At 63.7% G+C, this 56,406-nt stretch carries 53 protein-coding genes and 1 pseudogene (2 of these 54 cut by a window edge); 17 read left to right on the forward strand and 37 right to left on the reverse strand.

Annotation, left to right across the window (positions count from 1 at the left end):
• Positions 1 to 453: the 3' end of an HAL/PAL/TAL family ammonia-lyase gene (locus NKI46_RS13620; RefSeq protein ID WP_352459562.1), read on the forward strand. The gene continues 1,056 nt to the left of window position 1, outside the view; the window shows 453 of its 1,509 coding nt (coding positions 1,057-1,509); its start codon lies beyond the left edge, outside the window; the stop codon is at positions 451 to 453.
• On the opposite strand, the gene NKI46_RS13625 is transcribed toward NKI46_RS13620, so the two are convergent.
• From NKI46_RS13625 to NKI46_RS13680, 12 genes are all read right to left on the reverse strand, one after another.
• Positions 454 to 1,257 carry a 3-methyl-2-oxobutanoate hydroxymethyltransferase gene (locus NKI46_RS13625; RefSeq protein ID WP_352746604.1) on the reverse strand — a complete coding sequence of 268 codons (804 nt, stop codon included), beginning with the start codon at positions 1,255 to 1,257 and terminating at the stop codon, positions 454 to 456. It abuts the gene before it with no gap.
• A gap of 85 nt (positions 1,258 to 1,342) precedes the next feature.
• Positions 1,343 to 2,434: a fatty acid desaturase family protein gene (locus NKI46_RS13630; RefSeq protein WP_352459561.1), complete on the reverse strand. Its 1,092-nt coding sequence runs from the start codon at positions 2,432 to 2,434 to the stop codon at positions 1,343 to 1,345.
• A gap of 18 nt (positions 2,435 to 2,452) precedes the next feature.
• Positions 2,453 to 3,367, reverse strand: coding sequence for a sugar phosphate isomerase/epimerase family protein (locus NKI46_RS13635; protein WP_023668170.1), 915 nt, complete (start codon positions 3,365 to 3,367; stop codon positions 2,453 to 2,455).
• 54 nt (positions 3,368 to 3,421) lie between these two features.
• Positions 3,422 to 4,510 carry a Gfo/Idh/MocA family protein gene (locus tag NKI46_RS13640; RefSeq protein ID WP_352459560.1) on the reverse strand — a complete coding sequence of 363 codons (1,089 nt, stop codon included), beginning with the start codon at positions 4,508 to 4,510 and terminating at the stop codon, positions 3,422 to 3,424.
• Between the two features lie 103 nt (positions 4,511 to 4,613).
• Positions 4,614 to 5,681, reverse strand: coding sequence for an ABC transporter ATP-binding protein (locus tag NKI46_RS13645; RefSeq protein ID WP_352459559.1), 1,068 nt, complete (start codon positions 5,679 to 5,681; stop codon positions 4,614 to 4,616).
• A complete protein-coding gene (locus NKI46_RS13650) occupies positions 5,681 to 6,469 on the reverse strand; it encodes an ABC transporter permease (RefSeq protein ID WP_352518740.1) in 789 nt (262 codons plus the stop codon). Before NKI46_RS13650 ends, NKI46_RS13645 begins: the two co-directional genes overlap by 1 nt.
• Positions 6,469 to 7,338: an ABC transporter permease gene (locus tag NKI46_RS13655; RefSeq protein ID WP_023712105.1), complete on the reverse strand. Its 870-nt coding sequence runs from the start codon at positions 7,336 to 7,338 to the stop codon at positions 6,469 to 6,471. Before NKI46_RS13655 ends, NKI46_RS13650 begins: the two co-directional genes overlap by 1 nt.
• Positions 7,339 to 7,404: 66 nt before the next feature.
• Entirely contained in the window at positions 7,405 to 8,466 is a 1,062-nt protein-coding gene (locus NKI46_RS13660; protein ID WP_023687931.1) for an ABC transporter substrate-binding protein, read from the reverse strand.
• 33 nt (positions 8,467 to 8,499) lie between these two features.
• Positions 8,500 to 9,474, reverse strand: coding sequence for a PfkB family carbohydrate kinase (locus NKI46_RS13665; protein ID WP_352746610.1), 975 nt, complete (start codon positions 9,472 to 9,474; stop codon positions 8,500 to 8,502).
• Positions 9,471 to 10,505, reverse strand: a complete 1,035-nt coding sequence (locus NKI46_RS13670) for an ADP-ribosylglycohydrolase family protein (RefSeq protein ID WP_023714832.1) — start codon at positions 10,503 to 10,505, stop codon at positions 9,471 to 9,473. Before NKI46_RS13670 ends, NKI46_RS13665 begins: the two co-directional genes overlap by 4 nt.
• Before the next feature lie 3 nt (positions 10,506 to 10,508).
• On the reverse strand, positions 10,509 to 11,234 hold the full coding sequence (locus NKI46_RS13675; protein ID WP_023687928.1) for a GntR family transcriptional regulator: 726 nt from the start codon (positions 11,232 to 11,234) through the stop codon (positions 10,509 to 10,511).
• A 206-nt stretch (positions 11,235 to 11,440) separates the two neighbouring features.
• A complete protein-coding gene (locus NKI46_RS13680) occupies positions 11,441 to 12,211 on the reverse strand; it encodes an IclR family transcriptional regulator domain-containing protein (RefSeq protein WP_023714833.1) in 771 nt (256 codons plus the stop codon).
• Positions 12,212 to 12,327: 116 nt separating this feature from the next.
• Between NKI46_RS13680 and NKI46_RS13685 the strand changes: the two genes are divergently transcribed.
• Genes NKI46_RS13685 through pcaF form a run of 3 tightly spaced genes read left to right on the forward strand, consistent with a single transcriptional unit; the run spans position 12,328 to position 15,177 of the window.
• Positions 12,328 to 13,185 carry a CoA transferase subunit A gene (locus NKI46_RS13685; RefSeq protein ID WP_023733153.1) on the forward strand — a complete coding sequence of 286 codons (858 nt, stop codon included), beginning with the start codon at positions 12,328 to 12,330 and terminating at the stop codon, positions 13,183 to 13,185.
• Complete coding sequence (locus NKI46_RS13690) at positions 13,182 to 13,970, forward strand: CoA-transferase subunit beta (RefSeq protein ID WP_352746614.1); 789 nt, start codon at positions 13,182 to 13,184, stop codon at positions 13,968 to 13,970. The genes NKI46_RS13685 and NKI46_RS13690 overlap by 4 nt, the downstream gene beginning before the upstream one ends.
• A gap of 1 nt (position 13,971) precedes the next feature.
• Positions 13,972 to 15,177: a 3-oxoadipyl-CoA thiolase gene (gene pcaF, locus NKI46_RS13695; protein WP_352746617.1), complete on the forward strand. Its 1,206-nt coding sequence runs from the start codon at positions 13,972 to 13,974 to the stop codon at positions 15,175 to 15,177.
• Positions 15,178 to 15,190: 13 nt separating this feature from the next.
• On the opposite strand, the gene pobA is transcribed toward pcaF, so the two are convergent.
• The 6 genes from pobA to pcaD are packed head-to-tail and all read right to left on the reverse strand — an operon-like array spanning position 15,191 to position 20,009.
• Positions 15,191 to 16,363 (reverse strand): 4-hydroxybenzoate 3-monooxygenase, encoded by a 1,173-nt coding sequence (gene pobA / locus NKI46_RS13700; RefSeq protein ID WP_352746619.1) that lies wholly within the window; start codon positions 16,361 to 16,363, stop codon positions 15,191 to 15,193.
• Complete coding sequence (locus NKI46_RS13705; RefSeq protein ID WP_352746621.1) at positions 16,363 to 17,415, reverse strand: 3-carboxy-cis,cis-muconate cycloisomerase; 1,053 nt, start codon at positions 17,413 to 17,415, stop codon at positions 16,363 to 16,365. The genes pobA and NKI46_RS13705 overlap by 1 nt, the downstream gene beginning before the upstream one ends.
• A gap of 19 nt (positions 17,416 to 17,434) precedes the next feature.
• Positions 17,435 to 18,049: a protocatechuate 3,4-dioxygenase subunit alpha gene (pcaG, locus tag NKI46_RS13710; protein ID WP_023685271.1), complete on the reverse strand. Its 615-nt coding sequence runs from the start codon at positions 18,047 to 18,049 to the stop codon at positions 17,435 to 17,437.
• Positions 18,049 to 18,804 (reverse strand): protocatechuate 3,4-dioxygenase subunit beta, encoded by a 756-nt coding sequence (gene pcaH, locus NKI46_RS13715; protein ID WP_352746624.1) that lies wholly within the window; start codon positions 18,802 to 18,804, stop codon positions 18,049 to 18,051. Before pcaH ends, pcaG begins: the two co-directional genes overlap by 1 nt.
• Positions 18,794 to 19,207 (reverse strand): 4-carboxymuconolactone decarboxylase, encoded by a 414-nt coding sequence (gene pcaC, locus NKI46_RS13720; protein ID WP_023685273.1) that lies wholly within the window; start codon positions 19,205 to 19,207, stop codon positions 18,794 to 18,796. Before pcaC ends, pcaH begins: the two co-directional genes overlap by 11 nt.
• Positions 19,200 to 20,009 carry a 3-oxoadipate enol-lactonase gene (gene pcaD, locus NKI46_RS13725; RefSeq protein WP_023687922.1) on the reverse strand — a complete coding sequence of 270 codons (810 nt, stop codon included), beginning with the start codon at positions 20,007 to 20,009 and terminating at the stop codon, positions 19,200 to 19,202. The genes pcaC and pcaD overlap by 8 nt, the downstream gene beginning before the upstream one ends.
• 92 nt (positions 20,010 to 20,101) lie before the next feature.
• Between pcaD and pcaQ the strand changes: the two genes are divergently transcribed.
• The 9 genes from pcaQ (at position 20,102) to NKI46_RS13770 (ending at position 29,650) form a co-directional block, all read left to right on the forward strand.
• A complete protein-coding gene (gene pcaQ, locus NKI46_RS13730) occupies positions 20,102 to 21,019 on the forward strand; it encodes a pca operon transcription factor PcaQ (RefSeq protein ID WP_023685275.1) in 918 nt (305 codons plus the stop codon).
• A gap of 276 nt (positions 21,020 to 21,295) precedes the next feature.
• Positions 21,296 to 22,594, forward strand: coding sequence for an ABC transporter substrate-binding protein (locus NKI46_RS13735; protein WP_023739488.1), 1,299 nt, complete (start codon positions 21,296 to 21,298; stop codon positions 22,592 to 22,594).
• Positions 22,595 to 22,683: 89 nt separating this feature from the next.
• The gene (locus tag NKI46_RS13740; protein ID WP_444848975.1) at positions 22,684 to 23,358 is read left to right on the forward strand and encodes an ABC transporter ATP-binding protein; all 675 of its coding nucleotides are present in this window, start codon (positions 22,684 to 22,686) and stop codon (positions 23,356 to 23,358) included.
• The gene (locus tag NKI46_RS13745) at positions 23,355 to 24,083 is read left to right on the forward strand and encodes an ABC transporter ATP-binding protein (RefSeq protein WP_023696244.1); all 729 of its coding nucleotides are present in this window, start codon (positions 23,355 to 23,357) and stop codon (positions 24,081 to 24,083) included. The genes NKI46_RS13740 and NKI46_RS13745 overlap by 4 nt, the downstream gene beginning before the upstream one ends.
• Positions 24,080 to 24,976, forward strand: a complete 897-nt coding sequence (locus NKI46_RS13750; protein ID WP_023729446.1) for a branched-chain amino acid ABC transporter permease — start codon at positions 24,080 to 24,082, stop codon at positions 24,974 to 24,976. Before NKI46_RS13745 ends, NKI46_RS13750 begins: the two co-directional genes overlap by 4 nt.
• A complete protein-coding gene (locus NKI46_RS13755; RefSeq protein ID WP_023739489.1) occupies positions 24,973 to 26,037 on the forward strand; it encodes a branched-chain amino acid ABC transporter permease in 1,065 nt (354 codons plus the stop codon). Before NKI46_RS13750 ends, NKI46_RS13755 begins: the two co-directional genes overlap by 4 nt.
• Before the next feature lie 2 nt (positions 26,038 to 26,039).
• Complete coding sequence (locus tag NKI46_RS13760; protein ID WP_352746787.1) at positions 26,040 to 26,825, forward strand: coniferyl-alcohol dehydrogenase; 786 nt, start codon at positions 26,040 to 26,042, stop codon at positions 26,823 to 26,825.
• 94 nt (positions 26,826 to 26,919) lie between these two features.
• Positions 26,920 to 28,365 (forward strand): aldehyde dehydrogenase, encoded by a 1,446-nt coding sequence (locus NKI46_RS13765; RefSeq protein WP_023739491.1) that lies wholly within the window; start codon positions 26,920 to 26,922, stop codon positions 28,363 to 28,365.
• Between the two features lie 253 nt (positions 28,366 to 28,618).
• Positions 28,619 to 29,650 (forward strand): hydroxyacid dehydrogenase, encoded by a 1,032-nt coding sequence (locus tag NKI46_RS13770; RefSeq protein WP_352746626.1) that lies wholly within the window; start codon positions 28,619 to 28,621, stop codon positions 29,648 to 29,650.
• Positions 29,651 to 29,810: 160 nt separating this feature from the next.
• Here NKI46_RS13770 and msuE read toward each other — a convergent pair whose 3' ends face one another.
• Together msuE and NKI46_RS13780 are read right to left on the reverse strand one after the other, a co-directional pair.
• The gene (gene msuE, locus NKI46_RS13775) at positions 29,811 to 30,371 is read right to left on the reverse strand and encodes an FMN reductase (protein ID WP_023687920.1); all 561 of its coding nucleotides are present in this window, start codon (positions 30,369 to 30,371) and stop codon (positions 29,811 to 29,813) included.
• 133 nt (positions 30,372 to 30,504) lie between these two features.
• Positions 30,505 to 31,161: a glutathione S-transferase family protein gene (locus tag NKI46_RS13780; RefSeq protein ID WP_352626338.1), complete on the reverse strand. Its 657-nt coding sequence runs from the start codon at positions 31,159 to 31,161 to the stop codon at positions 30,505 to 30,507.
• A 126-nt stretch (positions 31,162 to 31,287) separates the two neighbouring features.
• On the opposite strand from NKI46_RS13780, the gene NKI46_RS13785 reads away from it, so the two are divergent.
• Together NKI46_RS13785 and NKI46_RS13790 are read left to right on the forward strand one after the other, a co-directional pair.
• Positions 31,288 to 32,196 (forward strand): AraC family transcriptional regulator, encoded by a 909-nt coding sequence (locus NKI46_RS13785; protein ID WP_198020008.1) that lies wholly within the window; start codon positions 31,288 to 31,290, stop codon positions 32,194 to 32,196.
• A gap of 107 nt (positions 32,197 to 32,303) precedes the next feature.
• Positions 32,304 to 33,950: an acetolactate synthase large subunit gene (locus NKI46_RS13790; RefSeq protein ID WP_352746629.1), complete on the forward strand. Its 1,647-nt coding sequence runs from the start codon at positions 32,304 to 32,306 to the stop codon at positions 33,948 to 33,950.
• Between the two features lie 29 nt (positions 33,951 to 33,979).
• Here NKI46_RS13790 and NKI46_RS13795 read toward each other — a convergent pair whose 3' ends face one another.
• From NKI46_RS13795 to NKI46_RS13820, 6 genes are all read right to left on the reverse strand, one after another.
• A complete protein-coding gene (locus tag NKI46_RS13795; RefSeq protein WP_352746631.1) occupies positions 33,980 to 35,350 on the reverse strand; it encodes an alpha-glucosidase/alpha-galactosidase in 1,371 nt (456 codons plus the stop codon).
• A gap of 21 nt (positions 35,351 to 35,371) precedes the next feature.
• Positions 35,372 to 37,039, reverse strand: coding sequence for an ABC transporter ATP-binding protein (locus NKI46_RS13800; protein ID WP_023739498.1), 1,668 nt, complete (start codon positions 37,037 to 37,039; stop codon positions 35,372 to 35,374).
• Positions 37,040 to 37,049: 10 nt separating this feature from the next.
• Positions 37,050 to 38,186: an ABC transporter permease gene (locus NKI46_RS13805; protein ID WP_023687914.1), complete on the reverse strand. Its 1,137-nt coding sequence runs from the start codon at positions 38,184 to 38,186 to the stop codon at positions 37,050 to 37,052.
• Positions 38,187 to 39,194, reverse strand: a complete 1,008-nt coding sequence (locus NKI46_RS13810) for an ABC transporter permease (RefSeq protein ID WP_023725459.1) — start codon at positions 39,192 to 39,194, stop codon at positions 38,187 to 38,189.
• 94 nt (positions 39,195 to 39,288) lie between these two features.
• A complete protein-coding gene (locus NKI46_RS13815; RefSeq protein WP_502896814.1) occupies positions 39,289 to 41,424 on the reverse strand; it encodes an ABC transporter substrate-binding protein in 2,136 nt (711 codons plus the stop codon).
• A gap of 98 nt (positions 41,425 to 41,522) precedes the next feature.
• The gene (locus NKI46_RS13820) at positions 41,523 to 42,989 is read right to left on the reverse strand and encodes an alpha-glucosidase/alpha-galactosidase (RefSeq protein WP_023687911.1); all 1,467 of its coding nucleotides are present in this window, start codon (positions 42,987 to 42,989) and stop codon (positions 41,523 to 41,525) included.
• Between the two features lie 245 nt (positions 42,990 to 43,234).
• Between NKI46_RS13820 and NKI46_RS13825 the strand changes: the two genes are divergently transcribed.
• On the forward strand, positions 43,235 to 44,077 hold the full coding sequence (locus NKI46_RS13825) for an AraC family transcriptional regulator (protein WP_081727386.1): 843 nt from the start codon (positions 43,235 to 43,237) through the stop codon (positions 44,075 to 44,077).
• 72 nt (positions 44,078 to 44,149) lie between these two features.
• Here the strand turns inward: NKI46_RS13825 and NKI46_RS13830 are convergent, their stop codons facing one another.
• From NKI46_RS13830 to NKI46_RS13860, 7 genes and pseudogenes are all read right to left on the reverse strand, one after another.
• Entirely contained in the window at positions 44,150 to 45,217 is a 1,068-nt protein-coding gene (locus NKI46_RS13830; RefSeq protein WP_023685295.1) for an ABC transporter ATP-binding protein, read from the reverse strand.
• A 3-nt stretch (positions 45,218 to 45,220) separates the two neighbouring features.
• On the reverse strand, positions 45,221 to 46,069 hold the full coding sequence (locus NKI46_RS13835; protein WP_023691354.1) for a carbohydrate ABC transporter permease: 849 nt from the start codon (positions 46,067 to 46,069) through the stop codon (positions 45,221 to 45,223).
• The gene (locus tag NKI46_RS13840; RefSeq protein ID WP_023685296.1) at positions 46,069 to 46,992 is read right to left on the reverse strand and encodes a carbohydrate ABC transporter permease; all 924 of its coding nucleotides are present in this window, start codon (positions 46,990 to 46,992) and stop codon (positions 46,069 to 46,071) included. Before NKI46_RS13840 ends, NKI46_RS13835 begins: the two co-directional genes overlap by 1 nt.
• 232 nt (positions 46,993 to 47,224) lie before the next feature.
• Positions 47,225 to 48,502 carry an ABC transporter substrate-binding protein gene (locus NKI46_RS13845; protein WP_023685297.1) on the reverse strand — a complete coding sequence of 426 codons (1,278 nt, stop codon included), beginning with the start codon at positions 48,500 to 48,502 and terminating at the stop codon, positions 47,225 to 47,227.
• A gap of 26 nt (positions 48,503 to 48,528) precedes the next feature.
• Positions 48,529 to 49,725 (reverse strand): PLP-dependent transferase, encoded by a 1,197-nt coding sequence (locus NKI46_RS13850; RefSeq protein ID WP_352739094.1) that lies wholly within the window; start codon positions 49,723 to 49,725, stop codon positions 48,529 to 48,531.
• Positions 49,722 to 50,456: a FadR/GntR family transcriptional regulator gene (locus tag NKI46_RS13855; RefSeq protein WP_023668124.1), complete on the reverse strand. Its 735-nt coding sequence runs from the start codon at positions 50,454 to 50,456 to the stop codon at positions 49,722 to 49,724. Before NKI46_RS13855 ends, NKI46_RS13850 begins: the two co-directional genes overlap by 4 nt.
• 121 nt (positions 50,457 to 50,577) lie before the next feature.
• A pseudogene (locus NKI46_RS13860) lies at positions 50,578 to 51,284 on the reverse strand (DJ-1/PfpI family protein).
• A gap of 86 nt (positions 51,285 to 51,370) precedes the next feature.
• Here NKI46_RS13860 and NKI46_RS13865 point away from each other — a divergent pair.
• Positions 51,371 to 52,318, forward strand: a complete 948-nt coding sequence (locus NKI46_RS13865; RefSeq protein WP_023739507.1) for a GlxA family transcriptional regulator — start codon at positions 51,371 to 51,373, stop codon at positions 52,316 to 52,318.
• A 62-nt stretch (positions 52,319 to 52,380) separates the two neighbouring features.
• On the opposite strand, the gene NKI46_RS13870 is transcribed toward NKI46_RS13865, so the two are convergent.
• The 4 genes from NKI46_RS13870 to NKI46_RS13885 all read right to left on the reverse strand — a co-directional run.
• Complete coding sequence (locus tag NKI46_RS13870) at positions 52,381 to 53,160, reverse strand: SDR family oxidoreductase (protein WP_023739508.1); 780 nt, start codon at positions 53,158 to 53,160, stop codon at positions 52,381 to 52,383.
• 25 nt (positions 53,161 to 53,185) lie between these two features.
• On the reverse strand, positions 53,186 to 54,136 hold the full coding sequence (gene araH / locus NKI46_RS13875; protein ID WP_023729461.1) for an L-arabinose ABC transporter permease AraH: 951 nt from the start codon (positions 54,134 to 54,136) through the stop codon (positions 53,186 to 53,188).
• Positions 54,137 to 54,147: 11 nt separating this feature from the next.
• Complete coding sequence (gene araG / locus NKI46_RS13880; protein WP_023712137.1) at positions 54,148 to 55,659, reverse strand: L-arabinose ABC transporter ATP-binding protein AraG; 1,512 nt, start codon at positions 55,657 to 55,659, stop codon at positions 54,148 to 54,150.
• 70 nt (positions 55,660 to 55,729) lie between these two features.
• A protein-coding gene (locus NKI46_RS13885) for an arabinose ABC transporter substrate-binding protein (RefSeq protein WP_023739509.1) crosses the window boundary here: on the reverse strand, positions 55,730 to 56,406 show its 3' portion. The gene runs 313 nt beyond the window's last position; the window shows 677 of its 990 coding nt (coding positions 314-990); its start codon lies beyond the right edge, outside the window — the gene reads right to left on this strand; it ends in the stop codon at positions 55,730 to 55,732.

The raw sequence follows: 56,406 nt of genomic DNA on the forward strand, positions 1-56,406 counted from the left end.
CTCGCCGGGTCCGGCCGCAACGGCCTGCCGAAATATTTGTCGCCAGTCGGCGGTGCCTCGGCCGGTTTCGTGCCGCTGCAAAAGACGGCAACGGCAATCCTGGCCGGCATCCGCCACAAGGCCAATCCGGTGATGCTGGATTTCCTGGCCGTATCCGAAGGCGTCGAGGACCATGCGACGCAGACGCCTCTGGCGGTGTCGAAATGCGCCGAAATGATCGCGTTGTGGCGACGGCTGATCGCCTTCGAATTGATGGCCGCCGCCCAGGCAGTCGATCTGCGCGATGGCCTTAAGCTGGCGCCCGGCACAGCAGCGGTCCATACCGCGGTGCGCGCGCATGTAGCGATGCTCAGGGAGGACCGGCCGCTGGGAACGGATGCCGAGGTGCTCCATGCCATGCTCGCCGACGGAACATGGCAAGGTGCAGCGATGATCGGCAAGGAGGCCGAGTAGTTAGCCCTTTGCGTCCACCCGTTTCATGAACAGGCTGAGCTCGGCCGGATCCATGCGCACGACATGCCTGTCTTCCGGATAGGCGCCGCTATCGACGTCGGCAACGTACTCGGAAAATGCCGCGACGCGTTCCGCCTGCAGACGATCGTACTCGGCGGCGAAGTTGCGGTAGACCTTGGAATGGCGCGGCATGTGGCCCCGGTTCTGGCCAAGAATATCGTCGGCAAACAGATATTGCGCGTCGCAGCCGGTGCCCGCACCCATCGACAGCATGATCAGCGAGGTCCGTTCCGAGATCGCCTTCGCCACCTCGATCGGCACCACTTCGATCTCGGCGCCGAGAGCTCCAACGGCCTCATACTGCTTGACCGCCTCAAAAATCTGCATGGCGGTGTCGGCGGTCTTGCCGACGGCCTTGAAGCCACCGGTCCAGGTGGCGCGGGACGGAATGAGGCCGACATGGCCGATGACGGGGATCGCGTCGTCGGCGAGCCGCTTCACGGTGGCGAAACCGGCGCTGCAATAAACGGCGTCGGCGCCGGCCTTGTAGAGCCGGAACGCCCAGCGCAGGAAATCGTCCGCCGTGCCGATCTCATAAAAATTCTCGCCCGGCATGGTGAACAGGCTGGGCGCCGCATCGCGATACTCAGGGTTGAGCACCAGCTCGGGCGGCACCGAGACGACATCGACCCCTGCCCGCTCGGCAGCCTCGGCCTCATCCATGGTCAGGACGCGCAGCATGGTCAGCTGGCGCTTGCCCTTCATGGCGCGCAGATCGGCGACGGTCGGTCTCTTTCGGCTCATCGGGATGTCCCTGTTGGCTGGTTGCTTTTCCCGGTCACCTTACCGGCCCCGTAACAGGCCGGATAGAAGGCGGGTGGTTTATTCGCTACTCGGCCGCCGCCGACATACCGAGCTCGTGAAATTCACCGCGATAGGGCCGCGCCGTCGGCGGCAATTCGCGCTTGAGGAAATAATCCTCGTACCGCAGCTGCTTCAGCAGCACCGGCCAGACCTCGCGATAGGCATGCCACATGGACGGGTTCGCCGCCGGCAGGTCGTGCTTGACCAGCTCGTGCAGCCTCGGCAGCGCATGGTAGGGCACCATCGGAAACATGTGATGCTCGACGTGGTAATTCATGTTCCAGTAGATGAAGCGGCTGACCGGGTTCATGTAGACGGTGCGCGTGTTCAGCCGGTGGTCGACGACATTGTCGGCCAACCCGATATGCTGGAGCAGGCCGGTCAGAACCATGTGCCAGCTGCCATAAAAACGCGGCAGGCCGATCAGCACCAGCGGCAGCCATGAACCCAGCGCGATCGCGAGGGCGATCGTCGCAACGTACACGGCGACATGCCAGCGCGCCGCCGTGATGGCCTTGCCCTGTTCGGTCTCAGGAATGTAGCTCTTTTCGTCGTCCGACAGCTTGCCCAACGCCTGGCGCGCCAGGATCGGCAGCGAATAACGGAAATCGAGAATGCCGGTGAAGGCAAGCGCCGCCTTGACCAGATTTGGCGGCCGCATTACCGCGATCTCGGCGTCACGGCCGACGATGATCGTGTCGGTGTGATGCCGCGCATGGCTCCAGCGCCATTGCACCGGATTGCGCACCACCATGAAGCTGGCGATTTCGTAGATCGCATCGTTCATCCAGCGTGTGCGGAAGGCGGTGCCATGGCCGCATTCGTGCCAGCGCGAGTCGCTCGACGATCCATAGAGCACGCCATAGACGAGCAGGAACGGCACCACCCACCACGTGCCCCAGAACCAGATGATGCCGGCGGCCGAGCCCAGGATGGCTGCGATCCAGATGATGGTATCGCGGACCGCCGGCCCGTCGGAGCGCTGCATCAGTTCCTTCATTGCCTTGCGCGGCACGTCGGTGTGATACCACTCGGCCGAGGCCAGCCCGGTCTCGATCGCCCGGCGGGTGCTTTCGCCGACCAGGCCGTAATCGCGCTTTGTCTTGGCCGTCGCCATCACCGTCTCGCCCTGCCCTTAGAGACCGTTGGCGCGGAATTTCCCGTCGAGGAATGTCTTTGCGCGCGGCACGTCGTCCTCGGTCAGATGCTCGATGATGACTGGGATGTTCGGGTGCTTTTCGCTGAGCCGCTTCAGATAGAGGTCGTAGTTGAGCGAGCCGAGACCGGGCGCCGGCAATTCGATCTCGCCGACGCCGCGGAAGGTCAGCCCCTCATGCGCATCCGCATCGCCGATATCGGCATGCTTTTCCGTCTTGTCGCTGCCGGAGCGTTTCACATCCTTGGCATGCGCGATCCGGATCTTGTCGGCAAGCGTGTCGAACACCTGGTTCAGCACCTGGTCCATGCGGTCGATATTGTGCGCCTCGAAATAATTGGTCGGATCCATCAGCAGGCCGAGGCCCGGATGGTCGACCTGCGCGAACATTTTGACCGTCTCCTCGACCGAACCGACGACATTGTTGACATAGGTTTCGAGCAGGAACACCGCGCCATGGTCGTAAGCCGTCTGGGCAAGATCCGAGATCACCTTGCGGCATTCCTCGAAGCCTTCCTCGGTCTTGTTTTTGGGATGATGCACCCAGTCGGATTCGGTGTTGTAGGTGCCGGTCTCCGAGATCACGTAGGGCGAGCCGAAGTCCCGCGCATTGCGGATGATTTCCTTGAGATAGCCGACGCGCTTCTCGCGCTCGGATTTGTCGGGATGGATGATGTTGGTGTAGCCCGAGATGCAGCAGACCGGCAGATTGTGGTCGCGAAACGTGTCGCGCACTGTCCTCGCCTTGTCCCCGGTGATCTGCCCGGCCGTGAGATCGACATCCCTGAAATGCATGTCGAGCTGCACTGTGTTGAAGCCGAGTGCACGGATGCGGCGGGCGGCCTCCGCGAGCTCATAGGGGAAATAGCCGGTGAAGATACCTGCCTGCATCATGATGTGAACTCCTCCCGGTAAGCGATTCAGCCGCCACACTATTCGGCGGCATGTTCAGTCGATCGATATCTCGGACAGTTTGACGGTGCGGCCTTGCGCCATCGAGCGGTAGCCCGCCTCGACCAGTGCCATTGTCTTGACGTTATCGGCGACGGAGAGCGCCGGCGGCGCGCCTGTCTTCACCGCATGCTGCAATTGCTCCATCACGCCGATGAAGGCATGCGGGAACCACATCGTGTCCCAGCTCGGGCTGACCCATTCGCCGCCGGTCGTCTCGGTCGAGGCATAGGTCAGCGTCGAGGCCACGCCTTTCGGCCAGCCGATCGTGCCTTTGGCGACACCCTTGGTGCCGTCGACGCGCCAGTTGATGTGCTGGTCGTCCAGATAGCCCTCCTGGCGCGGTCCGGACCAGACATCCTCCAGCGACACGGCGAGCACGCCGGAGGGAAAGCGCAGCGTCGAGACGGTGATGCCGTCGCTATGCTCGAATGTAGTGCGCGGGTCCTTGCGTGTCAGCGTGGCGATTTCCGACGGATCGCCGAACAGGAAGCGCAGCACGTCGAGATGATGCACGCTCATATTGGCGAGCGTCAGCCGGTCGTAGTCCTGAAGGAAAGTCTGCCAGTGCGGGATCGCATGCATGTCGATCTGCGCAAAGACGATGTCGCCCAGTGCGCCGCTGTCGATGATCTGCTTCAGGACGCGCATCGACTGGTCGTAGCGCATGTTCTGGTTGACCGAGAGGATCTTGCCGGACTTTGCGGCTTCGTCGCGCAGTTTCACGGCTTCATCGACCGACAGCGCCAGCGGCTTCTGCGCCAGGATCGCCTTGATGTGAGGCTGCTTCAGCGCATGGCGGATCAATGCCGGCTGCTGGTCGGGTGGAAAGGCAAGGTCGACGATCTCGATCTCGGGATTCTCGATCAGTTGTTCCGGCGTGTCGTGGACGGTCGGAATGCTCCAGCGTGCAGCTACCTTCTCGGCGCTGGCCTTGGTGCGCGAAGCGATGGCAACGACTGGGAAACCGGCCTGCGCATAGGCGGCAAGATGGCATTCGGCCATGATCATGCCGGCGCCGATGCAGCCGATCCGGTATTCGCTGGCGCGAACCCTTACATCCGGCTCGAAACCCTGGCCTGCCATCCATTCCTCCCTTGGACGACAGGATATAACGCCATGGCCGGCCCATCAGCCAAGGTCCGCTCCATCAATTCCCATCAGAACCATGACGGGGTGACGGTGCGAACTAGTTTGCGGCAATCAGCACGGTGCTTTCCGGCGACCAGCTGAGCACCACATCCTGGCCCTCGGCCAGCCGGTCATTGCCGGTATTCTGGACGATGACCTTCAGCGTCTGGCCGGCGCGCTCGACGAAATAGGTGCTGTTGTTGCCGGCGAAGATGCGCTGGGAGACCTGGCCCTTCAGCGCGTTGGCATTGGCCGCATCCGCAACCCCGGCAGCGGTGGCGATACGAATGCGTTCGGGTCGCACCGCGCAGCTCGCCTTCGCGCCGGCGGCAAGCCTGTCGCCTACGCCGGCAACGATCGCCGTGCCGTCAGGCAGGCGGATGCCGTCGCCGGTCGCATCGCCACGAAAAATGTTTGCGTCGCCAAGGAAGGTGGCGGCGAACTCGCTCTTCGGTCGGTCATAGATCTCCTCCGGCGGCCCCTCCTGCGCGAGCCTGCCATCGCGCAGGATGCCGATGCGGTCGCTCATCGTCAGCGCCTCTTCCTGGTCGTGGGTGACGAAGATGGTGGTGATGCCGATCTCGCGCTGGATGCGCTTCAGCTCGATCTGCATGTCGACGCGCAGCGCCTTGTCGAGCGCGCCGAGCGGCTCGTCGAGCAGCAGCACGCGCGGCTTGGTGACGATGGCGCGTGCCAGCGCCACACGCTGGCGTTGGCCACCGGAGAGCTGGTGCGGGCGGCGCTCGCCGAGCTTGCCGAGTTGGACGAGATCGAGCGCGCGCTGCACTTCAGTGGCGATCGTCGCTTTCGTTTCGCCGCGCACCGACAGGCCGAAGGCGACATTATCGGCGACGCTCATATTGGGAAACAGCGCATAGTTCTGGAACACCATGCCGATGCGTCGCTTTTCGACCGGCACGCGTTCCACACTCTCACCGCCAATGGTGATGCGGCCAGTATCGGGAAAGTCGAAGCCGGCGATCTGGCGCAGCAGCGTGGTCTTGCCGCTGCCCGAGGGGCCAAGCAGCCCATAGAAACCGCCATCGGCGAAATCGATGGAGACGTCGTCCAGCGCCTTGTGCGCGCCAAAACTGCGGGAGACGTTCGATACCTGCACGCCGGCCATTATTTCTCTCCGCCGAATTTGAAGAACCGCGCCGTGAGCAGCATCAGCGCCATCGACACGACGATGATGATGGTCGAGACCGCGTTGATCTCGGGCGTGAACCCCTTGCGGATCGCGGCGTAGATTTCGACCGGCAGCGTCGTCTGGCCCGGCGTCGCCAGGAAGTAGGAGACGACGAACTGGTCGAACGACACGGCAAATGCGAACAAGCCGCCGGCAATGACGCCGGGCATGATCCACGGCAGCGTCACACGCCTCGTCACTTGCCACTGGTTGGCGCCGAGCGAGCGCGCCGCCTCTTCCAGCTCCGGTGCAAAAGTCTGCAGCCGGGCCGAGACGACGACGATGACATAGGGCAGCGCCAGCGCCACATGGCCGAGCAGGATGGCTAACAGGCCGCGGCCAATGCCGACGCCGAAGAAGAAGATCAGCATCGCCGTGCCGGTGATCAGCCACGGAATGGCGATCGGCGGAAACAGCAGCGCCTGCAGCACTTTCTTGCCGCGGAAGTCGTAGCGGAAGAGCGCCAGCGAAGCGGCCGAGCCAAGCACCACTGAGATGAGCGTGGTGATGACCGCGATCTCGAGGCTGTTCCAGGTCGCCGCGATCAGCTGGTCGTTCTGCCAGAGAGAGGCATACCATTCCGTCGTCCATTCGAACGGCAATTGGTAGAAGGGCGAGACGTTGAACGACATCAGCGCCATGATGATGATCGGCAGATAGAGGAAGACGAGCAGCAGTCCGATGTAGAAGCGGCCTAGTCCTTCGATTATGCGGGTCGTCATCATCAAGCAGCCCTCCGCAGCACCGGCGAGGCAACCGCCAGGATCACCAGCACCACCGCCAGCAGGATGAAGGAAAGCGCCGCCCCCAGCGGCCAGTTGAAGACGGCGACGAACTGGTCCTCGATCACCGTGCCATAGAACGTGCCGGTGCGGCCGCCGAGAATGCGCGGCTCCATGAACGAGCCGACGACCGGCACGAAGATCAGTGCCGCACCTGCCACCAGGCCGGGCATAGACAGCGGGATGATCACCCGCTTCAGCACCTGCAGCCGCGAGGCGCCCAGCGAACGTCCGGCCTCGATCAGCGAGTCGTCGATGGCCTGCAAAGTGAGGTAACAGGTCAGCACCATGTAGGGCACGTAGGAGTGCACCAGGCCGATGATGACTGCGGGGTAGGAATACATCAGGTCGATGTTGATATTGAACGGCAGCACGGCGTTGAGCGCCGTGTCGAGGATGCCGCCCTCGCGCAGCACCATCGCCCAGGAGAAGATGCGCACCAGCCCGTTCGACCAGAACGGCAGGATGACCAGCAGGAAGATCGCCTCGCGGCTGCGCCCCTTCAGCACCTTGGCCAACACATAGGCTGCGGGATAACCGATGACGACGCACCACAAAGTCACTTCGAGGCCGAGCCGCAGCGAAGCGAGCAGCAGCGTCAGGTACAGGCTCTGCGAGAAGAAGGCGGCGTAATTGCCAAGGGTCAAGGCCCACGGCTTTCCCGACAGCGGCAGGTCGGTCATGAAGGAGAAGAACACCATGGCCGAGAGCGGCAGGAAGATCGCCACCGTCAGCCAGAGATAGGCCGGCGCCAGCAGCGGCAGGGCCGATCTCAGCCCGCTGCGCGACGCGACCGCACCCTGTACCGCCATGATACCCTCCTCCCCAGGATTGAAGGGCCAGCCGGCGCCAACCGCCGGCTGGTCCGGACGTGAGCGTTACTTCACGTCGACTTTGAGCTGCTGCCACAGCGCCAGATAGGCCTCGCGCTGCGCGTCGGTGATCGGCGCCTGGAACTGGATGCGCTTGGCCACCTCGGGATCGCCCATCACCTTGCGGTTGAAGGAGTCTTCAGGCAGCGCTTCCACCGCCTTGGTGTTGGCCGACACCGGAGCGCCGACCTTGGTGACCCATTCGACATAGAATTTCGGATCGATCATCCAGTTGATGAAGGCCTGCGCACCTTCGACATTCTTTGAGCCCACCGGGATCGAGAACGCGTCGAGCCAGGCGACGGCGCCTTCCTGCGGAACGACCAGCGAGACCGGCAGCTTGAAGTGGGTCTTGGCGCGATCGGCCGAGCCGCTCCAATAGGTGCCGATGTCGATCTGGTTGGAGGCGACCATCTGGTTCCAGTCGTTCTCCGAACTCCAGAACGTCTTGATCTGCGGCATCAGCGAGGTCAGCTTCGCCTTGACCGCTTCCATATCCTTGATGTCGTTGATATTCTGACCGGTGGCGATGGCGCCGAACTGCACCGCTTCGACAGCGTCGTCGCGAATGACGACCCGGCCCTTATGCGCTGGGTCCCACATTTCGGCGATCGAGGTCGGTGGCTTGTCGAAGGACTTTTCGTTGATTGCCAGCGCCGTCAGGCCCCACACCCACGGCACGCCATAGACCTTGCCGTCATGGTCGAGCATCGGCGATTGCGCCTTGTCCTTGCTGATGTCGGCATAGTTCGGCAGCTTCGAGACATCGATCGGCTGGATCAGCTTTTCCGCCATCGCCTGATCGTTGAAGGCGGCGTTGATCATGACCACGTCATAGAGGCCCGGATTGGTGCGGATCTTGGTCAGCATTTCCTGTTCGGAATTGAAGAAGTCGTTGACGACCTTGTTGCCGGTCGCCTTTTCGAAGGCTTCGATCGCCCACGGCTCGTCGGCGCCGTAGCCCTTCCAGTTGAGCACATGCACTTCGGCGGCACTGGCGGCCAGCGTGAGCGCGGAGGTGATGACGGCGGTCGCCGTCAGCAGGGCAGTCAGTCTTGGCATGCGCATGTTCGTTCCTCTCTTGTTTGCCCGCTTGGCGGGTCAGGCTGTCTGATGGGCCTTCTGGTTCTGGCCCGGCTCGCCCGTGGCGGCCTGGCTCAGGAAAGTCTGGATCTCGCTGTCGGTCGGCGCCGATGAGCCGCCATGGCGGGTGACGGAAAGTGCTGCCGCCGCATTGGCACAGCGCGCCGCCTCGAAGGGATGCACGCCGCGCGAGAGTGCACTGACGAAACCGCCGATATGGGTGTCGCCGGCGCCATTGGTGTCGATGGCATCGACCTTGAAGCCGGCAATGGTCTGCGTCTCGCCATTGGCCAACCTCACGAAACAGCCCTTGGCGCCGGCGCGGATAACGACGCCTTCGGCCTTTGGGCAGTGGTCGGCGAGCAGCCGGGCGGCGAGTGCCTCGACATCGCCTTGCCCAGCGATCTCGACCGCTTCCGTCATGTTGCAGCTCAGCCATGTCGTACGGGCAAGCACCCGCGAAAGGATGGGACGTGGGATATCCGCGATGACCGGCGTTGGATCGAAAACGAAGGGAATGTTTTCTGGCAGCGCCTCGATCCAGTCGGTCAGCGCGTCGCGGCTGCCGGAATAGCTCAGCGTATAGCCCGACGTGAACACCCAATCATCAGGCGCGACCACCACGGGCCTCATCATCTCGAGGCTGAGAAAGCTCTCCGCACCGGGCCACGACACGAAGGTGCGCTCGGCATCCCCGGAGATCATGGCGACGCAATTGCCGCTGTCCATGACCGGCGATGGCGACGTCAGCGTTATGATGCCTTCGGCCGCAAACGCGGCGCGCAAGAAATCGCCATTCGGTCCGCTGCCGAGCTGGCCGCCGAACACAACCGTCATGCCGGTGCGGCTGGCCGCGACCATCATGTTGAAGCCGCCGCCGGCGACCTGCGCAAAGCTCGACGCGGTCTTCTCGCAGCCCGGCGCCGGCAAGGCGTCGATGCGGTAGACATAGTCGACGACGGCGCTGCCGATATGGACCAGACGCCCACTCATGCCGCGGCATCCTTGCTGGCCTTTGCCGTGCGCGCCGCGACGAGGTCTTCGGCAAGCGAGCGCACCTCCCCCATATCTATGCCGACGAGCCCGGCAATGTGTTGTTGCGGCAGTTGCGAAAAGCCGACGCAGGCGCCGGCCATGCCTGAGGCAATCGCGCCGATCGTGTCGGTGTCGCCGCCGAGATTGGCGCTGATGATTGCCGCTTGCCAGGGATCGCCCTGCGCGACTTCAAGCACGGCGAAAGCTGCCGGCACGGACTCCTGGCTGGCCACACCGGTGCCGACGAGATCGGTGATGAGCCCGATCGCATCCCGCGTGGTCTTGCCGCGCACGAGCTCCTGCGCCCAGGCGATACGCGCGGCGATATCGCCACCAGTCACCCAATGTCCGAGCCTGGCGCCTCGCCGCGCGGCTGCTACCGCGCTGTCGGAAGCGGCACGCCAGTCGCCGCCGGCGACGCCACGGCTGACGGCGGCGGCGACGGCGGCAGCCGTGGCAATGGCGATCGAGGTGTTGTGCGTCGCGCGGCAGGTCTCCGCCACCTTGGCGATAAAAGCGTCGAGCGGTTCCAGCGGCATCATGATGCCGACCGGCGCGATGCGCATGGCCGCGCCATTGGTGTCGCCCCGGCTTCCCGCCTCTTCCGCCGGCACGCCGTCATTGATGGCGTCGATGGCGCGCTTGGTCGATGGTCCCAGCAGGTCATAGCTGCCGCGCGCCTTGACCTCGCGCTCCCAGTCGAGCAGTGCGTTCACCCAGCGCGCATGATCGAAGCGGTCGCCGGACTCGACGAGAATGCGACCAAGCAGCAGCGCCTGTTCGGTATCGTCGGTGATGGTGCCGGCAACGAGCCCCTTCGACACCGGATGATCGGCAAACGGCGCCACGAAATCCTCAACATGGCCGTATAGCTCGGCGATCCGCGCCGGCGACAGAAGCTGCGTCGGCATGCCCAGCGCATCACCGAGCGCCCCACCGACAAGCGCGCCCATGGCGCGATCGAGCGTGTCGTTGGTTCTGTCCGGCATCGCTCAAAACCTCATATGCAGCGCGAAATGCGCCGGGTTGAGCAGGCTGGTTACATATTCGATCGGCCGGTCGTCAGCCGCACGCGTCAGCCGGCGTCCGCGCAGGAACGGCGTGCCTTGCGGGCAGCCGAGAATGGCGGCGTCTTCGGCATTCAGCATCTCGATGCCGACCCATTCCTCGCCATGGTCTGGGATGAGGCCGGCGCCGCGCAGCGTCTGGTGCAGCGAGCCTTCGCGCAGACCGCGCAGCGGCACGTCCTCCAGTTCGGGCGACAGCGGCAGGCGGCTGCGTTCGATGGAGATCGCATGGCCGTCGCTGGCATTGGTGCGCACCCGGTCGACGGCGATGAAGAACGGGCTTTCGATGCCAAGCAGCGCGGCAAGATCGGCATCCTCGATCACTTCAAGCCGCAGCGTCCGCGTCTCGGCATTGGCGCCGGCATTGGCCAGCGCCCGCGACCAGCCAATGCTGTCATCGACCGGCTTGCCGTCGAAAGTGACGAAGGAGCCGATGCCGACCTTGGTCGTGATCAGCCCACGGCTAGACAACTCCTCGAGGCCCTTGCGGACCGTGTTGCGGCTGACGGAAAAGCGCTGGACGAGTTCGTTCTCGCTTTGCAGGCGGTCGCCGAAGCCAAGCACGCCGGAGCGGATCTCATGTTCGAGAACGGTGGCGATCTGCTCGGGCTTGCCCGTGCCGGGAGAAAGTTGAACCGCGCGCCGCTTCATATGGGTACCTGTTCAGTAAACCTGTATAGTCCTGTTCGATATTGGAGTTGAAGGGCGGCGTCAACGATATATTTGGATTCACGCATATGCGTTGTGCTCAGGTGCCCCGGGCATCGTTTGTTCGCATGGCGACGCTAACCGCGCAGGGCGTCGCGTCTCCGAGACAGAGCGGGGGCAGCGCTTCCCTCAGGCGATTAGCCTTGCGCTCACACGAAGAAAAATTCCTCAATCCGTTGCTTGGCCGTCCGCAGCGCTGGCAGGATATCCCGCTCCATCGCCTCGACGGAGAACCGCGCCGACTGCGTCGAGACGTTGATCGCCGCCACGGTCTTGCCGGCGCGGTCATAGATCGGCACCGCTATCGAGCGCAGGCCAAGTTCCAGCTCTTCATCGACGACGGCAAAGCCATCCGCCCTCGCCGCGTCGATGGCCTTGGCCAGCGCGGCGCGGCTGGTGATCGTCTTCGGCGTGCGCCGTTCGATCCTCGCCTCTGCAAGCAAGGCCTTCAGCTCATCCGCGCCCAGCCCCGCAAGCAGGACGCGCCCCATCGAGGTGCAATGCGCCGGCAGCCTGGTGCCGACATCGAGCGAAACGCTGAGGATGCGGCGGCCAGGAATGCGCGCGACATAGACGACTTCCTCGCCCGACAGCACCGCCGCGTTACAGGCCTCGTCGAACTGGGCGGCCACGTCGCGCATGATGGGTGCGGCGAATGTCCACAGCGAGGCGCCGCCGAGCCAGGAGCGCACGATGGTGAGCAGGCGCGGCGATAGCGAAAACTGCCGGCCGGATTGCGTGGCATAGCCGGTCGCGGTTAGCGTCAGCAGGAAGCGACGCGCGCCGGCGCGGGTCAGCCCCGCCTCCTCCGCCATTTCGGTCAGCGTCATCCCGGCCGGATGCCGGGCCAGTATCTCCATGACTGCAAGGCCGCGCTCCAGCGAGCCGACATGGTCGCGTGTCGTTGCCTCGTCCTCCATGCGGCCTCCGCAAGACAATGCGCCGCCTTGACTCGTCTCGGCGGCGCGATGTAAAAATATCTCATACAAAACAAATGTTCGCAATACGAACTTTTTGAACTTCGGAGTTCTTGGCGATGGTCAATTTCCTGCCGCTCAAACAGGCCGTGGCTGAGAACCTGCATGATGGCGATACGGTCGCCTTCGAAGGCTTCACGCATCTGATCCCGACGGCGGCGGCGCATGAGGCCATCCGCCAGGGCTTTCGCGACCTGACGCTCATCCGCATGACCCCCGACCTGATCTACGACCAGATGATCGGCATGGGCATGGCCAAGAAGATCATCTTCTCCTATGTCGGCAATCCCGGCGTCGGCCTGCTGCGCCGCGCCCGCGACGCCATCGAGAACGGCTTCCCCCGGTCGATCGAGATCGAGGAGCACAGCCATGCCGGCATGGCCAACGCCTACGAGGCGGGAGCTGCCGGCCTGCCTTGCGCGGTGTTCCGCGGCTATCGCGGCGCCGGGCTGGCGGCAGTCAATCCCAACATCCGCTCGGTCACCTGCCCGTTCACCGGCGAGGTGCTTGCCGCCGTTCCTTCCATCCGACCGGACGTGACCTTCATCCACGCTCAGAAGGCCGACAAAAAAGGCAATGTTCTGGTCGAAGGCATTATCGGCATCCAGAAGGAAGCGGTGCTCGCGGCCAAGCGCGCCGTGGTGACGGTAGAGGAAGTCGTCGACAATTTCGACGACCTGCATCCCAATCTCACCGTGCTGCCGCGCTGGACCATCGCTGCGATCTCGGTGGTATCAGGCGGTTCGCATCCCTCGTACACGCACGGCTATTATGCGCGCGACAATGCCGCCTATCTCGAATGGGACGACATCGCCGCTGACCGTGAAAAATTCAAGGCCTGGATGCAGGCCAATGTCCTCGAACGCACGGCGGACGATTTCGCTGGCCGCGTAAAGCATCTGAGGAGCGCGGGATGAGCGGCTTTACTCCCAATGAGATGATGACGGTTGCCGCCAGCCGAGCCCTGAAAAACGACGATGTCTGCTTCGTCGGCATCGGTGCGCCGTCGGCCGCCTGCAATGTCGCGCGGCTGACGCATGCGCCCGACATCACGCTGATTTATGAAAGCGGCACCATCGGCACCGCGCCCGATGTTTTGCCGCTGTCGATCGGTGACGGCGAACTTTGCGACACCGCCGTCACGACCGTCTCGGTGCCGGAGATGTTCCGCTACTGGCTGCAGGGCGGGCGCATCTCCATCGGCTTTCTTGGCGCGGCGCAGCTCGACAAGTTCGGCAACATCAACACCACTATCATCGGCGACTATGCGCATCCCAAGACCCGCCTGCCCGGCGGCGGCGGCGCGCCGGAGATCGCCACCTCGTCGAAGGTGATCTACATCACCATGGCGCAGTCCAAGCGCGGCATGGTCGAGAAGATCGACTTCTTCACCTCCTTCGGCCATGGCGATGGCGGCGACCATCGCCAGCGCCTCGGCATCGAGACATCAGGGCCGACGCTGCTGATCACCGACCTTGCCATCTGGAAGCCAGATCCGGTGAGCAAGGAATTCACCGTGGTGTCGTTGCATCCCGGCGCAACGCGGCAGCAGGTGCAGGACAGCTGTGGCTGGATCGTAAAGTTCGCCGAGGCGCTTGACGAAACGCCGGCGCCGACGGAACTCGAGCTGACGACATTGCGCGACCTGCAGGCCCGCACCAAGGCGGCGCATGAGGGAAGCGGAAAAGAAAAGGCCGCATGACATGACCGAGGCATTCATCTGCGATTACATCCGCACCCCGATCGGCCGTTTCGGCGGCTCGCTGTCGTCGGTGCGGGCCGACGATCTTGGCGCCATCCCGCTGAAGGCGCTGGTCGAGCGCAATGCCGGCATCAACTGGCAGGCTGTCGACGACGTCGTCTATGGCTGCGCCAATCAGGCCGGCGAGGACAACCGCAATGTAGCCCGCATGTCGCTGCTCTTGGCCGGGTTGCCCAAGGAAGTTTCGGGCGCGACCGTCAATCGCCTCTGCGGTTCCGGCATGGATGCGCTCACCATTGCCGCCCGCGCCATCAAGGCGGGCGAAGCCGAGTTGATGATCGCCGGCGGCGTCGAATCGATGAGCCGCGCGCCCTTCGTCATGCCCAAGGCCGAGACCGCCTTTTCACGCCATGCCGAGATCCATGACACCACGATTGGCTGGCGCTTCATCAACCCGCTGATGAAGAAACAATATGGCGTCGATTCCATGCCGGAGACCGGCGAGAACGTCGCCGAGGACTTCCAGGTGTCGCGCGCCGACCAGGATGCGTTTGCCGTGCGCAGCCAGGACAAGGCCGTCGCGGCACAGGCCAATGGCCGGCTGGCGAAAGAGATCACCCCGGTGACGATCCCGCAGAAAAAGGGCGATGCGATTATCGTATCGAAGGATGAGCATCCCCGCGCCGGCACCACGGTCGAGTCGCTGGCCAAATTGCCGACGCCGTTCCGGCAAGGTGGCACGGTCACCGCCGGCAACGCATCGGGCGTCAACGATGGCGCGGCGGCGCTGATCATCGCCTCCGAAGCGGCTGTGCAAAAACACGGCCTGACGCCGATCGCCCGCATCCTCGGCGGCGCTGCCGCCGGCGTGGCGCCGCGCATCATGGGCATCGGCCCTGCCCCGGCGACACAAAAGCTCTGCGCTCGCCTCGGCCTGACACCGCAGCAATTCGATGTCATCGAGCTCAACGAAGCTTTCGCCTCCCAAGGGATCGCCGTGCTCCGCCAACTCGGCATCGCCGAGGATGCGGAGCACGTCAACCCCAATGGCGGCGCCATCGCGCTTGGTCATCCCTTGGGCATGTCGGGCGCGCGCATTGCAGGCACGGCTGCGCTGGAGCTTCGCGAGCGCGGCGCCCGCTATGCGCTCGCCACCATGTGCATCGGCGTCGGCCAGGGCATCGCAGTGGCGCTCGAACGGGTTTGAGATCGCACTGCCCTTAATAGGGCAAACCGACATAGTTCTCCGCCAGCGCGGTCGACGCCGCTTGCGAATGCACGAGATAGTCGAGCTCGGCTTCCTGGATGCGCTGGCCGAACTCGCCCGTATCGGGAAAGCGGTGCAGCATCGTCGTCATCCACCAGGAGAAGCGCACCGCCTTCCACACCCGAGCCAGCGCTTTGGCTGAATAGGCGTCGAGCCCGGCCGGCGACTTGTCCAGATAGAATTCGCGAAGCCCGGCAAAGAGATAGCGCACGTCGCTGGCGGCGAGGTTGAGCCCCTTGGCGCCCGTCGGCGGCACGATATGGGCGGCGTCGCCGACCAGGAACAGCCGGCCGAAGCGCATCGGTTCGGCTACGAAGGAGCGCAGCGGCGCGATCGATTTTTCGAAGGACGGGCCGGTAACGACGGCGGCTGCGGTCTGTTCCGGCAGGCGACTGCGCAACTCGTCCCAGAAGCGATCGTCGCTCCAGGACTCGACCTGTTCGTCAGCGGGGACCTGCACATAGTAGCGGCTGCGATGCGTCGACCGCATCGAGCATAGCGCAAAGCCCCGCTCATGGTTGGCGTAGACCAGTTCGTGATCGGCCGGCGGCACTTCGGCCAGCACGCCGAGCCAGCCGAAGGGATAGGTCCGCTCGAAGGTTTTCAGCGCCCGCTCAGGCACCGATTTGCGGCTGACGCCGTGATAGCCATCGCAGCCGGCGATGAAGTCGCAGTCGATGCGATGGCCGACGCCGTCCTTGCTATAGGTGACGTAAGGCGCCTCGCCATCGAAACCATGCAGCGCGACGTTGGCCGCCTCATAGACGGTGGTCAGCCCGGCCGCCTCGCGCTTGTCCATCAGATCGTGCGTCACTTCGGTCTGGCCATAGACGGTGACATGCTTTCCCCCAGTCAGTGCCGTGAGGTCGAGCCGGTGCAGGCCGCCGCCGAAGGCAAGCGAGATGCCGGCATGCAGCAGGCCTTCGGCATGCAGCCTTACAGCTGCGCCCGCCTCTTCAAGCAACTCGACGGTGCCTTGTTCGAGCACCCCTGCCCGCACCCGGCCAAGCACATGCTCCCGGCTCGAACGTTCGAGGATCACCGTCTCGACGCCAATGGTGCCGAGAAGCTGGCCAAGCAGCAGCCCGGACGGTCCGGAGCCGACAATGACAATCCGGGTGCGCATCAGTGTCCCAGGCTTTCGATCTGTCCGGCGAGTTCGGCGGCGAGCCGTAGCGCAGCCGCGGTCGCTATAGCCATTTGCGGCAAGAGCAGCCATTCCAGCGTCCAGGCAGCACCGGAGCGCTCCTGCTCATGCACCAGCGCCTGGTGCATGCCGGAAAGCTGGGTGGCGTTGAAGCGCGCCAGCGTCACCAGCACTTCCGCCTTCACCGGGTTCTGCTTGTGCGGCATGGCCGATGAACCGCCGCCGCCGGACAGCTTGATGTCGGTTCCACCTTGCGCCATCAGCGCAATGTCCTGGCCGAACTTGCCGAGGCTGCCGGTGATGAGCGATAGCAGCCCGGCGAATTCGGCCAGCGCATCCCGCTGGCTGTGCCATTGCGGCGCGTCGCCAAGGCCGAGCTTTGCGGCAAGGGCCGCGCGCACGGCAGGTCCTTTGTCGCCCAGCTTCTCCAGCGTGCCGGCGGCGCCGCCAAACTGCACCACGAGCAGACGCTTGGATTGCTCCGACAGTCTCTGCTGATGCCGTTGCAGCGGCGTGCGCCACACCGCCACGCGGTCCGACGCCTGAATTGGGATCGCCGGCTGCATGCGCGTCATCGCTGTCAATGCACGGCTGCCAAAACGTTCTTCCAGCCCCACCAGCCGCAGAATGTTTTCAGTCAGCAGCAGGTCGAGATGTTCAATGAGCCGGCGCAGCCGAAGCACCAGGCCAGTGTCGATGACGTCCTGGCTGGTTGCGCCGAAATGCACGCCGGCGTCGTGCGGCGCCCCGACCGCTGCCTTCAACTGGCGCACCAGTTCGGGCACGATCACGCCATCCTTCGCCACACCGGCCCGCAGCCGCGCGGTGTCCGGCTTGTATGACAACAGGACAGGTACAATCGCCGCGGCGGCATCCGTGCCGATAGTCCCGCTTTCGGCTTCCGCTTGCGCCAGCGCGCGCTCGAAATCGAGCATGGCGGCGATTTCCGCATCCACCGAAAAATGCCGAGCCGCCTCCTCGTCGCCGAGCAGGCCGGAGAGCAGCGGATGGTCGAAGGGCGATACGGTCATGTCATTGGTTTCCTGACCGTCAGCTGTCGAAGAAGACCGTTTCCTTCTCCCCTTGGAGATGGACGTCGAAAATATAGTTGTCGCCTTGCCGCTCGGCGATCAGCGTCGGCACGCGCACCTTGTGCTCGATGCGGGCCAGGATCGGATCCTCGGCATTGGCCTTGGCCTCGTCGGAGAAATAGAGCCGCGTGTGGAGGCCGATATTGATGCCGCGGGCGACGATCCACAGGCTGATATGCGGCGCCATCAGCCGGCCGTCGCCATACGGCACGCGTCCCGGCTTGATCGTCTGAAAACTGCACAGGCCGGTTTCCATGTCAGTCGGCTGACGGCCCCAGCCCTGAAAATCCGGATCGGCATCGCCGCGCAATTCGGCCGGCGAATTGTAGAAGCCATTGGCATCCGCTTGCCAGATTTCGATCAAGGCATCCCTGAGCGGCGTGCCGGTGCCGTCGAGCACGCGGATGCGCAAACCGATGCGCTCGCCCTTGGTCTTGTCGTTGAGCATCGTCGCGCCGAGGTCTGTCGGATAGACGCCGCCGATACCACCGAAATTCGGCGTCAGCCCGATATGCACGTAGGGCCCGGCGGTCTGCGACGGGCTCTCCTTCAGCCGGGTCAGCGATTGCGCCATCAATTGCCCTCCGGCCGGTTTTCGAACAGCGCGGCGCGGCGCCCGCGCAGCACGATGTCGAACTTGTAGGCGCGCGCGTCGAACGGGATCGTCGCCTGCATGTCGAGCGCCGCGACCAGCGTCTCAACGGCCGCCTTGTCACGGATACCGCGCACGATCGGGCACCGCCAGATCAGCGGGTCGCCCTCGAAATACATCTGCGTGATCAGCCGCTGTGCGAAGCCGTGGCCGAACACCGAGAAATGGATGTGCGATGGCCGCCAGTCATTGGGCCCGTTCGGCCAGGGATAGGGACCGGGCTTCACCGTGCGAAAGGCATAGCCGCCATCGGCATCGGTGATGGTGCGGCCGCAGCCGCCGAAATTCGGATCGAGCGGCGCGAGATAGCCGTCCTTCTTGTGGCGGTAACGGCCGCCTGAATTGGCCTGCCAGAATTCGAGCAGCGCGCCGGAGACGCCCTGGCCGCGCTCGTCGAGCACGCGGCCATAGACGATGATACGCTCGCCGATTGCGCTCTCGCCGGGCTTGGCGAAGTTGTGGATCAGGTCATTGTCGAGTTCGCCGAGCATGGCGTGGCCGAACACCGGACCGGTGATTTCGGACGCCGTGTTGTCGAAGGCCAGCAGCGCCTTTTGCGGCGAGCGCAACACCGACGTCTTGTAGTCGGGCGTCAGCGCCGGCGGATGCCAGCCACGGTCGCGCTGGAAGAAGGCTCCGCTCTCGGGCGTGCGGTTCGAGCCGGCATCAGCTGGCATGGCCAGCCCTGCTTCCGTCCATTTCCGAAAACACCTCCTTGGCGATCCTGAAGGCGCGGTTGGCGGCCGGCACGCCGGCATAGATCGCGACATGCAGGAACGCTTCGCAGATATCGTCGCGCGACGCACCGGTGTTGGCGGTGGCGCGCACATGCATGGCGACCTCTTCATCATGGCCAAGGGCGGCCAGCAGTGCCAGCGTCACGATCGAGCGTTCGCGCCTGCTGAAGCCCGGACGCGCCCACACAGTGCCCCAGGCTGCCTCGGTGATCAGCTCCTGGAACGGCCGGTCGAAATCGGTGACGGCATCCTCGCTGCGATCAACATGCGGGTCGCCGAGCACCGAGCGCCTGACGGTCAGCCCGGTCTGATATCTGGTTTCGTTTTTGGGCAGTTCATCCATGGGTCTGCTTTCTCAGGGGAAGCGCCGCGACGAAATCGCGGATCAGGGTGGTCAGCGCCTTGGGCTGTTCGACGCAAGGGATGTGCGCGGCGTCACGAATGATTTCGAAATGTGCGCCTGGGATCAGATCGGCCAGCCAGCGGACGAGATCCGGCGGCGTCGAGCCGTCCTGGTCGCCAACGACGCAAAGCGTGGGTACCGCGATCCCCTGCGCGGCCTCGGTGAAATCGGCATCGCGCACCGCGGCGCAGGTGCCGACATAGCCGGCGACGGCTTGCCGGGTCATCATGTTCCAGTAGCCGTCGAGCTCGGCGACACGGTCCGCGTGGAAGGCAGGCGTAAACCACATTTTGAGCACGGCATCGGCGATGGCCTGGATACCTTTGCTTTCGACCGTTTCGATGCGGGTGTTCCAGCTGTCGGCCGTGCCGATCTTGTGGGCGGTGTCGCACAGGATGAGGCCGTCGACGATTTCGGGGCGCCGGGCATAAAACCCTTGCGCAATCAGGCCGCCCACCGACAGGCCGCACAGCACCGCATTGTTCAGTTCGAAATGATCGATCAGGCCCGACAGATCATCGACATGCTCGTCGATCGAGCTGACGCCACCAATGTCGGACAGGCCATGGCCGCGCTTGTCGTAGACCAACACAGGCATTTCGCCACCCAGTTCGGACAACACCTCGTCCCAGACGCGGAAGTCGGTGCCCAGCGAATTGATGAACACGATCGGCCGCGCATTTCCCTTCGCCTTGATATGGCGATGGTGCAGCGTGATGCCGCCAATGTTGACGAATGGCACGATTTCGATCCTCCGTGTTCACATTGCACAAGGCATTTGGTTTGGTAAAATGATATTTTACGCCGTTTCATTAACTGCTAGGTTATGAGAACATGTCCGAAAGCCGCATAAGGTTCCGTCACCTGCAGGCATTCCTTGAGGTAGCGCGGCAAGGCAGCGTGGCGAGGGCGGCCGACTTTCTCCATGTCAGCCCACCGGCCGTGACCAAGACGTTGCGCGAATTGGAGGAGGCGCTTGGCATCGCTGTCGTCGAACGCGACGGCCGCGGCATCAGGGTGACACGGCTTGGCGAAATCTTTCTCGGCCATGCCGGCACGGCGATCACGGCACTGAAGCGCGGCGTCGATTCCGTCCGCCAGGACGGCGCCATCAACCGGCATCCGATCCGCATCGGCGCGCTCCCGACAGTGTCGGCCAAGGTGATGCCACGCGCCATAAGCCTGTTCCTGAGTGAAAATACCGGTGCTGCGATCAAGATCGTCACCGGCGAGAACGCGGTCCTGCTGGAACAGTTGCGCGTCGGTGCGCTCGATCTCGTCGTCGGCCGGCTTGCGGCGCCGGAAAACATGACCGGCTTCTTCTTCGAGCATCTCTATTCCGAACCGGTGCTGTTCGTGGTGAGGGCCGGCCATCCGCTGCTGCAGCCGGGCCAGGACATCTTCGCCCGGCTCGATGAATTTCCGGTGCTGATGCCGACGCGGGAATCGGTCATCCGCCCGTTCGTCGACCGCCTGTTCATCACCAACGGCATGACGGCGCCTGCGACCGAGATCGAGACCGTCTCGGATTCCTTCGGCCGTGCCTTCCTGCGCCAAAGCAACGCGGTCTGGATCATATCGACAGGCGTCGTCGCCAACGAACTCTCCAGCGGCGCCTTCGTCGCCTTGCCCGTCAACACCGAGGAAACCAAAGGGCCGGTCGGCCTGACGATGCGGACCGACACTGCGCCTTCGCCGGCCTTCACCATCCTGCTGCAGACCATTCGCGAGGCGGCCAGCCAGAACGCCTGAGCACCTTTCGCCAATCTGGCGCAGAGCGGGCCTTCAGCCGTATTTCCATAACCTGTTGGTTAACGAAACACCGCAAAATATCATTTTACCAAACCAAACACCTAGGGCACTGTGACGATGGGAGGATCGAAATCGTGCCGTTATCGGCATTGGCGGCGTTCCGCTGCCGCCTCAAGGCCTGCCGGGGCGATCTCCGATCTTAAGAACGGGCGGCATCGATTTTGAGCAGGCCGGCGGTGACCTCCAGGTGCCGTCAGGAAAGGGAGGAATACCAGCATGACCTCAAGCAAATCCGGCGTCTCGCGGCGCCAGTTCATCGCCACATCGCTCGCCGGCGGCGCGGCACTTGCGCTCAGCCGCGGCCAGGCCTTCGCGCAGGCCGCCGACACGCTGAAGGTCGGCTTTGTCAGCCCGCGCACCGGGCCGCTCGCCGGCTTCGGCCAGACCGACGGCTATGTGCTCGATCTCGCCCGCAAGGCGCTCGCCAACGGCCTCGACATCGGCGGCAAGAAATACAGTGTCGAGATCATCGACCAGGACACGCAATCCGACCCGTCGCGCGCCGGCCAGCTCGCCAAGGACCTCATCAACAACCAAGCCGTCGACCTGATGCTGGCGGTGTCGACGCCGGAGGTGATCAACCCGGTCGCCGACGCCTGCGAAGCCGCCGGCGTGCCTTGCCTCTCCACCGTCATGCCGTGGGAGGCCTGGTATTTCGGCCGCGGCGCCAAGCCCGGCGAACCCTCGCCGTTCAAATGGACCTATCATTTCGGCTTCGGCGTCGACGAGTTCTTCCGGACCTACATCTCGCAATGGAACCTGATCGAGACCAACAAGAAGGTCGGCGTCATGTACCCCAACGACGCAGACGGCAATGCCATCCGCACCCATCTGGCGCCGTTGCTGGCAAAGCAGGGTTTCACCATCGTCGATCCCGGCGCCTACGAGACCGGCACCACCGACTATTCCTCGCAGATCGCGCTGTTCAAGCAGGAAGGCGTCGAGATCTTCAACTCCTTCCCGATCCCGCCGGACTTCGCCGCCTTCTGGCGTCAGGCTGCACAGCAAGGCCTGATCAAGCAGATCAAGATCTGCCAGGTCGCCAAGACCGGGCTGTTCCCGTCCGACATCGAGGCGCTCGGCGATCTCGGCAACAAGATTTCGAGCGCCGCTTACTGGCACAAGGCCTTCCCCTACAAGTCGCCGCTGACCGGCGTTTCGGGGACCGAACTGGCCGACGGTTATGAGGCCGCCAGCGGCAAGCAATGGACGCAGCAGCTCGGCGCCTCGATGTCGCTGCTCGACGCCGGCTTCGAGGCCCTGAAGGCAAGCACCGACGCCAAGGACAAGGCGGCCGTCGCCAAGGCGCTGAGCACGCTCAACACCGAGACCATGATCGGCAAGGTCGACTTCACCAGCGGCCCGGTCGCCAATGTCTCTCCCGGCCCGATCATCGGCACCCAATGGGTGGCGGCCAAGGAAGGCGGCAAATTCCCGCTCGACTACGTCGTGACCGAGAACGCCACCGACCCGAAGGTTCCGGTCGAGGCCAAGCTCCAGCCGTATAACGGCTGACGGACGGCTACGGGGGTCGCATCGTGAACGGTTCAGCAAACGCCGCGATCCTCCGCGCTGCCGGCATCCAGAAACGCTTCGGCGCGCTGGTGGTGCTCGACGATGTCGACTTCGCCATGAATGCCGCTGAGGCCGTCGGCATCGTCGGCCCGAACGGCGCCGGCAAGACGACGCTGCTCAGCATCTTGTCAGGCGCCTTCCCGCCGAGCGCCGGCACGGTCGCCTTCAAGGGCGGCGACGTGACGGCGCTGCCGGCCACGGCGCGCTGTCGTCTCGGCCTGGTGCGCACGCACCAGGTGCCGAAACCGTTCAGCGGCATGACCACGTTCGAAAACGTCTTCGTCGCCGCGTCGCATGGGGCGGGTCTCGCCCGCGACGAGGCCTATGAAGCGGCGTTGGCGTCGCTGAAACTGTGCGGCATGCTGGGCGTCGCCAACCGACGCGCCGAGACACTCGGCCTGCTCGACCGCAAGCGGCTGGAACTGGCCCGCGCGCTTGCCGCAAGGCCGACCCTGCTTCTGCTCGACGAGATCGGCGGCGGACTGACCGATGGCGAGGCGAGCGAACTCGTCGATACCATCAAGGAATTGCGCCGCCGCAAGATCGGCATCGTCTGGATCGAGCACATCGTCCACATCCTGCTGCAGGTGGCCGAGCGGCTGATCTGCATGGATGCCGGAAAGATCATTGCCGATGGCGAGCCGCAAGCCGTGATGGCCGATCCCGAAGTCGTGCGCGCCTATCTCGGTGGAGGCCCGAAATGAGCCTGCTCGCAATCGAGAATCTGGTCGTCCGCCACGGCCTGTTGCAGGCGGTGCGCGGTGTGAGCTTTACGATCGAGCGCCGCGAAACGCTGGCGCTGGTCGGCGCCAACGGCGCCGGCAAGACGACGCTGCTGCGGGCAATCGCCGGCGCGCATCAGCCGACTGCCGGCCGTGTGCTGCTGGACAGCGCCGACATCACCGGCGTGCCGTCGCACAAGCGCGTCGGCATGGGTGTGGCGCTGGTGCCGGAAGGACGAAAGCTGTTCGTGCAGATGACGGTCGAGGAGAACCTTCTGCTCGGCAAGACCGCCGGCCGGCCCGGCGACTGGAGCGTGGAAAGGGTGCTCGACACGTTCCCCAATCTGAAGCCGCGCCGCCACGCCAAGACCGGGCATCTCTCCGGTGGCGAGCAGCAGGCCACCGCCATCGGCCGCGCGTTGATGAGCAATCCGGAGCTGCTGCTGCTCGACGAGGTCTCGCTCGGCCTGTCGCCGCTGGTGGTCGATCGCGTCTACGCTTCGCTGCAAGGGCTGATCAGCTCCGGCACGACGATCATCCTGGTCGAACAGGACCTCAATCGCGCGCTCTCGGTCTCGGACAAGGTCATCTGCATGCTCGAAGGACGCGTCGCGCTGGAAGGCCCGAGCAAGGGCATGTCCCGCGATGAAGTGACGAAAGCCTATTTCGGCCTGCACAGAAAAAGCGCCGGGAGTGTGCCGGCATGAGCAACCAGATCGTCCAGGGCATCCTGCTCGGCGGCTACTACGCGCTGATCGCCTGCGGCCTCTCCTTCATGTTTTCGGTGATGCGCATCATCAACCTCGCGCATGGCAGCCTGGCCGTGTTTTCCGCCTACGCGCTGTGGTGGCTCGCCTCGCAATTCCATATCTCGCCCTTCGTCGGCCTGCTCATCGTGCTGCCGCTGATGGCGGCCATCGGCTGGGCGCTGCAGCGCTTCCTGCTCGAGCGCAGCGCCCGCGGAGGCGCGCTGCTGCCGATCCTGACCACGTTCGGCCTCGCCATCGTCATCGACAATGCGCTGTTCGAGCAGTTCGGCGCCGACACACGTTCGCTGGCGCCCTATATCGGCAGCCTCTCCTACGATTCCTGGGAATGGCCGGGCAGCATCTATGTCGGCAAGCTTGCCGTGATCATGTTCGCCGCCGCCGTCATATTGCTTGGCGGACTGCAGCTGTTCCTTACCAACACCAGGCTTGGCCGCTCGATCCGCGCCACGTCGGAAGATCCCGACACGGCCGGTCTCGTCGGCGTCGATGCGCGCCGCGCCAACGCCCTCGCCGCCGCCATCGCCATGGTCACGGTCGGTCTTGCCGGTGCCTTCCTCGGCATGCGCGCCACCTTCGATCCCTATACCGGCGCACCTCAATTGCTGTTCGCTTTCGAGGCGGCGGTGATCGGCGGCGCCGGTTCGCTATGGGGCACGCTGGTCGGCGGCATCGTTCTGGCGCTCGCCCAGACGCTCGGCGCGCAGATCCATCCGCAAGGTTTTCTGATCGGCGGCCATGTCGCCTTCCTGATCGTGCTGTTCATCCGGCTCTCCACCTCCGGCCTCGGCCTGCGCGGCCTGCTGCGCCTGCCCGCGAGGAAAGCATCATGAGCGCGGTTTTAAACGCCCCCGTTATCGAGCGCGGCACCTCCGCCTCGCGCATCTCGGCGATTGCGGTCGTCGTCATCATCGCGCTACTTGGCGTCGCGCCGCATTTCCTTTCGGCCGGCGCCGTCGACCGCGTGACCGCCTTGTTCATCTATGTGATCCTGGCGGCGATGTGGAACGCGCTGGCCGGCTTCGGCGGGCTGGTTTCGGTGGGACAGCAAGTGTTCTTCGGCCTCGGCGCCTATTTCACCATCCGCCTGGCCGATGCCGGCCTCAACCCGTTCGCTTCGCTGTTCGTCTCCGCGATCATTGTCGGCGCGATCTCCTGGCCGATGTCGCTGTTCATGCTGCGGCTCAGGAACGGCGAGTTCGCCATCGGCATGTGGGTGATCGCGGCGCTCACCCATCTCCTGGTCAATCTCGACCGGCTGGTGCAAGGCGAGACCGGGACGTCGCTGATCTCGCTCAACGTCTATGACGCCGGCGTCAGGCGGGCGACGATCTACTGGCTGGCGTTGGCCGCGATGACGGCGCTGCTCGCCACCCTGTTTAGCCTGCTGCGTGGCAGCACAGGTGCGGCCATCCGCGCCATCAGGGACAATGAGGAGGCCGCGGCATCGGTCGGCGTGCGCGTCACCGGAACCAAGCGGCTGCTCTTCGTGCTCGCCGCCTTCGGCATCGGCATGGCCGGCGCGCTGTGGTTGGCCACGTCGATCACCTTCCAGCCGAAAACCTACTTCAACGTCCAGTGGACCGCCTACATGATCTTCATGGTGCTGGTCGGCGGCATCGGCACCTTCGAGGGCGCCATTCTGGGTGCGCTGCTGTTCTTCCTCATCGAGACCTGGTTCGGCGGCACCGGCGTCTGGTATCTGATCGGCCTTGGCGCCACGGCGGTGCTGTTCTCGCTCTTCCTGCCGCGCGGCCTGTGGGGAACGCTGGAGGAGCGCTTTGGCCTGCGCCTGCTGCCGGTCGGCTACCGTGTCAGGCTCCCGCCAAACGCCGCAGATGGCGACGCCACGCCTTCGCCGCAACAGACCGCAACACATAGTGAAAAGGCGTGACCATGCTGTTCGGCAAGACCATCCTCATCACCGGTGTCGCGTCCGGTATCGGCGCCCGCACCGCGGAACTTGCCGGCCAACTGGGCGCTGACGTGATCGGCGTCGACGTGCGTGAACCTGCCGCACCGGTCGGCTTCTTCGTCAAGGCCGACATCTCGTTCAAGGCCGGCGTCGTCGATCTCATCGGGCGCCTGCCGGAGCGCATCGATGCGCTCTGCAATGTCGCCGGCCTCCCCGGCAACACCGGTGCGGTGTCGACACTGACCGTCAACTTCTACGGCCTGCGCGCGCTCTCGGAAGGCCTCGCACCAAGACTTCGTGAAGGCGGCGCCGTGGTCAACGTCGCCTCGATCGCCGGCTATGGCTGGCGCGCCAATCTCAACCGCGCGGCATCGATGATCGGCATCGAAGGCTTTCCCGATGTGGCGGAGGTGGTCGCCGACCATCAGGTGAAGAACGAGGAAGGCTATTCCGTTTCCAAGGAACTGCTGCTGTTGTGGACGCAGCGCGCCGCACATCAGGACCTGTTCAGGAGCCGCGGCATCCGCGTCAATGCAGTGAGCCCCGGCCCGGTCGAGACGCCGATCCTCAAACAGTTCCGCAATGTGCTGGGTGACGCCCGCGTCGACAGCGACATCGCCAGGGTCGGGCGCGCCGGAACCTCGGGCGACATCGCGCCTGTCGTGCTGTTCCTGTGGTCGGACGGCGCACGCTGGGTCAACGGCGCCAATGTGCCGGTTGACGGTGGGCTTGAAGCATCGATCAATGCCGAGGTGCTCGGCTTCTAGACCATGATCCCGAAAAGTGGGAGCCGGTGTTCGGATCAGATCGTGGTCGATAATAGATAGAAAAGACGCTCGACGGCGAGCGAGGGAGAGAACAATGGACATCGGACTTCTGATCGACGGCGACAAAAGGGATGCGTCAGGCTCCGCCTCTTACGAGCGCATGGACCCGTTCACCGGCAAGCTGGCCACCCGCGCTGCCGCAGCCAGCATCGCCGACGCCAATGCCGCGGTGGAAGCCGCGGCCCTCGCCTTCAAGAGCTGGTCGAAGACCGGACCGGGCGAGCGCCGCGCTTTTCTGTCCAAGGCGGCCGATGTCATGGACTCCAAGGTCGGCGAATTCACCAGATTGATGATGGAAGAAACCGGCGCCACCGGCCCCTGGGCCGGCTTCAACGTCATGCTCGCCGCCAAAATGCTGCGCGAGGCAGCCGCCATGACGACGCAGATTTCGGGCGAGGTCATTCCCTCCGACAAGCCCGGCACGCTGGCCATGGCGATCCGCCAGCCGGCCGGCGTCTGCCTCGGCATCGCGCCGTGGAATGCACCGGTCATCCTCGGAACCCGTGCCATCGCCATGCCGATCGCCTGCGGCAACACGGTTGTGCTGAAAGCTTCGGAAATGTGCCCAGGCACACACCGGCTGATCGGCCAGGTGCTGGTCGAGGCCGGCCTGCCCAAGGGCGTCATCAATGTCGTCACCAATGACCCCAAGGACGCAGCGGCAATCGTCGAGGCACTGGTCGCGCACCCTGCAGTCAGGCGTGTCAACTTCACCGGCTCGACCAAGGTCGGCAGAATCATTGCCGAACTCGCCGGCCGTCACTTGAAGCCGGCGCTGCTCGAACTCGGCGGCAAGGCGCCGCTGGTCGTGCTCGACGATGCCGACATCGATGCGGCGGTCAATGCGGCGACCTTCGGCGCCTACATGCATCAGGGCCAGATCTGCATGTCGACCGAGCGTCTGGTCGTCGATGAAAAGGTCGCCGACGAGTTCGTCGCCAAGCTCGCCGCCCGCGCGGCGCAGCTGCCTGCCGGTGACCCGCGCGGCCATGTCGTGCTCGGTTCGCTGATCAGCAGCCAGGCCGCCGACAAGATGGAAGAACTGGTTGCCGACGCCGTCGCCAAGGGCGCCAGGCTTGTGGCCGGCGGCAAGCGCACCGGAACCGTGGTCGAGGCGACATTGCTCGACCACGTGACGCCGGCGATGCGCGTCTATTCGGAAGAATCCTTCGGCCCGGTCAAGCCGGTGATCCGCGTCAAGGGCGAGGACGAAGCGGTATGTGTCGCCAACGATACCGAATACGGCCTGTCCTCGGCCGTGTTCAGCCGCGACATCCGCCGTGCCATGGCGGTTGCCGCGCGCATCGAAGCCGGTATCTGCCACATCAACGGCCCGACCGTCGGCGACGAGGCGCAAATGCCGTTCGGCGGCGTCAAGGGTTCAGGCTACGGCCGCTTCGGCGGCAAGGCCTCGATCGCCGAGTTCACCGACCTGCGCTGGCTGACGATCGAGGATCCGGGGCAGCACTATCCGTTTTGACTGCACCTTCTCTCACAGGGGGAGAAGGAAAGGAGCCCTCAGGGCCGTTGCCTGGCGAGCCAACGGATTCCCGCATCAAAACCCGGCAAGGCTCGAGCCGCGCGATCGGCGGCCCCTCCCGGAGTTGTAAATCGTTTGATGGTGGGTATTTTACCCCTCAAGCACATGCCGCCGGAAAGCGGCAAGTGGTTTTGGGACTACCACAAGTGCAAAGCAAAATACGCGATGCGGATCGCGCCGGGGAGGAATCGTCATGCCAAACAAGGCCTTGCCGCTGGTCATCAGCGCGCCGGAACCACGCACGCTCGACCTGATCTTCACCCCACCGCAGCTGGCGCGCCTCAAGGCGCATTACCGCGTCGTCGAGACGACGGCCGAGGGCGTGGCGAACTTGCCCGCCGACGTGCTTGCCGAAGCCCGCTATATTATCGGCCAGCCGCCGATCTCGCCCGAGACCTTGGACCGGATGCAGGCGCTGCGTTGCGTCTTCAATGTCGAGACCAACCTCATCAACAACATGCCCTATGAGACGCTGTTTGCGCGCGGCATCCATGTCGTCACCACCGGCCTCGTCTTCGCCGAGCCGGTGGCCGAGCTTGGCCTCGCCATGGCGCTCAACCTCGCCCGCAACATCGTCGATGCTGACCTCGCCTTCCGCAAAGGCGAGGAGCTGTGGGGCGGTGACGGCAATTTGACGGCGCGGCTTCTGTCCGGCGCCGATGTCGGCATCATCGGCTTCGGCGATCTCGGCCGTGCGCTCAACCGACTGCTGTCGGGTTTTCGCACCCGCACCAAGGTCTTCGACCCTTGGCTGCCGCCGTCGATCCTGATCGACAATGGCGTCGAGCCGGCCTCGCTGGCCGAGGTGCTGACATCAAGCGATTTCGTCTTCGTCGTCGCTTCGGTGACCTCGGAGAACCAGGGTTTCCTCGGCGCTGAGGCCTTTGCAAGTATGCGCAAGGGCGCCGCCTTCATCCTGCTCAGCCGCGCCGGCGTCGTCGACTTCCCTGCCCTGATGGCGGCGGTGAAAAGCGGCCACATCGTCGCCGCCAGCGATGTCTTCCCTGAAGAACCGCTGGCGCAGGACCATCCGGTCCGTGCGATCCCCGGCTTCCTGCGCTCCGCCCACCGCGCCGGTGCGCTTGACATCGCCTTCAAGCGCATGGGCGACATGGTTCTGGAAGACATGGACCTGATCGACCGTGGCCTGCCGCCGCTGCGCTCCAAGCGCGCCGAGCGCGAGACCGTGTCAAGGATGCGTTCGAAGCCGGCGGACAGGAACTAGTTATCGCGATAAATCCGTCTGAAATGGATTTCGGAGTTGGCCAAGCCGCGTTGTCATCGTCGCTCAGGATGACCGCAAGCGCGGGAACCTTTGCACGGCGATACCCCGCCAGGCCTGGCCGGCGGGGTATTGATTTGCGGATGACGTAAAAATCTGCGTGCTATCCGGCAGCAACGCCGGCTGCCGAGCGATTGGCCAGCACCAGCCCGACCTCGCCGACAACCTGATCGACGCGCTTCAGGATGGGTTCGGCCCGCAGCACGCCGTCGGAAAAGTCCTTGTCCGTGGCATAGACCCCTGTCGGCAGCGTCAGCGCCTCGAAGAAGCCGAACAGCGGCCGCAACTGGTGCTCGACGATCAACGCGTGGCGATCGTTACCGCCGGTGGCAAGCAGCACCACCGGCTTACCGCGCAAGGAAGCGGGATCGAACAGATCGAAGAAGTGCTTGAACAGGCCGGTGTAGCTGCCCTTGTAGGTCGGCGACCCCACCACCAGCACATCGGCATTGACGACGCTGTCGAAGATTGCCCGCGCCTGACCGTCGAGATCGCGCGCCCATTTGGCAGCGCCGAGCGACGGGCCGAGGTCTTCGATGTCATAGGTGCTCGCCGACAGGCCATGCTGGCGCGCAATATCCCTGACAACCTGGTCGACGAAACCGCGCGTCTTGGACGGCCTAGTGAAATTGCCGGAAAACCCGACGACGGTTGGATTGGGCATATTCTGGCACCTCTTGCGCGGCGCGCAGGCCCGCTTCATACCGCATGTTTACAGGCTTGCGCCTGCAGCAAGAAGCAAATGACTGACCTTGCAGCACCATAGTGAGGAATTTTTTTCCATTTGCCCGCTCGTCTCAGGCCGCGAGAAGCCGGCCATAGGATTCCAGATAGAAGCCGGTTGACCTAGCGCAGGTCCGCACCGCCTCCCTGGCGGCAACCGTTTCCTGCCACCGCAGCAGGCGCTCGCATTCGGCCGGCATGGCGAAGCCCAGATATTTCTCAAGCACGCACAGCTGTTCGAACCAGGGATAGAAGGAGATGTCGGCGGCGCTGAATTCCGAGCCCAGCAAAAACCGTTCGTCCGCCCCTCGCCTCGCAAAGGCATGCTGTTCCACAAAGCGCAGGGCGTCGGCAAGCTGGGCCTTGATCCGCTCATGAACCATAGCGTCGGAACTGTGCATCATGGTTGCCGTCCTGGCGTAAAGCTGCGTGTCGGCGAAGCTGATCCAGATGCGCGCCTCAGCGCGGGCATGAGCATCCCTGGGGAAAATCGGCCGTTCGGGGAATGCATCATCGAGATATTCGCAGATGATCGCCGACTCCCTGACATATTGCCCCTGATGGCGCAGCAGCGGCACCTTTCCCGTCGGCGTGAGTTTCAGGAACCACACCGGCTTGTTGCGCAGATCGATTTCGATTTCCGTCGCCTGCAGGCCTTTCTCGGCAAGGGCGAGCCTGACACGGTGCGCATAGGGACAAAGCTGCGCGACAAAAAGCTCGATTGGCGGCATGAATAACTCCTGAGTTTCGTTATCGCCGACAAGCGGCCTGTCGGGCATAGCTAGGTCCAGTAAGGCCGGCGCGCTATTCGACAGCGTCTGGATTGATTTATCGATCGTCTGTTTCTGGAGCGAAGCGTGGACCTCCTGGCTACCCTCATGCGCGAATTGCACTTCGCAGCCGCCGGGTACCGGCGCCTCGAACTGGCCGCGCCCTGGGCGATCTCGTTCAGCCAGGCTGGGCTTCGCGGCATTCACGTCGTCATCAAGGGGCGATGCGAAGCGGTGTTCGGTGAGGAAGATGTCGAGCCTCTCGATGCCGGCGACCTGATCATTGCACCGCGCGCCGATCCTCATGTGCTGCGGTCGCCCGGCGCGCTCAAAAGCGCGAACGTCCCCGCCGCCGAACTGGCGACCCAAACCGCAGCTGGGCGTATTCGCAGCGGCGGCGAAGGCGAAAAGACCGTCATCCTGTGCGGCGCCTTCGCCTTTCGTGACGCCGACCATCCGGCACTTGCCGGCCTGCCGCGCATCGTTCACATCCGGGGATCGAATGGCCGTCTGCCCAAATGGCTGCGTGGCTATGTCGAGGCCTTGCTGGTGGAAGCGACCGACGAAGGTCCCGGCAGCGACGTAGTAATGGCTCGCCTGTCTGGGGCCATCGTCACGCGCGCCTTGCGCTCCGGTCTGGAAAGCATGGACAATCCAGGTTGGCTGAGGGGATTGCAGGACCCCGCGATCGCCAGAGCGCTCGCCACCCTGCATGAAGCCTATGGCCACGACTGGACGATCGAGACCCTGGCACGCGCGGTCGGGCTCTCCAGGGCAACCTTTGCCGCCCGCTTTCGCGATCTCGTCGGCGAAGCGCCCATGGCCTATCTCTTCGGCTGCCGCATGCGGCAGGCCAGCCGGCTGCTGCACGAGGGCAAGAGCCTGGGCCAAGTCGCCGAGGCGGTCGGCTACAGCTCGGAAGCCGCCTTCTCCACCGCCTTCAGCCGCCACGCCGGCGTCTCGCCCGGCCAATTCAGGAAACGGAAGGATCTGTAAGGCAGAGCGATATTGGCGGCGGCCGCGCCTCGCGGTAGGACTTTGCCAGCACTATGTCTGATCATATCCCGACGCGGTTCGCCGCCGCTTTGCCCAGGAGATGCTTCGTGCCCAAAGGTTCTGACCTGCTTGTTGCCGCCCTTGAGAATGAGGGCGTCGATCGCATCTTCGGCATTCCCGGCGAAGAAAACCTGGACGTCGTCGAATCCATCCGCAAATCCTCGATCCAGCTCATCCTCACCCGTCATGAGCAGGCGGCGGCGTTCATGGCCGCCACCCATGGCAGGCTCACCGGCAAGCCAGGTGTGTGCATCACCACGCTGGGACCCGGCGCCCTGAACCTGACGACGGGTGCCGCCTATGCGCTGCTCGGCGCCATGCCGATGATCATGATCACCGGGCAGAAGGGCATCCGCTCGTCGCGCCAGGCCCGCTTCCAGATCGTCGACATCGTCGCCGCGATGAAGCCGTTGACCAAGCTGTCACGTCAGATCATCTCGGCGAAGACCATTCCCGCCGTGGTGCGCGAAGCGTTTCGGATTGCCGAAGAGGAGCGTCCGGGACCGGTGCATCTGGAACTGCCCGAAGACATCGCGGCCGAGGAGTGCGACGATGTCGCGCTGATCCCGCCGCATCCGGTCGAGCTTCCGCTGGCCAGCCCGCTTGCGCTCGACCGCGCCGCTGAGATGATCATCAAGGCGCAGCGTCCGCTGGCGATGCTGGGCGCCGCCGCATCGCGGCCGCGCTCGACGTCCGACCTCGCCCAGTTCGTGATCAGGACCGGCATTCCCTATTTCACCACGCAGATGGGCAAGGGCACGGTGCCCGGCGGCACCGAACTCTACATGGGCACCGCCGCGCTCTCCGAGCGCGACTATGTGCATGGGGCCATCGAACAGGCCGACCTCATCATCACTATCGGCCACGACACGATCGAGAAGCCGCCCTTCATTATGGGCGACAAGGGACCGAAGGTGATCCATGTCGGTTACCAGCCGGCCAATGTCGAGCAGGTCTATTTCCCGCAGACCGAAGTGGTCGGCGACATCGGCGCTTCGCTCAGGCTGCTTGCCGACCGGATCGAGGGCAAGATCCCCAACGCGCAGGCGCTACTGCCGCTGCGCGAAGGGATTTTGAGCCGCATTGCCACCCGCGCCACCGAAGACCGTTTCACGCCGCAGCGCTTGGTGCACGATGTGCGCGCGGTGATGCCGGCCGATGGCATCCTGGCGCTCGACAACGGCATGTACAAGATCTGGTTTGCGCGCAATTACCGCACGCGCGTCGCCAACACTTTGCTGCTCGACAACGCCCTGGCCACGATGGGCGCCGGCCTGCCCTCGGCGATGACGGCCGCGATGCTCTATCCCGGCCGCCGCGTCATGGCGATCTGCGGCGATGGCGGCTTCATGATGAACAGCCAGGAACTGGAAACCGCCGTCAGGCTGAAACTTAACCTCGTCGTGCTGATCATCGAGGACAATGCTTTCGGCATGATCCGCTGGAAGCAGGCGGTCGACCAGTTCCCCGATTTCGGCATGACCTTCGGCAATCCCGATTTCGTCAGATATGCCGAGGCCTATGGCGCCAAGGGAACCAGGGTCGGCGCCGTCTCAGAAATACAATCGACGCTCGAACAGGCTTTTGCCGGCGGTGGCGTCCATCTCGTCGTCGTTCCGATCGACTATTCGGAGAACGAGCGCGTGCTGGTCGAGGAACTGCGCCACCGGTTGCCGGCGCCACCGGAGGCCTGACGGTGGAGTAGATACCGCCGCAGCAGCGCTCAGGCGGCCCGGACCTTGGCGCTCCCACGCGCCCAGGTCGGCAGCCAGTCGCCATGTGTCGCCAGCAACTCATCGACCAGCGCCCAGATCTGGTCGAGATCGAGTTCGGCCGCCGTATGCGGGTCCATCATCGCCGCGTGGTAGATGTGCTCGCGGTTTTCGGTCATCAACGCCTGGACCGTCAGTTCCTGCACATTGATGTTGGTGCGTATCAACGCGGTGAGTTGCGGCGGCAGCTCGCCAATATAGGTCGGCTGGATGCCGGAGGCGTCCACCAGACACGGCACCTCGGCGGCGCAATTGTCCGGCAGCGAGGTGATGCAGCCATTGTTGCGGACATTGCCGTAGATCACCGAAGGCTCCCCGGTCCACACCGAGTTCATGATCGAGGACGCGTATTCCTTCGACTGCTCGACCTCGATGCGGTCGGCCGAGCGATAGGCTTCGGCCTGGCCCTTCCAGCGCTCGATCTGTTCGATGCAGCGCTTGGGATATTCGTCGAGCGGAATGCCGAATTTCTCGATCAGGTCGGGGCGGCCTTCCTTGATGAAATAGGGCGTGTATTCGGCGAAATGCTCGGAGCTTTCGGTGACGAAATAGCCGAGACGCGTCAGCATCTCGTAGCGCACCTTGTTGGGGCAGCGCGGGTTCCAGCCCGGCTTCGGTGCCCTGCCCTCGCGATAGGCGCGGACGAGGTCCGGATAGAGGTTGCGGTAAGAGCCATCCGGCTGCCGGTGCTCGAACTTCAGGTAGAAGGCCATGTGGTTGATGCCGGCCGAGCGGTAGCGTATCTCGTCGTAGGGAATGTCGAGATCGTGCGCCAGTTCCATCGCTGTGCCTTGCACCGAATGGCAGAGGCCGACCTGTTTGATGTCAGGAAATTTCTCTGAAATCGCCCAGGTGTTGATCGCCATCGGGTTGACGTATTGCAGCATGATCGCGTCGGGGCAGACGGCCAGCATGTCCTCGCAGATCTTCCACAGATGCGGCACGGTCCGGAGGCCGCGCATGATGCCGCCGACGCCGAGCGTGTCGGCAATGGTCTGGCGCAGGCCGTATTTCTTCGGCACCTCGAAATCGGTGACGGTGCAGGGCTCAAAGCCGCCGATCTGGAAGGCGACGACGACGAAGTCGGCGCCGGCGAGCGCCCTGCGCTGGTCGGAATAGGTCTCGGCCTTCGCCTTCACGCCCAGCGTTGCGATCAGCTTGTTGACGACGATGGCGCTCTCTTCCAGCCGCTGCGGATTGATGTCCATCAGCGCGATCGTCGCGGCTGACAGCGATGGCCGCTGCAGCACGTCGCCGACAATGTTCTTCATGAACACGGTCGAACCGGCGCCAATGAAGGTGATCCTGGGATGTCTTGCCACTATTAAACCTCCGGCACTTTGCTACGCCACGTCGAAGGCGGCCCTGACGAGCCGTTCGGTGTAGGCGGTCTTGGGATGGGTGAGGACCTCGTCCACGGGTCCCTGTTCGACGATCTTGCCGTTCTGCATGACGATGACACGGTGGCAGAGCGCGCGCACGACCTTGAGGTCGTGCGAAATGAAGAGATAGCTAAGGCCGCGTTCGTCCTGCAGCTTGCGCAACAGGTCGATGATCTGCGCCTGCACCGAAAGGTCGAGCGCCGATGTCGGTTCGTCGAGCAGGATGAATTCGGGCTCCAGCGCGATGGCTCGGGCAATGGCGATGCGCTGCCGCTGGCCGCCGGAAAATTCGTGCGGGAACCGCGACAGGATATCGCCGGGCATGCCGGCGCTGACCAGGGCGTCGCGCACCCGACCGACCCGCTCGCGCCGTGTCGCGCCGATCCTGTTGACGACCAGCCCTTCCTCGATGATCTGGCCGATCGTCATACGCGGGTTAAGCGACGAGAACGGATCCTGAAAAACGACCTGCATGCGCGAGCGCAGCGGCCGCATCCCGGCGCGCGACAGGCCGTGGATCGGCTGGCCGTCGAAGCTGACCTCGCCGCGCTTGGCCTCGGTGAGCTTGAGCAAGGCGAGACCGAACGTGGTCTTGCCGGAGCCGGATTCGCCGACCAGCCCCAGTGTTTCGTGGCGGCAAAGCTTCAGGCCGAGATCGTCGACGGCGACCAGTTCGCGCCAGTCCGGCTTCAGGAAGCTGCCATGGCGCAGCATGAAGCAGACGCGCATATCGCGGGCCTCGAGGATGGTGCCGCTGTTTTCCGGCAGCGGCTGCGGCTTGCCGTGCGGCTCGGACGCGAGCAGCCGCTTGGTATAGGCATGCTGCGGGTCGGCGAACAGCCGCTCGGTAACGTTGTGCTCGCACATCTCGCCATGCTGCATGACATAGACATAGTCCGAGAATTTCCGCACCACGGTAAGGTCGTGGGTGATCAGGATGACCGCCATCCTGAGTTCTTTTTGCAGATTGCGGATCAAATTGAGGATCTGTGCTTGCACCGTGACGTCGAGCGCTGTCGTTGGCTCGTCGGCGATCAGCACATCAGGGTCGTTGGCGAGCGCCATAGCGATCATCACGCGCTGGCGCTGCCCGCCCGACATCTGGTGCGGATACTGTTTGATGCGCGCTTCCGGCTCGGGGATCTGGACATGCCGCAAAAGCTCGAGCGCCCGCGCCCAGGCTTGCTTGCGGCTGACCTTTCGATGCACTCTGATCGCCTCGACGATCTGACTGCCGACCGTATAGATCGGGTTGAGCGAGCTCATCGGCTCCTGGAAGATCATCGAGATGCGATTGCCGCGCAGCTTGCGCCGGGCGCTCTCGGGGAATTTCAGTATGTCCTGCCCGCAATAGTCGATGGTCGAGTTCGGCGACACGGTGGCCCGCTTCGACAAGAGCCCCATGACAGCGCGCGCCGTCACCGACTTGCCGGAACCGGACTCGCCGACGATGGCGATCGTCTCGCCGCGATAGAGCTGGAACGAGACATCCTTCACCGCGTCGACGACGCCGTGCTCGACCTTGAAGGCGACCTCGATGTTGCGGGCATCGATGATGGGTTGGTCGTGGCGGCCGGCATGGTCGAGCCGGACGGCTGGTGCGAAGGTGGCTGCGAGCGCAACGGTCATCCCGGCCACCTCAATAGGGATCGACGGCATCGCGCAGGCCGTCGCCCAGCGCGTTGAAGGCAAAGACGGTGATCAGCACGAAGCCGACCGGCGACAGGATCCACGGATAGGTGCCGATGACCGAATAGGTAGCCGTGTCCTGCAGCATCAGCCCCCATGAGATCAGCGGCGGTTTCACGGCGAAGCCGAGGAAGCCGAGAAAGGCTTCGAGCAGCACCACCGTCGGGATGGCGATCGTCACGGCGACGATGACGTGGCTCATCACATTGGGAAAAATGTGCTGCATGATGATACGCATGTCGGTGGCGCCAACCGCCATGGCAGCGCGCACATAGTCGATCCGCGCCAGCGCCAGCGTCTTGCCGCGCACCTCGCGCGACATCTGCGCCCAGCCCAGCGCCGACATGACGATGATGACGAAGGCGAGGAAAACGTTGGTCGGCGCGGTCACCGGGATCAGCGTCGTCAGCGCAAGATAGAGCGGCAATTGCGGGAAGGCGAGCACCAACTCGACGAAGCGCTGCATCCAGACGTCGAAGCGGCCGCCGAAATAGCCCGAGACCATGCCGACCGTGGTGCCGATGACGGTGATGATGAACACCACCGTCAGCGCGATCATCAGCGAGACGCGCGAGCCCTGGATGGCGCGCGACAACACATCCCGGCCGAATTTGTCGGTGCCGAGAAAATGCACCGGCTGGCCGTCGGCCGAAGCGAAGAAATGCCGGTTGGCGGGGATCAGTCCAAGCAGCCGGTAGTCGGCGCCCTTGACGAAGAAGCCGAGCAGGCGCGGATGCTCGTAATCCGGCCCGACGACCGGCTGGAAGGTGACCGGGTCGAGGTCAGCAGAATCCGCCAGCGCATAGACCCGCGGCTGGAGCACGAAATTCCCGTCTCTGTCGTGAAAACTCATCACTTGCGGCGGGGCGAAAGCGACATCGGTCACCTTGGGGTCCATCGGCGCGAAGAAATCGGCGAATAGCGCCATCAGCACCAGAAGCACGACCAGGATCAGCCCGGCCATGCCGGTCCAGGAGCGCCTCAGCCGGCGCCAGACCAGCGCCATATAGCTCTCATTGCCGCGTGGGGTCGCAATCGCGGTTGCTTCAGCCGGGGGCGGCGGCGGGGATGGGTCACGCGCCAGCATCTAGCTCTCCCTGAACTGGCGTACGCGCGGATCGAGCAGCGCGAGCAGCATGTCGGCGATGATGTTGCCGACGATCAGCGTTGCCGACAGCACCATCATGAAGGTCGCCGTGACATAAACGTCGCCGACCGCCATCGAGCCGACAATGGCCGGCCCGACCGTCGGCAGCGCAAAGATGATCGCCGTCTCGATCTCGCCGGTCAGCATGTAGGGCAGCACCACGCCCTGATACATGATGAGCGGGTGCAGTGCGTTGGGCACGGCATGGCGCATGACGACGGCGCTGCCGGTCAGGCCCTTGGCCTTGGCCGTCTCGACATATTGCGCGTTCAGCGTATCGAGCAGATTGCCGCGCATGACGCGCATATTGTAGGCGAGCCCGCCGAAGGTGGCGATCGCCACCACCGGCCAGACATGCTTGACGAGGTCGGCGAATTTCGCCCACGACCACGGCGCGCCGCCATATTGCGGCGAGAAGAAGCTGCCGATCTCCGACACGTTGAACTGGAAGACCAGGAGATAGACGATGATCAGCGCCATCAGGAAGCGCGGCACCGTCATGCCGAGGAAGGAGATGGCCGACAGCCCCGAGTCGATCCATGTGTATTGCCTGGTCGCCGCCCAGATGCCGAAGGTGATGCCGAGCACCGACGCCAGCAGATGGCAGACCAGTGCCAGCAGCAGCGTGCGCGGCAGCCGCTCGCCGACCACGGCGGCGACCGGCTTGTTGTAATAGAGGCTGTAGCCGAAATCGCCGCGGGTGATGATGCCGGCGACCCAGTTCAGGTACTGGACGGGCAGCGGTTTATCGAGGCCGTGCTCGACCCGATAGGCTTGCGCCTGCGCGTCGGCTTCGGCAAAAGACGCCCCGCCCTGGTTGATGAGCTGCGAGCGGATATAGTCGGCATAGTCGCCCGGCGGCGCCTGGATGATGGCAAAGGTGACCAGGCTCAGGATGACCATGACCGGGACCGCCGATGCTATGCGCATGGCCAGGAATCGCAGCATCGGACCGTTTCTCCTCCTTGGATCTAATCTGTTGCCGCTGACCTTACTCCGTCCCGGCCGCGCGCAGCGCGGCCGGTCAGCCAGGGGAGGAAACTCAGTTCGTCGGACCCTTGTCGCCGGGCTTGCCGGGAAGCTGGTCGGGAAAGAGTTCGTATTTCTGCTGCTTGTCGGCGGCGACGAAGACGCGTTCGCGCACGATCGAATCCTCGGCCCAGTTGAACATGAAGATCGGCGTTCCCTGCGGGATGTTGGAGAAGCGCTTGTTGATGATCAGGGCGCCGGGATATTCGGTCAGTCCGATATTGTAGACATGCTCCGTCGAGATCTTCTGGAACGTCTTCATCAGGCTGGCGCGCTCGTCATTGTCTGACGAGGAGACGAACTTGTTGACGATGTCGACAAGCTCCTTTTCGAACGGCATCAGGTCGACCACGCCGCTTTCGGGCGCGCGGTGATCCCAGCTGGTCTTGGGTCCGACGGGCGCGAGTTGCACGGTATTCTGCACGACGGAAGTCAGCTCCTGCTCGTTGCGCCTGATCAGCCAGTCGAAGCGGCCGGAATATTGCGAGGCATCACGCTGGGTGCCGTTGAGGCCGTTGAGCACGACCCTGATGCCAAGCTTTTCCATCTGGCCGACGACGCCTTCGGCGAGGCTCTTGTCAGTGCCGTAGTCATTGTTGACCAGCATCACGATCTCGACATTCTTGCCGCCGGCGGTCCCGGCCGGGAAGTTCACGAAGCCGTCGCCATCCGTATCCTTGAGACCAGCCTTGGCCAGTTCCGCCTTGGCGCCCTCGATGTCGAAGGGATAGTAGACGGTCGAGTTGCGGTCATAGAAGCTGGTGCCCGAGGAAAAGCCACCGGGGTAGATGGCGGTGAACGGCCCCTTGACCAGCGAGTCGCCGAGCGCCTTGCGGTCGAGCGCCATGGTGATGCCCTTGCGGAAGTCCTCATTGCGATTGAGCTCGCGGATCGCCTGGCCGCGTTCGTCGGGATTGCCCCAGCCATTGGCGGAAAAGTTCATGCGCAGATTGTAGCCGATCAGGCGCGGGCCAAAGGCGAGCCGGGCCGGCGCGTCCTTGTCCGCCGCTCGCTTCAGCGAAGCGACGAAATTCTCCGGCTGCTCGAGGTTGGAGAAGTCGGCGGCCCCTGCCACCGCCTGCACGTCGCGGTCGGCCCAGGTCGACAGCTTGTAGTGCAGTTCGTTGAGATAGGGCAGCTGGTTGCCCTTCTCGTCGACCTTCCAGTAGTAGGGATTGCGGCGCAAGACGATGATGTCGTCGGGCCTATACTCCACCGGCACCCAGGCACCCATCACCGGAATGTTCATATATTCCGGCGGGAACGCGTTCTTGAACTGCTCGTAGGTATTCTTCGAGTACTTCGGATGCTGCGGCTTCAGGATATGCGCCGGGCCGGGGCAGAAGGTGCCGTAGGCCATGGCGTAGAGATACTGTTTGGGGAAAGCGTCCTTGAAGGTCCACTCGACGGTGTAGTCGTCGACCTTCTTCAGCGTCGTGCCGACACCGAAGGTTTCCGCTGTGGCGCCGTTCAACGGCGAGACATTGGGGTCGACGACCTCATCGTCCCAGTAGAACATGACATCGTCGGCATTGAAGGCAACGCCGTCAGACCATTTGGCGCCTTCGACCAGGTGCATGGTCAGCGTGTGGCCATCCTTCGACCAGTCCCAGCTCCTGGCGAGGTTGGGCAGCGGCTCGGTGTCCTTGGCCTCGACCTGGAACAAAGGCGCGGTGCGCGTCAGGCATTCCGAAAGGCCGATGTCGATGCCGCCCCATCCTTGGGTCTGGCCGGCGCCATAATTCCAGCCTTCCGGCCGGCCGCCAATGACGTGGCGCATGGTGTCGCCATAAACGCCGATGCCGTCCGGCATGTTGCCGGTCTTGAACACCAGCGGCTCCTTCGGCAGGCGATCCTTGACCGGCGGCAGCTTGCCAGTCTTGACGTATTTCTCGGTGACCCACTCGGGCTCGTGATATTCGGGCAGCGCCTTGAACTCCAGGATGGAATCGCGGGCGACGTATTTGATTTTGCCCTCGGCGGGAAACGCCGCCGGCGCCGGCGGCGTGGTCGGCTCGGACGCGTATGCACTGCCAAGCGCCAATGCCGAGACGCTCAGCGCCAGCCCGGCGAGAATGCCAATTCTTCGCCCGGCGAGAATGCCAATTCTTCGCCCGGCGAGAATGCCAATTCCACGAAAGTTCCTCATTGTGTTCCTCCCAGATGTTTCGACGTCTGCTGCTGCCCGCATCTATTCATGATGGCTGATTGGCGAACCGGCCTCCCGCTGTCCGCCTGCCAGCATTCTCAGCCGGCCTGTTTCAGGGCCGTTTTTTCGGCGCGCAGTTCCTCGATCGAGCGCACTTTGCGCCGCGCCGCACCCGCCCAGTCGCGGGTTTTCACCATCGATTTCGAAAGCCGCTCCTTGGCGGCCGGCACGGCATCGGCGTATTGCGGCAGCCAACGCGCCTGGGCGACGACCATCTCGTCGACCATCTGCCAGACCTCTTCCGGCGTCGACACCGCACCCACCAGCGGATCGTGCAGCACCGCGAGCTTGAGCAGGTCAATGTCGCCCGTAACAGCCGCATGCACCGACATGCGCTGAACGTTGATCGAAGCCATGCAGGTGGCCGCGCAGGCTTCCGGCAGCGTGATGCCTGACGCCATGTTGATGCCGAAGCGATCGACGAAACCGGGCGATTCGATGATCGCGTCCTGCGGCAGATTGGTGATGATGCCGGTGTTCTTGACGTTGAAGTGGCCGCGATAGACGCGGTTCGTCTCCAGCGCTTCGAGAATATGGCTGGCATGCTCGTTCGAGCGCTTCGATACGTCGAGCGGCTTCGACGCCGCTTCGAGGAATTGCGGATATTCCGTCTCGAACCAGTTGCGGGTTTCCGTGGAGTAGCGAAGATAGCCGCCGGTCTCGCCATGGATCCAATCGGACATGTCGATCCAGCGGGTGATTTCGTCCGGCCGCTTGCGATACCAGGGCAGATATTCGGAGAGATGACCGTTGCTTTCGGTGGAGTAGACGCCGAAGCGCTTCAGCACGTCGATGCGCAGCTTTTCCTGCTGCGAATAGACCGGATGCGCCTCGAAGGCAGCCACCAGTTCGTCCTTGCCGATCTTGCGGCCGTTGAGCCGCAAATCGATGAACCAGGTCTGGTGGTTGATACCGGAGCAGACATAATCGAGTTCGCTGTGCGACTTGGCGCCGAGCACTTCGGCGATCTGTTCGGCGCCGTGCTGGACACCGTGGCAGAGGCCGACCGTATCGACCTTGCCATATTCGATCGCCGCCCAAGTGTTCATCGCCATCGGGTTGGCATAGTTGAGGAATTTGGCGCCTGGCTCGGCGACCTCCAATATATCCTTGCAGAAGTCGAGGATGACCGGGATGTTGCGCTGGCCGTAGAGGATGCCCCCGGCGCAAATCGTGTCACCGACGCACTGGTCGATGCCGTATTTCAAGGGAATGCGGATATCGTCGGCATAGGCTTCGAGCCCGCCCACCCGCACGCAGCTGATGACGTAGCGCGCGCCTTCCAGCGCCTTGCGGCGGTCGGTCGTCGCCGTCACCCTGGTCGGCAGCTTGTTGGCCTCGACGATGCGGTCGAGGATCGCCTTGATCATTTGCAGATTGTGTTCGCTGAGATCGGTCAGCGCGAATTCGATGTCGCTGAATTCCGGGACGCACAAAATATCGGTGAACAGCTTCTTGGTGAAGCCGACGCTGCCGGCGCCGATAATAGCGATTTTGAAACTCATCACCTCACCTCGATGCATTCGAATGCCGGGTAAGGAGCAACAGAAAGGGAATGGCGGCTCGCCTCGGCGCGCATGCCATTCGAGCCGGAATTCCGGCTCGTTCTCCTCCCCGCCCGCTCCTCGACCGCGGGTCTTTCGCGTTCTCAGGATTTGGATTATGCCGTTATTCCAGGGCGCGGCCAGAGAACGATTATGCTTTCGAGGGTAATTTTGTGCTGCATGATCTGATCGCCAACGGACAGTTGATGCGCACCATCTCGCTGCCGCGCGGCCGCCAACGCCTGCATGCCATGCCAACCAGCACCGGCTATGAAGTACGCGAGGGCGTGACCTATGACTGGGATGGGCGCAAGCGCGGCCAGACACCGTTCACCGTGCTGCAGCACACGATCAGCGGCACCGGCCAGCTGCGCTACGAGAACCGCAACTACCGCCTGCAGGCCAACGACACGCTGCTGGTGCTGGTGCCGCACAACCATCGCTACTGGCTGGAGAAGGGCGACCGCTGGGAATATTTCTGGATCTCGATGAATGGCGAGGAGGCGCTGCGCGTCCACAAATCCATACTCAGCGTCTCCGGCCCGGTGTTTCGGCTGCAGCCGGAGACGATCGATCATCTCGCCGATTGCAGCCTGCGCCTGATCAAGGGCGGCGCTTCGCCTGGCGCTGCTTCGGCAATCGCCTATGAGGCGGCGATGGCGCTTTACGACGATGTCTTCGGCTCGCACGCCTTCACTGAGAAACAGAGCGTCATGCAGCCGGTCATCGATCATATCAACGCCAATCTCGACAAGCCCTTGCCCGTGGCCGAGCTCGTCCAGATCAGCGGCCTCAGCCGCGCCCATTTCTCGCGCTGCTTCGCCGAGAGCGAAGGCGTTCCGCCGGCCGAGTTCGTGCTGCAGCAGCGGCTGCAGCGGGCGGCGAAGCTGCTAACCAAAGCCGATTTCCTGCCAGTCAAGGAGGTCGCCATCCTGTGCGGCTTCGAGGACGCCAACTATTTCTCGAAAGTCTTCCGCCGGCTCTACGGCATCAACCCGACGCAGTTCCGCACCACCGGCATGTATGCCAGCCTGGGCAGCCTTCAGTAGAGCATGATCTCGAAAAGTGGATACCGGTTTCCGGAAGAGATCATGCTCGGAAAACAGGCCGGATGGCCGCCATCACCCGATGCGATTGCCACTTGCGGGATCGAACAGATGCAGCGCCGCCGGATCGGCAGACAGTCTTACCGTGTCGCCCGGCCGGATAGTGCTGCGTCCCATGACGAAGACACAAACCAGCTGGTTGGCGAGCCGGACATAGAACTGCGTCGACAGGCCGAGCGGCTCGACCACCTCGACCTCTGCCTTGAGCGGACCATCGTCGGCAAGCTGGATGTGCTCCGGCCGTAGCCCGACAGTAAGCACATCGCCATCCTTCAACGGCAAGCCATCAGGCAACCGCAGCTTCTGGCCGTCGGCCAGCACCGCGTCCACCTTGCCGCCCTTGGCCACTGTCGCCGGAAAGAAATTCATGCCGGGCGAGCCGATGAAGCCGGCCACAAAAGTATTGATCGGCCGATCGTAGAGTTCGAGCGGATGGCCGACCTGCTGCACATAGCCGTCATGCATGACGACGATGCGGTCGGCCATAGTCATGGCTTCGATCTGGTCGTGGGTGACATAGACCGATGTGGTCTTGAGCTGCTGGTGCAGCGCCTTGATCTCGGCGCGCATATGCACGCGCAATTTGGCGTCGAGATTGCTGAGCGGCTCGTCGAACAGAAACACTTTGGGATCGCGCACGATGGCGCGGCCCATGGCGACGCGCTGGCGCTGGCCGCCGGACAGTTGCCTGGGCAGACGGCCGAGGAAACTGTCGAGGCCGAGGCGCTTGGCCGCCGCCCCTACCCTGCCGTCGATCGTCGTCTTCTCCGCCTTCTTCAAAAGCAGGCTGAAACCCATATTCGACGACACATCCATGTGCGGATAGAGCGCGTAGGACTGGAACACCATGGCAATATCGCGGTCCTTCGGCGCGACATCGTTGACCAGCCGATCGCCGATATGGATCTCGCCGCCCGACACCTCCTCCAGCCCGGCAATCATGCGCAAAAGGGTCGACTTGCCGCAGCCGGACGGGCCGACCAGCACGACGAACTCGCCATCGGCGATCTCGAGGTCGACGCCGTGCAGGATGCGCAGCGAACCGTAATCCTTCTCGACGTTTTGCAGCGTGACGGAAGCCATCGATTATCCTTTGACCGCGCCGGCGGTGAGGCCGGTGACGAGATAGCGTTGCAGGAAGGCGAAGAAGATGCAGACCGGGATCAGCGCCAGGATCGACGCCGCCATCATCTGCCCCCAGTCCACGGCGAACTTGCCGATATAGGTGAGCAGGCCGACGGCAAAGGTCTTCTGGTCGTCGCTGGAGATCAGCATCAGCGCGAACAGCAATTCGCTCCAGGCGGCGGTGAAGACGAAGCCGAGCGTGGCGCCCATGCCGGGCAAGGTCAGCGGCACGATCACCTTGCGCATCGCCTGCGCCCGCGTGCAGCCGTCGATCATCGCCGCTTCCTCCAGATCCTTCGGAATGCCGTCGAAGAAGGACTGCATCAGGAAGGTGGCGAAGGCGGTGTTGAAGGCCGTGTAGATGATGATCAGACCGACCAGGCTGTTGGTCAGGCCAAGCTCGCCCATGACGCGGTAGATCGGCGGAATGACCATCACCAGCGGAAAGGTTTGCGTGAGCAAAAGCATGATCGCCAGTGTCGCCTTGCCGCGAAAGGTGAAGCGCGACATGGCGTAGCCGGCGAGCGTGGCGATGACTGTCACCAGGGCCGCCGTCGACACCGAGACGATAACGCTGTTGAGGAAATAGCGGGGGAAGTCAGAGGCTTCCAGGACAGTGATGAAGTTGCGGAAGGTGGTCTGCGACGGCCACAGCGTGATGCCCTCGGAATAGAGCAGCCGCTCCGGCGTTACCGAAATCTTCAGCGTCCAGAAGATCGGAAACAGCGCGAAGATCATATAGGCGGCAATCGCCGCGTAGAGGCCGACGCCGCTGAAGATGCGCGAGGAGGTAGAGCGTCCGGCAATCATCAGACGTGCCTCACCAGCAACCGGCGGATGGCGATCAGCGCGATCGCATAGGCGATGAGCAGTACCAGTAGCAGCACCGCCACCGCGGAGGCATAGCCCTTGTCCAGCGACTTGAAGGCGCTGACATAGATGTAGACCGGCACCGTGCTGGTCGAGCCGGCCGGCCCGCCCTCGGTCATGACGAAGATCAGATCGGCGAAGGTCGCGATCCAGATCGTACGCAGCATGACGGTGATGACGATGGTCGGCGCCAGGAACGGCAGCGTCACCTTGGTGAAGCGCTGCCAAGGCGAAGCGCCGTCGATTGCGGCCGCCTCATGCAGTTCCGACGGGATCGACTTCAGCGCCGCCAGCAGCGTGATGGCGAAGAACGGAATGCCGAACCAGATGTTGGCGATGATCGGCCCCCACATGGCGGTCGCCGGATCGGACAGCACATTGGTCGGCTCGGCCTTCAGCCCGAGCGTGAAGAGCCAATGCGGCAGTGGTCCGATGATCGGATTGAACAGCCACGCCCAGGTCAGGCCCGACAGGAAAGATGGCACCGCCCAGGGCAGGAACACCACCGCCTGCACGAACTTGCGCCCGACAAACGGTTTGTCGAGCAGCAACGCCAGACCCAGGCCGAGGAAGAACTGGAAGAACAGGCTGGCGACGGTCCACCACAGCGTGTTGACCAGCGCCTGCCCCAGCACCTGGTCGGTCAGCATCGCCTGATACTGGCCTAGACCGACATATTCGGATTTGAAGGCGGAGAACTTCCGGAACGAATAGCTGATGCCGATGATCAGCGGCACCAGCAGCACCACGACCAGCAGAACGATCGCCGGGCTGAGATAAAGCCAGGGCTCGATTGCTGCATGCGTCAGCCGCTTCTTTCGCGGCCGGCCGGCGGATCGTATTTCGGACACGGCATAAGTCATTAGCGCTCAACAATCATGGGTGGGTGCCGACAGCAGCAACAGCACCCTTCTCCCCGTTCACGGGGAGAAGGGTGCCGGCAGGCAGATGAGGGGCGGCGCCAGCCTTGGGGTGCTCGCGCTGCCCCTCATCCGGGCCTGTCTGTGCATGTCGTTGTCCCAAAACCGCTACGCACTTTTGGGCGACATGCATTCGGGCCACCTTCTCCCCGTAAACGGGGAGAAGGTGGAAGAACTACTTCTTGTTCTTGGCCAGCCAGTCCTGCTGTTCCTTGGTCAGGAACGCGGCCCATTGATCAGCAACGTCCTTGGCCGACTTCTGGCCGAGCAGCACTTCCTGGAAATTCTTGATCGCCACCTGGTCGACGAAATTGCCGAGGTTCTCCAGATGTGTCGGCGGCGTCACCATTTCATATTTGGAAGTGTCGCTGAGTTCGGTGAACCAGCCTTTGAACTGCTCGGTCTTGAAGTGGGCATCCTGGTCGGCGCCATTGTGGATCGGCACGACGCCGACTTCCTTGGCCCATTCGAGATTGTCCTTGGGCGACAACAGCGTCGCCATCAGCTTCCAGGCATCGTCCTTGTGCTGCGAATTGGCGAACATCGCCCAGCCGGCATAGCCCAGCGTCGGATAGGATTTGCCGCTTGGCCCCACAGGCAGCGGCGCCACGGCAAAATCGTCGGCACTCATCTTGTCGGCAATGCCGATCAGCGCATCCGGATCCTGGTTGAGCATGGCGCAGGTGCCGGAATAGAAGCCGGTGACGGTCTCGTTAAAGCCCCAGCTCACCGCATCCTTGGGCGCCAGCCCGTCCTTGTACATGTCGGCCAGCATCTGCAGGCCCTTGACCGAGCCCTCCTCGTTGATGGTCGAGGTGCCGTCCTCGTTGAAGTAGCCGCCCTTGCCAGCGGCGATGTTCATGAACATGTGCATGCCGTTGAAGGCGCCCGGGCCACCGCGCAGGCAGTAGCCGTACTTGCCCGGAATGGCGGAGATCTTCTTGGAATCGGCGATGAAGTCGTCGAGCGTCGCCGGCGGGCCGTCGAGACCGGCCTCCTTGAACAGCTTCTTGTTCCAGAACAGCGCATTCACATAGTAGCCGTACGGGATCATGAACTGGGTGTTGTTGACGGTCGAGCCGAACTGCTTGGCGCGGTCGCCCAGCGTCTTGGCGTCGTCCCATTTGGCCATGTAAGGGCCGAGATCCTCGAGCTGGCCGTTGGTGGCGTACAGGCCCATCCAGCGCTCCGGCATCTCGACGATGTCGGGCGTATCGCCGGCCTGCACCATGGTGAGGAATTTCTCGAAGGCCTGCCCCCAGGGCAGCGAGACCACCTCGACCTTGACGCCGGCATTGGCGGCCTCGAACTCGGCGATCTGCTTCTTCAGGAATTCGGTGCGCTGCGGGCTGGTGATGACCTCGACCAGCTTGAGGGTGGTGTCGGCCAATGCGCCGCTGGCGGACATCGCCAGGCCGGCAGCGGTGGCAAGCATGATGCTCAGTCGTTTCATGTTCAGAACTCCCATTTTGAACCCAGTCATTTTTTTGCTTTGTCGAAGGCCTGGCCGATGTCGGCCCAGAGGTCTTCGACGCTTTCCAATCCGACATTGAAGCGGATGGTTCGGGGGCTGACGCCGAAGCGCGCCATCGAATTGAGACCCGGTGTCTGCTCGAGCGAGGCCTTTGCCGGCACGACGAGGCTTTCATGACCGCCCCAGCTGACGCCGATGCGGAAAAATTTCAGCGCATCGACGAAAGCGGGAATGTCGACATCCTCCGTCACCTCGAAGGAGAACAGCCCGGCATAGCCGGCAAGCGTCTTCTTGCCGGGATGGTTGGAATAGGCGGGATGATTGACCCGCTCGACCTTGTCATGCGCCTTCAAGCGCTCGGCGATGATGAGCCCGCTCTTCATGTGATGCGGCAGTCTCAGCGGCAGCGTGCGCAGGCCGCGCAACAGCAGCCAGCCCTCGAAGGGCGACAGCTTTGCGCCAAGCTGCGAGTAGGTCTGGTCGTTGATGTGCTTGATATGGGCGGCCGAGCCGGCCACCACGCCGGCGACGGTATCGCTGTGGCCGCCGAGATATTTCGAGGCGGAATGCAGCACCAGATCCACGCCGTGCAGGATCGGCTTCTGGAACACCGGCGTCGCCCAGGAATTGTCGATTGTGGTGACGATGCCCTGCTCTTTCGCCAGCCGCGTCAGATGTTCGAGATCCTGCAGCTCGAACATCATCGAGGTCGGGCTTTCCAGGTAGAGCAGTTTCGCACCGGGAAGTGCCGCGGCCACCGCATCCGGATCGGAGCCGTCGACATAGTCGACCTTGATATGCAGGCGCGGAAACAGCCGCTCGAACAGTCGGTAGGCGTCGCCATAGCAATTGCGCACCGCAAGGATGCGTTCGCCTGCGCCGACGAAAGCCAGCAACGTCGCGCTGATCGCAGCCATGCCGCTCGAAAAACCACGTGCGGCTTCAGCACCTTCAAGCGCTGCGACGCGCGACTCGAATTCCATCACCGTCGGATTGTCGCCGCGCGAATAGATCGGCTGTTTCCTGCGCCCGGCAAAGGTGTCGGCCATGTCGGCATAGCTGGCGAAGGTGAACAGCGAGGTCTGGTAGATCGGCGGCACCACCGCATTGCCGGGGAACGGGTCGTCATGCGCCAGAAGCGTCGCCGCGTCGGCGAGATAGTCGCTGCCGGAAATGCCTGGGTCGAAGCTGTGCTCGTTCATGTGCGGACCGAAAGTTTGAGGTTGGCGGCGCCGCGCTTCAAATCGTCCTCGACCGTGGCGATCAGCTTCAGCGCTTCGGCCCGGGCGCCTTCCGGATCGTGCGCGGCGATGCAGTCGAACATGGTGCGGTGGTAGGGAAAGCTTGCGTGGCCGAAATCGCGCACGCCGAGCGGATGTTCCCAGAAGCGGTGGAACAGTTCGTGCATGGCGGCGATAATCTGCTCGAACAGCGGATTGCCGCAGGCGCGGTAGATCGCCTGATGGAATTCCCAGTCCTCTTCCGACGACATGCCGGCGCGGCTGAGAAACTCTTCCTCCATGATGTCGAGCTTGCGCTCGATCTCGGCGAGGTCGTCCTTGTCGGCACGAATGGCGCAAAGGGCGGCGGCTTCCGCTTCCAGCGCGCGGCGGATTTCCAGCGTGCGCATCAGGCCGGTGAAATCATTGCCGCCGGCAAGCGTCAGCGGCATGTGCAGCATGTCGAGCGAGACGGCGGCCTTGAGATAGGTGCCCGAGCCCTGCCGGCGCTCGACCAGGCCAAGCCCTTCCCAGCGCGTCAGCGCCTCGCGCACCGTGTTGCGGCTGACCTTCAGACGCTCAGCGAGGATGCGTTCGGTCGGCAGCCTCTCACCGGGTTCCAGCTTCTCGCGCATGACGAAGCCGGCCAACGCCTTCAGCACCGCGTCGTCGCGGGCCGTCGTCTGGATCGGCGGAAGGCTGAATTCGGTCACCGGGGCTATTACCGAAGTGGTTCAATGGTCCAACCAATTTCTGCACAGACGAAGGGACCTGTCAACAGTGGAAACGCAGCGAGGCCGAAGGGCCAGGGGATGCACCTTCGGCCTTGCTGCTTCAGCCGTGGATGCGCGCCGGCGCAGCGGCGGCGCGAGCCTCGCGCCAGCGAGCGAAGATTGCCTCGCGAACCCGCCTCGAACCAGAGAGGCGCTTTTTTGCCTGCGCCAGCACCGCAGGCGACGCCTCGGCGGGCGTGCCGGACCGAAAGGGAGGAGCCGGGGCGTATTCGAGCGAGAGCTGCACGATCTCGGCCTCCTCCTGTCCAAGCAGCCTCGCAACCAGCGCCAGGCCGAAGTCGATCCCCGAAGTGACGCCGCCGGCGGTGATGAGCTTGCCGTCTTCGACGATACGCTCGTCGACCGGGATCGCTCCGAACTCCTCCCGAAATCATGCGCATACCAGTGCGTGGTCGCGCGCTTGCCCCTCAGCAGTCCGGCCGCCCCAAGCACCAGGGCACCGCTGCAAACGGAGGTGATGTAGCGCACCTGCCCCGCGCGCTCCCACACGAAATCGAGGACTGTCTGGTCCTCCAGCAGCGCGTTGACCCCGCCCCCGCCAGGAATGCACAGCACGTCGAGGGGCCGGCAATCGTCAAAGGTCGCGGTTGGCGTCAGCGAGAGGCGCGTCGATGACGTCACCGGGTTGCGATCCTTCCAGATCAGTTCCACCTCGGCATCCTTGGCCGATGCCAGGACTTCGTATGGGCCGGTGAGGTCGAGTTGTTGGACGTCGGGGAATACGAGGATGCCGAAACGAAGGGGCATGGAAATCTCCGTGGGTTGACTTCCGGCAATCTACGGCATCATGGTTTGGCACGATTGCCATTCATCCCTCGCTTCGGGCCAAACCAATGCGCCGTATCGAAGTACTTGCCTATCCCGACATCCAGCTCCTCGACGTCAGCGGACCGCTGCAGGTCTTTGCCAGCGCCAATGATTTCAAAAGGCAGGCCGGCGAACCGGCTCCTTACGAGGTCGTGGTCGTCGCCGCCTCACCGCGCATCCGGACATCGGCCGGTCTCGTGCTGGAGGCAGCAGTGCTGCCAACCCACGGAGGTAAGATCGACACGCTGCTTGTCCCCGGAGGATGGGGCGTCAACGCGGCCTGCGACGATCCCGTGCTGGTCCAGTGGATCGCCGGTCGCTCGCGCGATGCCACCCGAACCGCTTCCGTCTGCAGCGGCGCCATGCTGCTGGCGACGGCTGGCCTGCTCGACGGCCGCCGCGCGGTGACCCATTGGGGACGCTGCGCGGAGTTCGCCCGGCGCTTTCCCGCGGTCCGGCTCGAACCCGATCCGATCTTCATCCGCGACGGCAATGTCTGGACATCCGCCGGCGTAACGGCGGGGATCGATCTCGCCCTCTCCCTCGTCGAGGCCGACCTTGGCCGGCACACGGCGCTCGGCGTGGCGCGCGAGTTGGTGGTCTTCCTGAAACGTCCCGGTGGCCAGGCGCAATTCAGCCAGACCCTCAAGCTGCAGCAAGGCGACGGGCGCTTCGACCGGCTGCATGGCTGGATCCTCGAAAATCTGGCCGGTGACCTGTCGCTCACGCAGTTGGCCGACCACGCCAATATGAGCTCGCGCAGCTTCTCGCGGCGCTATCGCGAGGCCACCGGCCGGACACCTGCCCGCGCGATCGAGGAGATCCGGATCGAGGCGGCGCGGCGGATGCTGGAGCGGGGCCAGCCCGTCAACCAGACGGCCCGCCGCTGCGGTTTCGGCTCGGAAGAAACCATGCGGCGCGGCTTTCTGCGCGTGCTGGGCACCAATCCGCGCGCCTATCGCGAGCGTTTCTGATCGCGACTGCTTGCTCCATTAGGCCGGCGGTCGATGCGGTAGAAATAGAGCCTCTCCAGCGTTCAGGCGGGATGCTGTAGCTGGCTGAGCCCGCCATCGACGACGAGGGTCGCCGCGTTCATGAACGGGCACTCCTCAGAAATCATGAACACAGCGGCCAGCGCGATCTCGCGCGCCGAGGCGATGCGGCCGCCGGGATGCAGCGCCAGCGTCTTGGCGCGCGCCGCAACCGGATCGGCAAAACTGTTCCAATAGTCGGTCGCCTTCTGCGTCTCGACATAACCGGGCGCCAGCGCGTTCACGCGCACGCCCTGCCCGGCATATTCCAGCGCCAGCGACTTGGTCAGCCCAAGCAGCGCGTGCTTGGCCACGGGATAGGGGAAGGTATGAGGGATGATGGTGAAGCTGTGCGTCGAGGCGATGTTGAGGATCGCGCCACCGCCATTTGCGATCATTGCCGGCAGCACCGCCTTGGCGCAGTTCCAGGCGCCTTTGACGTTGACATCGAAATTGCGATTCCACTCCTCCTCGGTCGCCTCGAGCGGCGTCGAGAACACATTCATCCCGGCATTGTTGATCAGCGCGTTGATCGGCCCGATCGCGTCGGTCGCCCGGCTGACGGCAGCGGCAATCGCGGCCCCGTCGCTGATGTCGGCTGCGGTATGTCCGACATGGCCCTGCGGTGCGGCAAGGCCGGCGACCGTTTTGTCCAGCAGCGCGCCGTCGCGATCGACCAGGAACAGTTTTGCCCCTTCGGCCAGGCAGGCCTCGGCGATGGCAAGCCCGATGCCTTGCGCGGCGCCGGTGAGGAAGATGCGTTTGCCGGACAGGCGCTCAGCCATGGCTGTCACTCCACTGGAAGACGGATCAGCGCCGGCCCAGTGCCGACGAACGCAGATTGTCGAGCAAAACGGCAAGCAGCAGGATCACGCCGCGCACAATGTATTGGTAGAAGGCTGCGATGTTGAGCAGGTTCATGGCGTTTTCGGCGATGCCCATGATCAGCACGCCGACGATGACGCCCGACATGGTGGCGCGGCCGCCGGCAAGCGAGACGCCGCCGAGCACGCAGGCCGAGATGACCGAGAGTTCAAGCCCCACCGCCGCATTGGGCTGGCCCGACGTGATGCGCGAGGCCAAAAGGATGCCGGCGATGCCGCAAACCACGCCTTGCAGCGCAAAGATCCAGATGCGCGTCCAGTCGACATTGACGCCGGCCAGGCGCGAAGCCTCCGGGTTACCGCCGATGGCCAGCGTGTTCTTGCCGAACACGGTACGATTGAGGACAAAACCGAAGATGCAGAACAGCACGGCCAGGACCCAGACCGGCGTCGGAATGCCGAACAGCTTCGACAGCGCCAGTTGGTAGAAATCCGGGCTGTTGATGCCGACGGCGCGGCCATCGGATGCGATCAGCGCAAGGCCGCGCACGATCTGCATGGTAGCAAGCGTCGTGATCAGCGCGTTGATGCGGAACTTGGCGATGACGACGCCGTTGATGAAGCCGACGAAGGCGCCGCAGGCGATTGCCGCAAGAAGCCCGAGGATGATCGATCCGGTATAGTTCGACGCCATCACCGCGACCATGCCGGCGAAAGCAACGATCGAACCGACCGAGAGGTCGAAGTCGCGCGCGGCGAGGCAGAACATCATCGTGCAGGCGACGATGCCGACGGTGACCACCGATTGCAGCAGGCCGAGCATGTTGCGGTCGGTCAGAAAATTCGGCACCAGCAGCGACACCAGCGCGAAGGCGACGATGAAGATCACGACGAGGCCCTGTTCGCCGAGCAGGATCTTCTTCAACTGATCGGTCATGGCAAAGATCCTCAGGATGCGATCGCGTCGGGGGTTTTCTGATCGGGAAGAGCGGCGGCCAGGATCGCTTTTTCGGCGAACTGGTCGCGCGCGAGTTCGGCGCTGATGCGCCCGCCGCACATCACCAGGATGCGGTCGCAAATGCCCATCACTTCCGGCAGTTCGGACGAGACGACGACGATCGCCATGCCGTCTTCGGCAAGCTGGTAGAGCAGTTCGTAGATTTCCGCTTTGGCGCCGACATCGATACCGCGTGTCGGCTCGTCGACGATAAGCACGCGCACGCCCTGCTCCGACAGCCAGCGGCCGAGAATGACCTTCTGCTGGTTGCCACCGGAGAGGTTGATGATGTCCTGCTTGCGCGACGGCGTGCGCACCTTGAGCTTCTTGATGAAGGTCTCGGCGGTGGCGATCTCGCTAGCGCGGTTCAAGATTCCGAAGCGTGTGTGATGACGCCGCGACGAGATGTTGATGTTCTCCTCGATCGAGCGGCCCTGGATGATGCCGTCATGCTTGCGGTCTTCCGAGCACAAAACGATCCCGGCGCGGATCGCGTCATGCGGATCGGTGGCATGCACGACCTTGCCATCAACGGTAATGGTGCCACCTGAGCGCGGGTCGGCGCCGAACACCAGCCGCATCAGTTCCGAGCGCCCCGCGCCGATCAGGCCGAAGAAGCCGACGATCTCGCCCGCCCTCGCCTCGAAGCTGGCGGGCGTCGTCAGTTTTACTCCGCAAACAGCGTCGACCTTCAGCCGGACATCGCCGGCCGGGCGTGGGCGAAACCCCCAGATATCGGAGATTTCGCGGCCGACCATTTCGGCGACGACCTGGTCGCGTGTGACGTTTTTCAGCGACGCATGGTGCGCCGCGAGCTTGCCGTCGCGCAGCACGGTCAGGCTGTCGCAGAGGCGGAACACTTCGTCCAGCCGGTGCGAGACATAGATGATGACCTTGCCCTCGCCGCGCAGGCGGTCGATCAGGGCAAACAGGATTTCGCTTTCGCGCGACGACAATGACGAGGTCGGCTCGTCCAGAGCGATGACGCGCGCGTCGAGCATGATCGCCTTGGCGATCTCGACCATCTGGCGCTCGCCGATCGACAGCGTCTTGACCTTGCGGCTGATATCGATGTCGATGCCGGCTGATTTCAGCTTGGCGCCAACATCGTCCAGCATCCTGGCACGGGCGATGATGCCGGCGTTGGCGGGGAAGCGGCCGAGGCTGAGGTTTTCGGCAACAGTGAGCTCGGGAACCAGCTGCAGTTCCTGGTGGATGACGATGACGCCATTGTCGAAGGCATCTCGCGTCGTTGCATAGGCTTGCATCTTGCCGTCGATGAGGATCTCGCCGTCATCGGCATGCTGGTCGCCGGACAGGATCTTGATCAGCGTGGATTTGCCGGCGCCGTTCTCGCCCATCAGGCCGTGCACGGCGCCCTTGTCGACGCCGAACGAGACGTCCGACAGCGCCTTGACGCCCGGATAGGTCTTGGTGATTTCCGAGAAGTCGAGAAAGGACATGGGGCGCCTATCCTTTTGCCATGCCAAACAGGCGGCGACTGTGAGCCGCCGCCTGTTTGTACAGGGAGGATTATTCGATGCCGAGATCCTTGCGGACCGTCTGGTAGTCGTCGCGCTTGGCCAGCGCACCGGCGGTCAGGATGAGCTTCTCGGGTTCCTTGTTGTTGGCGACCCAGTCATACATGTTGAGCGCAGTCTCGTAGCCGTGACGCTTCGGCGAGATGATCACCGTGCCGACGAAGCCGGTGGCGGTCGGCTTCTTGAACTCGTTGATCGCCGAATCCGCGCCGCCAATGCCGACGCCGATCACGTTTTCGGCCGGGATGCCGACGCTTTCGGAAGCGCGCACGGCGCCGAGAACGGCTTCGTCGTTGAGGCCGAAGGAGACCCACTTCTTGATGTCGGCATGGGCGTTGAGCACGACCGTCGCCGCATTAAGCGCAGCCTCGGTATCGGTCTTGGCCTGCGGCGCGTCAAAAATGTTCTCGGCCTTGAAGCCGTTGGCCTTCAGCACCGAAATGGCGCCTTCGACCCGGTCGACGGCGGTCGGCAGTTGGTCGTAGGAGACGCGGATGGCGCCCACCTCGTCGGCTTTCCAGCCGCGTCCCTTCATTTCGTCGACGATCGCCTGGCCGACGGCCTCGCCGATCTTGGTCGCCGAAATGCCCATATGCGGCACGTCTTCCAGCGCCTTGCCGTCTGCGCCGACCAGACGGTCATCAACCGTCATCAGCTTCAGATTGTTGG

This window comes from Mesorhizobium sp. M0615, assembly GCF_040320805.1.
Lineage (GTDB): Bacteria > Pseudomonadota > Alphaproteobacteria > Rhizobiales > Rhizobiaceae > Mesorhizobium.

Excerpts from the sequence above, each read along its gene's own strand:
- NKI46_RS13655 (WP_023712105.1), bottom strand. The coding sequence starts at position 7,338 with ATGGCGGTACAGGGTGCGGTCGCGTCGCGCAGCGGGCTGAGATCGGCC.
- NKI46_RS13640 (WP_352459560.1), bottom strand. The coding sequence starts at position 4,510 with ATGGCAGGCCAGGGTTTCGAGCCGGATGTAAGGGTTCGCGCCAGCGAA.
- NKI46_RS13750 (WP_023729446.1), top strand. The coding sequence starts at position 24,080 with ATGAGCAACCAGATCGTCCAGGGCATCCTGCTCGGCGGCTACTACGCG.
- NKI46_RS13810 (WP_023725459.1), bottom strand. The coding sequence starts at position 39,194 with ATGCTGCGATTCCTGGCCATGCGCATAGCATCGGCGGTCCCGGTCATG.
- NKI46_RS13690 (WP_352746614.1), top strand. The coding sequence starts at position 13,182 with ATGAGCGGCTTTACTCCCAATGAGATGATGACGGTTGCCGCCAGCCGA.
- NKI46_RS13735 (WP_023739488.1), top strand. The coding sequence starts at position 21,296 with ATGACCTCAAGCAAATCCGGCGTCTCGCGGCGCCAGTTCATCGCCACA.
- NKI46_RS13665 (WP_352746610.1), bottom strand. The coding sequence starts at position 9,474 with ATGAGTGGGCGTCTGGTCCATATCGGCAGCGCCGTCGTCGACTATGTC.
- NKI46_RS13800 (WP_023739498.1), bottom strand. The coding sequence starts at position 37,039 with ATGACCGTTGCGCTCGCAGCCACCTTCGCACCAGCCGTCCGGCTCGAC.
- NKI46_RS13780 (WP_352626338.1), bottom strand. The coding sequence starts at position 31,161 with ATGCCGCCAATCGAGCTTTTTGTCGCGCAGCTTTGTCCCTATGCGCAC.
- NKI46_RS13825 (WP_081727386.1), top strand. The coding sequence starts at position 43,235 with ATGCGCACCATCTCGCTGCCGCGCGGCCGCCAACGCCTGCATGCCATG.
- pcaQ (WP_023685275.1), top strand. The coding sequence starts at position 20,102 with ATGTCCGAAAGCCGCATAAGGTTCCGTCACCTGCAGGCATTCCTTGAG.
- NKI46_RS13705 (WP_352746621.1), bottom strand. The coding sequence starts at position 17,415 with ATGACCGTATCGCCCTTCGACCATCCGCTGCTCTCCGGCCTGCTCGGC.
- NKI46_RS13765 (WP_023739491.1), top strand. The coding sequence starts at position 26,920 with ATGGACATCGGACTTCTGATCGACGGCGACAAAAGGGATGCGTCAGGC.
- NKI46_RS13625 (WP_352746604.1), bottom strand. The coding sequence starts at position 1,257 with ATGAGCCGAAAGAGACCGACCGTCGCCGATCTGCGCGCCATGAAGGGC.
- NKI46_RS13815 (WP_502896814.1), bottom strand. The coding sequence starts at position 41,424 with ATGAGGAACTTTCGTGGAATTGGCATTCTCGCCGGGCGAAGAATTGGC.
- pobA (WP_352746619.1), bottom strand. The coding sequence starts at position 16,363 with ATGCGCACCCGGATTGTCATTGTCGGCTCCGGACCGTCCGGGCTGCTG.
- NKI46_RS13820 (WP_023687911.1), bottom strand. The coding sequence starts at position 42,989 with ATGAGTTTCAAAATCGCTATTATCGGCGCCGGCAGCGTCGGCTTCACC.
- NKI46_RS13835 (WP_023691354.1), bottom strand. The coding sequence starts at position 46,069 with ATGATTGCCGGACGCTCTACCTCCTCGCGCATCTTCAGCGGCGTCGGC.
- araH (WP_023729461.1), bottom strand. The coding sequence starts at position 54,136 with ATGACCGATCAGTTGAAGAAGATCCTGCTCGGCGAACAGGGCCTCGTC.
- NKI46_RS13760 (WP_352746787.1), top strand. The coding sequence starts at position 26,040 with ATGCTGTTCGGCAAGACCATCCTCATCACCGGTGTCGCGTCCGGTATC.
- msuE (WP_023687920.1), bottom strand. The coding sequence starts at position 30,371 with ATGCCCAATCCAACCGTCGTCGGGTTTTCCGGCAATTTCACTAGGCCG.
- NKI46_RS13670 (WP_023714832.1), bottom strand. The coding sequence starts at position 10,505 with ATGCCGGACAGAACCAACGACACGCTCGATCGCGCCATGGGCGCGCTT.
- NKI46_RS13645 (WP_352459559.1), bottom strand. The coding sequence starts at position 5,681 with ATGGCCGGCGTGCAGGTATCGAACGTCTCCCGCAGTTTTGGCGCGCAC.
- NKI46_RS13685 (WP_023733153.1), top strand. The coding sequence starts at position 12,328 with ATGGTCAATTTCCTGCCGCTCAAACAGGCCGTGGCTGAGAACCTGCAT.
- pcaC (WP_023685273.1), bottom strand. The coding sequence starts at position 19,207 with ATGGATGAACTGCCCAAAAACGAAACCAGATATCAGACCGGGCTGACC.
- NKI46_RS13805 (WP_023687914.1), bottom strand. The coding sequence starts at position 38,186 with ATGCTGGCGCGTGACCCATCCCCGCCGCCGCCCCCGGCTGAAGCAACC.
- NKI46_RS13865 (WP_023739507.1), top strand. The coding sequence starts at position 51,371 with ATGCGCCGTATCGAAGTACTTGCCTATCCCGACATCCAGCTCCTCGAC.
- pcaF (WP_352746617.1), top strand. The coding sequence starts at position 13,972 with ATGACCGAGGCATTCATCTGCGATTACATCCGCACCCCGATCGGCCGT.
- NKI46_RS13845 (WP_023685297.1), bottom strand. The coding sequence starts at position 48,502 with ATGAAACGACTGAGCATCATGCTTGCCACCGCTGCCGGCCTGGCGATG.
- NKI46_RS13830 (WP_023685295.1), bottom strand. The coding sequence starts at position 45,217 with ATGGCTTCCGTCACGCTGCAAAACGTCGAGAAGGATTACGGTTCGCTG.
- araG (WP_023712137.1), bottom strand. The coding sequence starts at position 55,659 with ATGTCCTTTCTCGACTTCTCGGAAATCACCAAGACCTATCCGGGCGTC.
- NKI46_RS13630 (WP_352459561.1), bottom strand. The coding sequence starts at position 2,434 with ATGGCGACGGCCAAGACAAAGCGCGATTACGGCCTGGTCGGCGAAAGC.
- NKI46_RS13770 (WP_352746626.1), top strand. The coding sequence starts at position 28,619 with ATGCCAAACAAGGCCTTGCCGCTGGTCATCAGCGCGCCGGAACCACGC.
- NKI46_RS13675 (WP_023687928.1), bottom strand. The coding sequence starts at position 11,234 with ATGAAGCGGCGCGCGGTTCAACTTTCTCCCGGCACGGGCAAGCCCGAG.
- NKI46_RS13745 (WP_023696244.1), top strand. The coding sequence starts at position 23,355 with ATGAGCCTGCTCGCAATCGAGAATCTGGTCGTCCGCCACGGCCTGTTG.
- NKI46_RS13870 (WP_023739508.1), bottom strand. The coding sequence starts at position 53,160 with ATGGCTGAGCGCCTGTCCGGCAAACGCATCTTCCTCACCGGCGCCGCG.
- pcaG (WP_023685271.1), bottom strand. The coding sequence starts at position 18,049 with ATGGCGCAATCGCTGACCCGGCTGAAGGAGAGCCCGTCGCAGACCGCC.
- NKI46_RS13755 (WP_023739489.1), top strand. The coding sequence starts at position 24,973 with ATGAGCGCGGTTTTAAACGCCCCCGTTATCGAGCGCGGCACCTCCGCC.
- pcaH (WP_352746624.1), bottom strand. The coding sequence starts at position 18,804 with ATGCCAGCTGATGCCGGCTCGAACCGCACGCCCGAGAGCGGAGCCTTC.
- NKI46_RS13680 (WP_023714833.1), bottom strand. The coding sequence starts at position 12,211 with ATGGAGGACGAGGCAACGACACGCGACCATGTCGGCTCGCTGGAGCGC.
- NKI46_RS13840 (WP_023685296.1), bottom strand. The coding sequence starts at position 46,992 with ATGACTTATGCCGTGTCCGAAATACGATCCGCCGGCCGGCCGCGAAAG.
- NKI46_RS13650 (WP_352518740.1), bottom strand. The coding sequence starts at position 6,469 with ATGATGACGACCCGCATAATCGAAGGACTAGGCCGCTTCTACATCGGA.
- NKI46_RS13850 (WP_352739094.1), bottom strand. The coding sequence starts at position 49,725 with ATGAACGAGCACAGCTTCGACCCAGGCATTTCCGGCAGCGACTATCTC.
- NKI46_RS13635 (WP_023668170.1), bottom strand. The coding sequence starts at position 3,367 with ATGATGCAGGCAGGTATCTTCACCGGCTATTTCCCCTATGAGCTCGCG.
- NKI46_RS13660 (WP_023687931.1), bottom strand. The coding sequence starts at position 8,466 with ATGCGCATGCCAAGACTGACTGCCCTGCTGACGGCGACCGCCGTCATC.